At 70.3% G+C, this 57671-nt stretch carries 51 protein-coding genes (1 of these 51 only partly in view); 36 read left to right on the top strand and 15 right to left on the bottom strand.

Annotated features, from left to right (window positions below; all coding sequences use genetic code 11):
- The 4 genes from ACLVWQ_RS34375 to mshC form a co-directional block, all read left to right on the top strand.
- Positions 1 to 123 carry the 3' portion of a histidine phosphatase family protein gene (locus ACLVWQ_RS34375; RefSeq protein WP_414113151.1) on the top strand. It extends 576 nt beyond the left edge of the window, so the window shows 123 of its 699 coding nt (coding positions 577-699); its start codon lies beyond the left edge, outside the window; it ends in the stop codon at positions 121 to 123.
- Between the two features lie 103 nt (positions 124 to 226).
- The gene (locus tag ACLVWQ_RS34370; protein WP_414113150.1) at positions 227 to 817 is read left to right on the top strand and encodes a DUF3090 domain-containing protein; all 591 of its coding nucleotides are present in this window, start codon (positions 227 to 229) and stop codon (positions 815 to 817) included.
- Positions 781 to 1647 (top strand): SCO1664 family protein, encoded by an 867-nt coding sequence (locus tag ACLVWQ_RS34365; RefSeq protein ID WP_414113149.1) that lies wholly within the window; start codon positions 781 to 783, stop codon positions 1645 to 1647. The genes ACLVWQ_RS34370 and ACLVWQ_RS34365 overlap by 37 nt, the downstream gene beginning before the upstream one ends.
- Positions 1648 to 1769: 122 nt before the next feature.
- Positions 1770 to 2999: a cysteine--1-D-myo-inosityl 2-amino-2-deoxy-alpha-D-glucopyranoside ligase gene (gene mshC, locus ACLVWQ_RS34360; RefSeq protein ID WP_414113148.1), complete on the top strand. Its 1230-nt coding sequence runs from the start codon at positions 1770 to 1772 to the stop codon at positions 2997 to 2999.
- Between the two features lie 139 nt (positions 3000 to 3138).
- Here mshC and ACLVWQ_RS34355 read toward each other — a convergent pair whose 3' ends face one another.
- The 9 genes from ACLVWQ_RS34355 to ACLVWQ_RS34315 all read right to left on the bottom strand — a co-directional run bounded on the left by ACLVWQ_RS34355 (position 3139) and on the right by ACLVWQ_RS34315 (position 14575).
- Positions 3139 to 3759, bottom strand: coding sequence for a hypothetical protein (locus ACLVWQ_RS34355; protein WP_414113147.1), 621 nt, complete (start codon positions 3757 to 3759; stop codon positions 3139 to 3141).
- Between the two features lie 117 nt (positions 3760 to 3876).
- The gene (locus ACLVWQ_RS34350; protein WP_414113146.1) at positions 3877 to 5628 is read right to left on the bottom strand and encodes a S8 family peptidase; all 1752 of its coding nucleotides are present in this window, start codon (positions 5626 to 5628) and stop codon (positions 3877 to 3879) included.
- A gap of 316 nt (positions 5629 to 5944) precedes the next feature.
- A complete protein-coding gene (locus ACLVWQ_RS34345; protein WP_414113145.1) occupies positions 5945 to 7021 on the bottom strand; it encodes a PAC2 family protein in 1077 nt (358 codons plus the stop codon).
- A gap of 309 nt (positions 7022 to 7330) precedes the next feature.
- Positions 7331 to 8002: a FadR/GntR family transcriptional regulator gene (locus ACLVWQ_RS34340; RefSeq protein ID WP_414113144.1), complete on the bottom strand. Its 672-nt coding sequence runs from the start codon at positions 8000 to 8002 to the stop codon at positions 7331 to 7333.
- Positions 8003 to 8140: 138 nt separating this feature from the next.
- Positions 8141 to 8911 (bottom strand): nucleoside phosphorylase, encoded by a 771-nt coding sequence (locus ACLVWQ_RS34335; protein WP_414113143.1) that lies wholly within the window; start codon positions 8909 to 8911, stop codon positions 8141 to 8143.
- 402 nt (positions 8912 to 9313) lie between these two features.
- Positions 9314 to 10939 (bottom strand): FAD-dependent oxidoreductase, encoded by a 1626-nt coding sequence (locus tag ACLVWQ_RS34330; protein WP_414113142.1) that lies wholly within the window; start codon positions 10937 to 10939, stop codon positions 9314 to 9316.
- 6 nt (positions 10940 to 10945) lie between these two features.
- Positions 10946 to 12514, bottom strand: coding sequence for a glycerol kinase GlpK (gene glpK / locus ACLVWQ_RS34325; RefSeq protein ID WP_414113141.1), 1569 nt, complete (start codon positions 12512 to 12514; stop codon positions 10946 to 10948).
- Between the two features lie 111 nt (positions 12515 to 12625).
- Positions 12626 to 13414, bottom strand: a complete 789-nt coding sequence (locus tag ACLVWQ_RS34320; RefSeq protein WP_414113140.1) for an MIP/aquaporin family protein — start codon at positions 13412 to 13414, stop codon at positions 12626 to 12628.
- Between the two features lie 396 nt (positions 13415 to 13810).
- Positions 13811 to 14575 carry an IclR family transcriptional regulator gene (locus ACLVWQ_RS34315; RefSeq protein WP_414113342.1) on the bottom strand — a complete coding sequence of 255 codons (765 nt, stop codon included), beginning with the start codon at positions 14573 to 14575 and terminating at the stop codon, positions 13811 to 13813.
- A 309-nt stretch (positions 14576 to 14884) separates the two neighbouring features.
- On the opposite strand from ACLVWQ_RS34315, the gene metH reads away from it, so the two are divergent.
- The 3 genes from metH (at position 14885) to ACLVWQ_RS34300 (ending at position 21516) form a co-directional block, all read left to right on the top strand.
- Complete coding sequence (gene metH / locus ACLVWQ_RS34310) at positions 14885 to 18412, top strand: methionine synthase (protein WP_414113139.1); 3528 nt, start codon at positions 14885 to 14887, stop codon at positions 18410 to 18412.
- Between the two features lie 365 nt (positions 18413 to 18777).
- Positions 18778 to 19479, top strand: coding sequence for an HAD family hydrolase (locus ACLVWQ_RS34305; protein WP_414113138.1), 702 nt, complete (start codon positions 18778 to 18780; stop codon positions 19477 to 19479).
- 432 nt (positions 19480 to 19911) lie between these two features.
- Positions 19912 to 21516, top strand: coding sequence for an ABC transporter substrate-binding protein (locus ACLVWQ_RS34300; protein ID WP_414113137.1), 1605 nt, complete (start codon positions 19912 to 19914; stop codon positions 21514 to 21516).
- A 137-nt stretch (positions 21517 to 21653) separates the two neighbouring features.
- On the opposite strand, the gene ACLVWQ_RS34295 is transcribed toward ACLVWQ_RS34300, so the two are convergent.
- Both ACLVWQ_RS34295 and ACLVWQ_RS34290 read right to left on the bottom strand, forming a co-directional pair.
- Positions 21654 to 22325, bottom strand: a complete 672-nt coding sequence (locus ACLVWQ_RS34295) for a response regulator (RefSeq protein ID WP_414113136.1) — start codon at positions 22323 to 22325, stop codon at positions 21654 to 21656.
- A 129-nt stretch (positions 22326 to 22454) separates the two neighbouring features.
- Positions 22455 to 23408, bottom strand: a complete 954-nt coding sequence (locus ACLVWQ_RS34290) for a RecB family exonuclease (RefSeq protein ID WP_414113135.1) — start codon at positions 23406 to 23408, stop codon at positions 22455 to 22457.
- Between the two features lie 143 nt (positions 23409 to 23551).
- On the opposite strand from ACLVWQ_RS34290, the gene ACLVWQ_RS34285 reads away from it, so the two are divergent.
- From ACLVWQ_RS34285 to ACLVWQ_RS34275, 3 genes are all read left to right on the top strand, one after another.
- Positions 23552 to 25057 (top strand): site-2 protease family protein, encoded by a 1506-nt coding sequence (locus ACLVWQ_RS34285; protein WP_414113134.1) that lies wholly within the window; start codon positions 23552 to 23554, stop codon positions 25055 to 25057.
- A 51-nt stretch (positions 25058 to 25108) separates the two neighbouring features.
- A complete protein-coding gene (locus ACLVWQ_RS34280; RefSeq protein WP_414113133.1) occupies positions 25109 to 26014 on the top strand; it encodes a tRNA (adenine-N1)-methyltransferase in 906 nt (301 codons plus the stop codon).
- Positions 26015 to 26214: 200 nt separating this feature from the next.
- Positions 26215 to 26790, top strand: a complete 576-nt coding sequence (locus ACLVWQ_RS34275) for a hypothetical protein (RefSeq protein WP_414113132.1) — start codon at positions 26215 to 26217, stop codon at positions 26788 to 26790.
- Between the two features lie 329 nt (positions 26791 to 27119).
- On the opposite strand, the gene ACLVWQ_RS34270 is transcribed toward ACLVWQ_RS34275, so the two are convergent.
- Positions 27120 to 27425 carry a ferredoxin gene (locus tag ACLVWQ_RS34270; protein ID WP_414113131.1) on the bottom strand — a complete coding sequence of 102 codons (306 nt, stop codon included), beginning with the start codon at positions 27423 to 27425 and terminating at the stop codon, positions 27120 to 27122.
- A 263-nt stretch (positions 27426 to 27688) separates the two neighbouring features.
- Here ACLVWQ_RS34270 and arc point away from each other — a divergent pair, with 263 nt between their 5' ends.
- The 6 genes from arc (at position 27689) to prcA (ending at position 33707) form a co-directional block, all read left to right on the top strand.
- Positions 27689 to 29455 carry a proteasome ATPase gene (arc, locus tag ACLVWQ_RS34265; protein WP_414113130.1) on the top strand — a complete coding sequence of 589 codons (1767 nt, stop codon included), beginning with the start codon at positions 27689 to 27691 and terminating at the stop codon, positions 29453 to 29455.
- A 234-nt stretch (positions 29456 to 29689) separates the two neighbouring features.
- Positions 29690 to 31201, top strand: coding sequence for a depupylase/deamidase Dop (gene dop, locus ACLVWQ_RS34260; protein WP_414113129.1), 1512 nt, complete (start codon positions 29690 to 29692; stop codon positions 31199 to 31201).
- A 165-nt stretch (positions 31202 to 31366) separates the two neighbouring features.
- Positions 31367 to 31582 (top strand): ubiquitin-like protein Pup, encoded by a 216-nt coding sequence (locus tag ACLVWQ_RS34255; RefSeq protein ID WP_414113128.1) that lies wholly within the window; start codon positions 31367 to 31369, stop codon positions 31580 to 31582.
- Between the two features lie 187 nt (positions 31583 to 31769).
- A complete protein-coding gene (locus tag ACLVWQ_RS34250) occupies positions 31770 to 32096 on the top strand; it encodes an endonuclease VII domain-containing protein (RefSeq protein ID WP_414113341.1) in 327 nt (108 codons plus the stop codon).
- Positions 32048 to 32893 carry a proteasome subunit beta gene (prcB, locus tag ACLVWQ_RS34245; protein WP_414113127.1) on the top strand — a complete coding sequence of 282 codons (846 nt, stop codon included), beginning with the start codon at positions 32048 to 32050 and terminating at the stop codon, positions 32891 to 32893. The genes ACLVWQ_RS34250 and prcB overlap by 49 nt, the downstream gene beginning before the upstream one ends.
- Before the next feature lie 58 nt (positions 32894 to 32951).
- Entirely contained in the window at positions 32952 to 33707 is a 756-nt protein-coding gene (prcA, locus tag ACLVWQ_RS34240; protein ID WP_414113126.1) for a proteasome subunit alpha, read from the top strand.
- Between the two features lie 134 nt (positions 33708 to 33841).
- Here the strand turns inward: prcA and ACLVWQ_RS34235 are convergent, their stop codons facing one another.
- Positions 33842 to 34858, bottom strand: coding sequence for a LacI family DNA-binding transcriptional regulator (locus ACLVWQ_RS34235; RefSeq protein WP_414113340.1), 1017 nt, complete (start codon positions 34856 to 34858; stop codon positions 33842 to 33844).
- Positions 34859 to 34964: 106 nt separating this feature from the next.
- Between ACLVWQ_RS34235 and ACLVWQ_RS34230 the strand changes: the two genes are divergently transcribed.
- The 17 genes from ACLVWQ_RS34230 (at position 34965) to ACLVWQ_RS34150 (ending at position 52825) form a co-directional block, all read left to right on the top strand.
- On the top strand, positions 34965 to 36224 hold the full coding sequence (locus tag ACLVWQ_RS34230) for an MFS transporter (protein ID WP_414113125.1): 1260 nt from the start codon (positions 34965 to 34967) through the stop codon (positions 36222 to 36224).
- A 9-nt stretch (positions 36225 to 36233) separates the two neighbouring features.
- Positions 36234 to 37595 carry a Pup--protein ligase gene (gene pafA, locus ACLVWQ_RS34225; RefSeq protein ID WP_414113124.1) on the top strand — a complete coding sequence of 454 codons (1362 nt, stop codon included), beginning with the start codon at positions 36234 to 36236 and terminating at the stop codon, positions 37593 to 37595.
- A 284-nt stretch (positions 37596 to 37879) separates the two neighbouring features.
- Positions 37880 to 38893: an FKBP-type peptidyl-prolyl cis-trans isomerase gene (locus tag ACLVWQ_RS34220; RefSeq protein ID WP_414113123.1), complete on the top strand. Its 1014-nt coding sequence runs from the start codon at positions 37880 to 37882 to the stop codon at positions 38891 to 38893.
- Positions 38894 to 38944: 51 nt separating this feature from the next.
- Positions 38945 to 39316 (top strand): FKBP-type peptidyl-prolyl cis-trans isomerase, encoded by a 372-nt coding sequence (locus ACLVWQ_RS34215; protein WP_414113122.1) that lies wholly within the window; start codon positions 38945 to 38947, stop codon positions 39314 to 39316.
- A 181-nt stretch (positions 39317 to 39497) separates the two neighbouring features.
- Positions 39498 to 40451 (top strand): helix-turn-helix transcriptional regulator, encoded by a 954-nt coding sequence (locus tag ACLVWQ_RS34210; RefSeq protein ID WP_414113121.1) that lies wholly within the window; start codon positions 39498 to 39500, stop codon positions 40449 to 40451.
- Between the two features lie 15 nt (positions 40452 to 40466).
- A complete protein-coding gene (locus ACLVWQ_RS34205) occupies positions 40467 to 41561 on the top strand; it encodes a helix-turn-helix transcriptional regulator (RefSeq protein ID WP_414113120.1) in 1095 nt (364 codons plus the stop codon).
- Between the two features lie 11 nt (positions 41562 to 41572).
- A complete protein-coding gene (locus ACLVWQ_RS34200) occupies positions 41573 to 41860 on the top strand; it encodes a hypothetical protein (protein WP_414113339.1) in 288 nt (95 codons plus the stop codon).
- A gap of 9 nt (positions 41861 to 41869) precedes the next feature.
- A complete protein-coding gene (locus ACLVWQ_RS34195) occupies positions 41870 to 42064 on the top strand; it encodes a hypothetical protein (protein ID WP_414113119.1) in 195 nt (64 codons plus the stop codon).
- 270 nt (positions 42065 to 42334) lie between these two features.
- Positions 42335 to 42619, top strand: a complete 285-nt coding sequence (tatA, locus tag ACLVWQ_RS34190) for a Sec-independent protein translocase subunit TatA (RefSeq protein WP_414113118.1) — start codon at positions 42335 to 42337, stop codon at positions 42617 to 42619.
- Positions 42620 to 42666: 47 nt separating this feature from the next.
- A complete protein-coding gene (gene tatC, locus ACLVWQ_RS34185) occupies positions 42667 to 43623 on the top strand; it encodes a twin-arginine translocase subunit TatC (protein ID WP_414113117.1) in 957 nt (318 codons plus the stop codon).
- A 39-nt stretch (positions 43624 to 43662) separates the two neighbouring features.
- Complete coding sequence (locus ACLVWQ_RS34180; protein ID WP_414113116.1) at positions 43663 to 44553, top strand: diacylglycerol kinase; 891 nt, start codon at positions 43663 to 43665, stop codon at positions 44551 to 44553.
- A 37-nt stretch (positions 44554 to 44590) separates the two neighbouring features.
- Positions 44591 to 47452 (top strand): DEAD/DEAH box helicase, encoded by a 2862-nt coding sequence (locus ACLVWQ_RS34175; protein ID WP_414113115.1) that lies wholly within the window; start codon positions 44591 to 44593, stop codon positions 47450 to 47452.
- A gap of 774 nt (positions 47453 to 48226) precedes the next feature.
- Positions 48227 to 49837: an ATP-binding protein gene (locus ACLVWQ_RS34170; protein WP_414113114.1), complete on the top strand. Its 1611-nt coding sequence runs from the start codon at positions 48227 to 48229 to the stop codon at positions 49835 to 49837.
- On the top strand, positions 49834 to 50241 hold the full coding sequence (locus ACLVWQ_RS34165) for a roadblock/LC7 domain-containing protein (protein ID WP_107019841.1): 408 nt from the start codon (positions 49834 to 49836) through the stop codon (positions 50239 to 50241). The genes ACLVWQ_RS34170 and ACLVWQ_RS34165 overlap by 4 nt, the downstream gene beginning before the upstream one ends.
- The gene (locus ACLVWQ_RS34160; protein ID WP_414113113.1) at positions 50238 to 50678 is read left to right on the top strand and encodes a DUF742 domain-containing protein; all 441 of its coding nucleotides are present in this window, start codon (positions 50238 to 50240) and stop codon (positions 50676 to 50678) included. The genes ACLVWQ_RS34165 and ACLVWQ_RS34160 overlap by 4 nt, the downstream gene beginning before the upstream one ends.
- Positions 50659 to 51273 (top strand): GTP-binding protein, encoded by a 615-nt coding sequence (locus tag ACLVWQ_RS34155; RefSeq protein ID WP_414113112.1) that lies wholly within the window; start codon positions 50659 to 50661, stop codon positions 51271 to 51273. The genes ACLVWQ_RS34160 and ACLVWQ_RS34155 overlap by 20 nt, the downstream gene beginning before the upstream one ends.
- Before the next feature lie 73 nt (positions 51274 to 51346).
- Positions 51347 to 52825, top strand: a complete 1479-nt coding sequence (locus tag ACLVWQ_RS34150) for a cytochrome P450 (RefSeq protein ID WP_414113111.1) — start codon at positions 51347 to 51349, stop codon at positions 52823 to 52825.
- Here the strand turns inward: ACLVWQ_RS34150 and ACLVWQ_RS34145 are convergent.
- Positions 52819 to 53811, bottom strand: coding sequence for an RluA family pseudouridine synthase (locus ACLVWQ_RS34145; RefSeq protein ID WP_414113110.1), 993 nt, complete (start codon positions 53809 to 53811; stop codon positions 52819 to 52821). The two genes, ACLVWQ_RS34150 and ACLVWQ_RS34145, sit on opposite strands and share 7 nt — an antisense overlap.
- Positions 53812 to 54035: 224 nt before the next feature.
- On the opposite strand from ACLVWQ_RS34145, the gene ACLVWQ_RS34140 reads away from it, so the two are divergent.
- The 3 genes from ACLVWQ_RS34140 to ACLVWQ_RS34130 all read left to right on the top strand — a co-directional run bounded on the left by ACLVWQ_RS34140 (position 54036) and on the right by ACLVWQ_RS34130 (position 56686).
- Complete coding sequence (locus ACLVWQ_RS34140; RefSeq protein WP_414113338.1) at positions 54036 to 54719, top strand: PadR family transcriptional regulator; 684 nt, start codon at positions 54036 to 54038, stop codon at positions 54717 to 54719.
- A gap of 165 nt (positions 54720 to 54884) precedes the next feature.
- Positions 54885 to 55910, top strand: a complete 1026-nt coding sequence (locus ACLVWQ_RS34135; protein WP_414113109.1) for an ATP-binding cassette domain-containing protein — start codon at positions 54885 to 54887, stop codon at positions 55908 to 55910.
- Positions 55907 to 56686, top strand: coding sequence for an ABC transporter permease (locus tag ACLVWQ_RS34130; RefSeq protein WP_414113108.1), 780 nt, complete (start codon positions 55907 to 55909; stop codon positions 56684 to 56686). Before ACLVWQ_RS34135 ends, ACLVWQ_RS34130 begins: the two co-directional genes overlap by 4 nt.
- A gap of 54 nt (positions 56687 to 56740) precedes the next feature.
- Here the strand turns inward: ACLVWQ_RS34130 and ACLVWQ_RS34125 are convergent, their stop codons facing one another.
- On the bottom strand, positions 56741 to 57586 hold the full coding sequence (locus tag ACLVWQ_RS34125) for a siderophore-interacting protein (RefSeq protein WP_414113107.1): 846 nt from the start codon (positions 57584 to 57586) through the stop codon (positions 56741 to 56743).
- Between the last annotated feature and the right edge of the window lie 85 nt (positions 57587 to 57671).

Raw genomic sequence — 57671 nt, 5'->3', positions numbered from 1 at the left:
CGGCCCTTTCTCGTACGCCTCGGGGACACCGGCGATTTCACGTCGCTCGCGCCGCACGAGGGACAGCCCGGCGAACAGTCCGGTACCGACGCCGCGGTCGGGGGCGGTGCGGGCGCACCGTGATCGTCGGCCGCAGTAGGGTGAAGCGGTCGAAGCAGCGCAGCAGTTGTCAGCAGCAGTCGCAGTCGACGGCAGAAGCAGTCGATCGATCCAATGGAGACAGGACGTGTCCCGTCAGGTGTTCCTCTTTGACCCGCCGGACCGTTTCGTAGCCGGCACGGTCGGGCTGCCAGGGCGCCGTACCTTCTTCCTGCAGGCCTCATCGGGCCCCCGGGTCACCAGCGTGGCCCTGGAGAAGACGCAGGTCGCGGCGCTCGCCGAACGGATGGAAGAGCTTCTCGACGAGGTCGTACGGCGTACCGGGGGCAGCGCTCCCGTCCCGGCGATGGCCCCGTCGGAGGTCTCCGACACCGCCCCGCTCGACACGCCGGTGGAGGAGGAGTTCCGGGTCGGCACCATGGCCCTTGCCTGGGACGGCGACGAACAGCGCATGATCGTCGAGGCCCAGGCGCTCGTGGAGCTGGACGCCGACTCCGAGGAGGACCTGGCCGCCGCCGAGGAGGAACTCCTCCAGGACGAGGAGAACGGCCCGCCCATGCTGCGGGTCCGCCTCACCGGAGCACAGGCCCGTGCCTTCACCAAGCGCGCCCTCGAAGTCGTCAACGCCGGCCGGCCGCCCTGCCCGCTGTGCAGTCTCCCGCTCGACCCGGAAGGACACGTATGTCCGCGCCAGAACGGATACCGTCGCGAGGCGTGACCACCGCCGAGCTGCTCACCGAGGGCGAGCTGACGGTGCGCGGCCGCATCCGTGAGGCCTCGAACGCGGTCCTGCTGTGCGACGTGTCGTACGAGGGAGCCGAGGCGTCCTGCGTCTACAAACCCGTCGCGGGCGAGCGGCCGCTGTGGGACTTCCCCGACGGCACCCTCGCCCAGCGGGAGGTCGCGGCGTACGAGGTGTCCGAGGCGACCGGCTGGGGGCTCGTGCCGCTCACCGTGCTGCGCGACGGCCCGTACGGCGAGGGCATGTGCCAGCTGTGGATCGAGCCGCCGGGCGACGACGCAGGGGACGGCGACGACAGCCACGGTCACGACAGCGACGGAGGCGGAGGCGGTGAACTCCTCGCGCTCGTCGACGCCGAGGAGGCAGGCGAGGGCTGGAAGGCCGTCGGCCGCGCCGAGGTGGGCGAGGGGCGCACCGCCCTGCTCGTGCACGCCGACGACGAACGGCTGCGCAGGATCGCCGTCCTCGACGCCGTGATCAACAACGCGGACCGCAAGGGCGGACACCTGCTCCCCGCACCCGACGGGCGGCTGTACGGCATCGACCACGGTGTCGCCTTCAACGCCGAGAACAAGCTGCGTACGCTGCTGTGGGGCTGGGCGGGGGAGACGCTGACCCCGGAGGCGGTCGAGGTCCTGGAGCGGCTCAGGGACGCCCTGGGAGGGGCGCTGGGCGCACGGCTGAGGGAACTGATCACCGAGGCGGAACTGGACGCCACACGCGCGCGTGTGGCCGCTCTGCTCGCCTCCGGACGGCACCCGGAGCCCTCGGGGGAGTGGCCCGCCATCCCGTGGCCCCCCGTGTAGCCGCGCCGCACGGTCCGGCACGGCCGGAACGCACACTCCCGGCTCGTGCGCAAGAGTGCCTGTCAGGCCATCCGGCCTGGTCCGGTTCGTATACGGAACATCCGTCCGGTTAGGCTCAAGGTATGCATGCCTGGCCCGCTTCCGAGGTCCCCGCCCTGCCCGGCACGGGCCGCGACCTCAGGATCCACGACACCGCGACCGGTGGTCCCGTGACCCTCGACCCCGGTCCCGTCGCCCGTATCTATGTCTGCGGCATCACTCCGTACGACGCGACCCACATCGGTCACGCGGCGACCTACAACGCGTTCGACCTCGTGCAGCGCGTGTGGCTCGACACCAAGCGGCAGGTTCACTACGTCCAGAACGTGACGGACGTCGACGACCCGCTGCTGGAGCGCGCCGCGCGGGACAACGTCGACTGGGTGGGTCTCGCGGAACAGGAGACCGCCCTCTTCCGCGAGGACATGACCGCCCTGCGGATGCTGCCCCCGCGGCACTACATCGGCGCCGTCGAGGCCATACCCGGGATCGTCCCGCTCGTCGAGCGGCTGCGGGACTGCGGAGCCGCGTACGAACTGGAGGGCGACGTCTACTTCTCCGTCGAGGCGGATCCGCACTTCGGCTCGGTGGCCGGCCTCGACGCGGCGGCCATGCGGCTGCTGTCCGCCGAGCGCGGCGGCGACCCGGACCGTCCCGGCAAGAAGAACCCGCTCGACCCGATGCTGTGGATGGCCGCCCGCGAGGGCGAGCCGAGCTGGGACGGCGGCTCACTGGGCCAGGGCAGGCCCGGCTGGCACATCGAGTGCGTCGCGATCGCGCTCGACCACCTGGGCATGGGCTTCGACGTCCAGGGCGGCGGCTCCGACCTCGCCTTCCCGCACCACGAGATGGGCGCCTCCCACGCGCAGGCGCTGACCGGCGAGTTCCCCATGGCCAAGGCCTATGTGCACGCCGGTATGGTCGCGCTCGACGGCGAGAAGATGTCCAAGTCCAAGGGCAACCTGGTCTTCGTGTCGACGCTGCGCCGCGCGGGCGTCGACCCGGCGGCCATCCGGCTCGCCCTGCTCTCGCACCACTACCGGAGCGACTGGGAGTGGACCGACCAGGTGCTCCAGGACGCCGTCGCCCGGCTGGAGCGCTGGCGGGCCGCGGTGTCGCGGCCCGACGGCCCGCCGGCCGAGGCGCTCGTCGAGGAGATCCGCGAGGCCCTCGCGAACGACCTGGACGCGCCGGCGGCCCTCGTGGCCGTCGACCGCTGGGCCGCGCTCCAGCAGGAGCGCGGCGGTACGGACGAGGGTGCCCCCGGCGTCGTCTCGCGTGCCGTGGACGCCCTGATGGGCGTGGCCCTGTAGCGCCTTCGCAGCGGTTGTCCGGAGCAGCGCACGACGTCGGGCGCCGGACGGGTCGTCACCCGTCCGGCGCCCTTTGCTCTCGCGTTCTTTCCGGTGGGGCGTGCGCGGTGAACCGCGCGGTGGAGCGTGCGTCGCGCCGCTACTTGTTCACGATCACGGCCTGGACACCGTTCGTCGAGGTGTCGTAGATCCCGAGGACCTGCTGACCGTAGGCGAAGGCCTCCTGGACCGTGTCGTGCGTCACCTGGTTCGGGTTGACCAGCGGACGCCAGGCCTGGTCGATGTACAGGTAGAGGATCGACGGCTGGCCCGGCAGCGGGGTGACGACGTCCCAGAAGTGCTCGACGACGCCCCTCGTCAGTGCCGCGGCCTCGACGGCGCTGCGCATGACCAGCGGCTGGCCCTGCTGTTGCTGTCCGCCGAGCTGCTGGAGCAGCTGCTGGAACGGCTGCTGCTGCCCGAGCTGCTGGAGCTGCTGCTGCAGATGCTGCGGAACATGCTGGCCGAAGCCCTGGTGCTGACCCATGCCCTGGGGGCCGAACGGCTGCTGTTGCTGCGGTCCGAAGCCCTGGGGCCCATAGCCCTGCGGCCCGAATCCCTGCGGAGCGAACGGCTGCTGCGGTCCGAACTGCTGCTGGCCGAAGCCCTGCTGCTGCCCCTGCTGCGGGGGAGCCGTGGTCGGCCCCTGCTGCTGCGCCTGCTGGGGCATCCCTTGCTGACCTTGCTGGCCTTGCTGGCTCATCTGCGGGGTGGTGCTCATGCGGTGCCACCTTCCCTCAATGGTTGGGCGATGGTTGGTCGTTGAGCGGTGGATGGTTTTGGACCGGACCGGACCGGACCGGACCGGTGACCGGGGGGTGGACCGGTGCCGGTGGTGTCAGCCCGTGACGACCAGGCCGACGATCTCGTCGTCCGAGAACCAGACCCGTACGTCGGGCCGTCCGCTCGCGAAGGCGGACCGCACCGACTGGCGGATCTCGGCGGACGGGTTGTTCAGGCTCCGCCAGCCACCGGCCACGTAGAGCCGGAGCCTGGGCGGGAGTTCACGCGGGTACGGCACCAGCTCGTCCCAGTACCGTTCGGCCTGGCCCGAGCCGACCGCCCCCGGCAGCAGCTGGGTCACGGCCGCCTTGATGTCCGGCCGGCTGCCGATGCGCTGCGAGGCGGGCCTGCCCGGGGCGTCCTGCTGCGGGGAGCCCGTGGCCCGCAGCACCTTGCGTGCCTGCTCCGGAGTCATCGATGCCTGGCCGGCCGCCTTGAGCATGCCCTGCAGCGCGGCCAGGGCACCGACCACCACCGGGGAGGCGGAGGAGGTCCCGGAGAACGTGTCCGTGAACCAGGCGATCTCCTCGGCGCCACCCTGCAGATCGCCCGGCCCGTCCCAGAAGCCGCCGGTCGTGGTGACCTCGCGGCCCCAGCCCTGCGCGTCCACCCGGGCCCCGTAGTTGGAGAACGCCAGGCGTGAGCGGTCCGGGCCGTGGTCGCGGCCGTGGGTGCCGGGCGGCGGGGCGCCCGCGCCGACCAGGATCGCGCCGGAGGACTGGTTGGACGGGTTGAAGGGGTTGCGCCACCACTCCGGGAACTCGTCGGGGCGGCGCTCGTAGACCGCGTCGTCCAAGGACTCCCCGCCGTTGCCCGCGGCCTCCACCACGAGGATGCCCCTGGCGGTCGCGTACCGGACGGCCGCGAAGTCGTCGGGCCACCACTCGATCGGGATGTAGCCCCGCTGATCGTCACGCTCCTGGTAGTCGAACCGCGGTCCGGGCCGGTGCAGTTCGATCAGGATGATGTCGCCGGCGCCGAGCCGCTCGGCCGCCGCGTGGATCGCCGCCGCCGTGCCGAGGTCGTGGAAGGACGCGGCCGCGGTCACGCTGTCCGGCACGATGCCGGTGATCCCGTACTCGTTGCGGTCGCCGCCGATCACGCCGATCACGGCGGTGCCGTGGTTGCGCCAGGCCAGATCCTGGATCGGGGTGCCGACGACCACACCCGCGAGTTTCGCGGCCAGGTCCTCGTGGCCCAGCTGCCAGGCCCCTTCCACGTCGATCACGGTGACGCCCTGGCCGGATCCGCCGGGGCGCTGCCAGGCCCAGTACGCGTCCACGCCCTCGGGCGCGGGGCGCAGGTAGCCCTGGCGGCTGGTGAAGTCGGGCGTGACGGGCGCGCCCTCCTTGCGCCGCGGGCTCTCGTCGGTGCTCTGCCCGACGGATCCCACGGAGGCCGGTACGGCGGCCGGTTTCACATAGGCCGTGGCGATCTCCGGCAGCGCGGCGATCCGTGAGCGCAGTTCCTGGGCCCGTTCCCCGCCGCCGCGTACCCGGTAGAACAGACCGAGGTCGGGCAGGGTCTCGGCGCCCGCGGTCGCCGCGGGCTGTGCCGCCGACCGCAGCCGCTCCTCGCTGCCGAACAGCGGCTCCAGAGCGAGCTGTTCGTCGCTGAGGAACATCGTGAGTGCCGACACGTCGGCGCCGGTCGCCGAACGGACCCCGGCCGCCCCGGCGCGCAGCTGGGCTTCGGGCCTGGCGACGACGATGAGTTCCTGCTCGGCTCCCCGGTAGTTGAATCCCGCTCCGTCGGGCCCCGGCCCGGACGCTCCCGGGCCCTGCTCAGGCTGTACCTGGTCGGTCATCGCGTGCCGCTCCCTTCGGTACGTGCAGGTGTGGAGTTGTCGGTACCGCTGTCCCCTTCCGGGGCACACCCTGCTCCTCCCCGGCCCACTCGTCCACCCCCGAGTTGGCCAACAGAGTTTGGAACAAGTTGAATTGGGTACCGTGTGCATTTCGTCCGGAAAACGATGGCACGACACAACCCGGCCAAACGCTACGGAGACGGGTGTCGTGCGATGCGCCGGCGGTGACCGGGGAGCGACGTGCGAGGGGCGGTGCGCACGCAGCGCACCGCCCCTTCGCCGGCCTGGAACCTCGCCGGCCCGCAAGCTCGTCGGCTCAGTCCTCCGACGAGTCCTCGGAGGCGCCGGAGGAACCCTCGGCGGAACCCGCGGAGTCCTCGTCCGCGGCGCCGGCCTCGTCGTCAGTGGCGTCGGCGTCGGCGGTGACGTCGTCGGTGGTCTCCGGGCGCGACGGCTTCGGCGGCCTCGCGCGCCCGCCCGCGGTGTCCCGCAGGAACGGCGCGGCGTCGCCGCTCTCCGTGGCGTGGCCGCCGGGCGGTGCCGCCGGACCACCCCCGTCCCGCCTGCGCAGATAGCGCTCGAACTCGCGGGCGATCGCCTCGCCCGACGCCTCCGGCAGCTCGGCGGTGTCCCGGGCCTCCTCCAGCGTCTGTACGTACTCGGCGACCTCGCTGTCCTCCGCGGCCAGCTGGTCCACGCCCACCTGCCAGGCACGGGCGTCCTCGGGCAGCTCGCCCAGCGGGATCCGCATGTCGATGAGGTCCTCCAGGCGGTTCAGGAGGGCCAGTGTCGCCTTCGGGTTCGGCGGCTGCGAGACGTAGTGCGGCACGGCGGCCCACAGCGACACCGCGGGTACGCCCGCGTGCGTGCACGCCTCCTGGAGGATGCCGACGATGCCCGTGGGGCCCTCGTACTTGGTCTCCTCCAGGTCCATCGTGCGCGCCAGGTCGGGGTCGGAGGTGACTCCGCTGACCGGCACCGGACGGGTGTGCGGGGTGTCACCGAGAAGTGCGCCCAGGATGACCACCAGCTCCACGCCCAGCTCATGGGCGAAGCCGAGCAGCTCGTTGCAGAAGGAGCGCCAGCGCATCGACGGCTCGATGCCCCGCACCAGCACCAGGTCCCGCGGCTTGTCGCCGCCGACCCGGACCACCGACAGCCTTGTCGTCGGCCAGGTGATCTTGCGGACGCCGCCGTCCAGCCACACGGTGGGGCGGTTCACCTGGAAGTCGTAGTAGTCCTCGGCGTCGAGCGCCGCGAACACCTCGCCCTTCCATTCGCCGTCCAGATGTGCGACCGCGGTGGAGGCGGCGTCGCCGGCGTCGTTCCAGCCCTCGAACGCGGCCACCATGACCGGGTCGACCAGCTCGGGAACCCCGTCCAGCTCGATCACCCAGCGCCTCCTTCACTTCCGACGTGCCCTCGCGTACGACCCAACCTTACGGCGTGTGCGCAGGGCGTCCGCAGCCCCTCGCGTGGGGGAGTGACCGGATCAATGCCCCGATCACCGCCTCCGAACACACGGCGGCCGTCCGAGCTGTCCCGGCGCCGACTTCGGCCGTCGGCCCGGTGAATGTCAGGCCATGGCTTCGGCACGGTCCACGTCGGACGACCGACAGAGGTCCGATGTCATGGCTCCGATGTCATGGCTTCGCGTCGGGGCCGAGGTCCGCGGAGCGGTCGGCCCGGCACCTTCGGCACCTCACAGCGTCGAGCGCAGCCACTGCTCCACGCTCGCGATGTGCACGGTCGCCCAGGAGCGGGCCGCCTCCGCGTCCCGGTCGCGCAGGGCGCCGAGGATCGCGCGGTGCTCGTGCAGGGTGCGGCTGACCGCGTCCTCCTGGGTCAGGCCCCGCCAGATGCGGGCGCGGGTGGTGGGACCCGAGAGGCCGTCGAGGAGGGAGCAGAGCACCGAGTTCCCCGAGCTCTGGACGATGCCCCGGTGGAACTCCAGGTCGCAGGCCACGAGTTCCTCCACCGAGGGCTCCTCGCCCAGGGCGTTCAACTGGGCCGTCAGCGCGTCCAGTCGCTCCTCGCCGATCAGCGGCGCCGCCAGCGCCGTGGCGGCCGGCTCCAGGATGCGGCGTACCGCGAGGAACTCCAGCACCGTGTCGTCGCGGTGGAAGTCCACGACGAAACTCATCGCCTCCAGGAGGAGCTGCGGGTCCAGGCTCGTGACGTACGTGCCGTCGCCCTGCCGCACGTCCAGGATGCGGATCAGCGAGAGCGCGCGCACCGCCTCTCGCAGGGAGTTCCGCGACAGGCCCAGGTCGGCGGCGAGCTCGCTCTCCTTCGGGAGCCGGTCGCCGGGGCGCAGCGCGCCGGAGACGATCATTCCCTTGATCTTCTCGATCGCCTCATCGGTGACCGCCATGGCAGGCCTCCCCGTCCCTAGGACCGTCATGCGCACGGTCACGCGCACCGCCACTGGGACCGTCGCCAGGGCTGTTGCTCAGACACCCGATGTCTTGTGCCCGATCTCTCATTATGCGGCTCGGAGACGTGGGGACACTCACAGCACGTGCTGCTCGGCCCCGGCCCCGGCCTCGGCCAGCAGACGCAGGGCCTCCAGCACGACCACCCCGCCGCGCTCCACGCCCGCCGCGACGACGTCACGGTGCGGGTCGTAACCGCCGGTGCGGGCCTCGTCGACGAGTTCGTCCGCGTTCACGCCGTCGATCACGAGCACGCCGCCCGCGGTCAGCCCGCGCAGCGACGCCGTCACGTACAGCGCGGACAGCTCCATCTCTATGGCCGCGAGCCCCGCTCCCTCGTACGCGGTCAGCGGTATCAGCCCCGGCTGGAAGGCGGCCCGCGTCCACACGAGACCCCGGTGGTGCGGGGCGCCCTGCCGACGCGCCGCCGACTGGAGCGCGAGCACCGCCTCGGGCGCCGCCACCGCCGGATACTCGGGCGGCACCAGCTGCTGGGTCACCCCGTCGTCCCGTACGGCGGCCTCCGCGACGACGAGGTCGCCGTCGCGAATCCCGGGCCGCATCGCACCCGCCGTGCCGAACCGCAGGAACGTGCGCACTCCCGCGTCCGCCAGCTCCTGGAAGAGCAGGATCGCACCCGGCGCGCCCACCCCGTGGGAGGCGACGAGGACCGGCACACCCTGCCAAGTCCCCGTGAACACACGGTACTCGCGGTGGTACGAGACCTCCTCGCGGCCGTCGAGCAGCGCGGCGACAGCCGCGGCGCGCGCCGGATCCCCGACCACGACGGCATGCGCCGGCAGCCCGGCGCGGGGGACGCGGGCGACGGGGGACAGGTCCTGCGTCATCAAGTGGCTCCAGTCGTACGGTCGTTGCGGCGACGGCACGGCGTCGGCCGACCGTATCGGGCCACCAGGTCCGCCGGTGCCGCGAGTTCACGTGACGGCCGAGGTACGCACGGCGGCCGTGCGCGCAGGGACACGCTACGGGGCGGCGAGGCCGGGCCAGGAGACCGGTACGGGGGCGGGACGCGTGGAGACCATGTGGCCGGCTGCGCCCAGGGCCGACCGCGGGCGGCTGCCCGCTCTGGGGGCGGTCGAGCGCCCCGGGCGGGGCGTGGTGATGGGCCTGCCGGGCGGTGGGGGCTGGGCGCGCAGTTCGCCGCGCCCCTCTGAGGGGCCGACGGGGCCCCGGCGTACGCCGGAGGGCGGCCGCCCCGTGGCAGCCGCCCTCCGAACCGTGCCGCGCGCCTACTTGTTGTCGAGCAGGTTCTGCACCTTGCCCCGTATCTCGTCGTTCGCGAGGCCGCGGATCGTCAGGGTGGTCCGGCGGCGCAGCACGTCGTCCGCCGTCTCGGCCCACTCGTTGTCCCGCGCGTACACGACCTGCGCCCAGATCTCCGGAGCGTCCTCGTGCACCCGCTGGGCCAGCTCCGGGTTGTCGTTCGCCAGGCGCGCGATGTCGAAGGCCAGCGAACCGTAGTGCGTCGCCAGGTGCCTGGCGGTGTCGGCGGCCATGCGCGGACCGGGCGCCGAGCCGTCGACCAGGAGCCGGTGCGCGACCGCGCGCGGGTTGGCGACCCCCGGCAGCGGCAGCTTCTTCGGCAGCGCGGAGACCGGCTCGAAGTCCTCGCCGAGCGGCCGGCCCGGCAGCGACTCCAGCTGCTTCATGACGGTCCGGCCGATGTGCCGGAAGGTCGTCCACTTGCCGCCCGCGACGGACAGCATGCCGCCCCGGCCCTCGGTGACGACCGTCTCCCGCTTGGCCTTCGACGTGTCACCGGGACCGCCCGGCAGCACCCGCAGCCCGGCGAAGGAGTACGTGATCAGATCACGGGTCAGCTGCTTGTCACGTACGGAGAACGCGGCCTCGTCCAGGATCTGGGCGATGTCCTTCTCGGTGACCGAGACGTCCGCCGGGTCGCCCTCGAACTCCTCGTCGGTCGTACCGAGCAGCAGCATGTCCTCCCAGGGGAGGGCGAACGTGATGCGGTACTTGTCGATCGGGGTGGCCAGCGCGGCCTTCCAGGGCGAGGTGCGCTTGAGGACCAGGTGCGCGCCCTTCGACAGGCGGATCGAGGGTGCCGCGTGCTCGTCCTCCAGCTTCCGCAGGTGGTCCACCCACGGCCCGGTCGCGTTGAGCACCAGGCGCGCCGACACGCCGAACTCGTCACCGGAGAGCCGGTCCTTGAGCTCCGCGCCGGTCACCCGGCCGCGCGTGAAGCGCAGTCCCGTGACCTCGGCGTGGTTGAGCACGGTGGCCCCCGACTCGACGGCCGCGCGGACCGTCATCAGCGCCATCCGGGAGTCGTTCATCTGGTCGTCGCCGTACACGGCCACGGCCTTCAGGTTGTCCGTACGCAGCTCGGGAACGTCCTGCGCGGCCTTGGCGGGCGACAGCAGATGGCCGACGCCGTCACCGAAGGCGGACAGGGCCGAGTACGCGAAGACGCCCGCGCCCAGCTTGGCCGCGCCGTGCGGCCCGCCCTTGTACACGGGCAGGTAGAACGTGAGCGGGTTCGCCAGGTGGGGGGCCACCTGGCGGGAGACCGCGCGACGTTCGAAGTGGTTCTCCGCCACCAGCTTCACCGCGCCGGTCTGCAGATAGCGCAGACCGCCGTGCAGCAGCTTGGAGGAGGCGGAGGAGGTCGCGCCGGCGAAGTCACCGGCGTCGACCAGGGCCACCCGCAGACCCGACTGGGCGGCATGCCAGGCCGTGGAGATGCCCAGGATCCCGCCGCCGATCACCAGGAGGTCGTATGTCGCCTTGGACAGCTGCTCCCGGGTCTCGGCGCGGCCCACTGCCTTCACGTTGAACGCGGCGGAGCCGCCCGCCGGCTGCGTCCCAAGAGCCGGGACACTCTGCAGGGTGGTCATTGCGAATTACTCCTCGTCAGCATCGTCTTCGAGCCAGCCCATGGTCCGCTCGACGGCCTTGAGCCAGCTCTTGTACTCACGGTCACGGGTCTCCGCGGCCATGTTCGGGGTCCATTCCGCGGCCCGGCGCCAGTTGGCGCGCAGGTCCTCGGTGTTGGTCCAGAAGCCGACGGCGAGACCGGCGGCGTAGGCGGCGCCGAGGCAGGTGGTCTCGGCGACCATCGGGCGCACCACGGGTGCGTCCAGGACGTCGGCCAGGGTCTGCATCAGCAGGTTGTTGGAGGTCATGCCGCCGTCGACCTTGAGGGCCGCGAGCTCGACGCCGGAGTCCTTCGTCATGGCGTCGCTGATCTCACGGGTCTGCCAGGCCGTGGCCTCCAGGACGGCGCGCGCGATGTGCGCCTTGGTGACGTACCGGGTCAGGCCGGCGATCACACCGCGGGCGTCGGGACGCCAGTACGGGGCGAACAGACCGGAGAAGGCCGGCACGAAGTACGCGCCGCCGTTGTCCTCGACCGACAGCGCGAGCGTCTCGATCTCGGCGGCGGACTTGATGAGGCCCATCTGGTCGCGCATCCACTGGACGAGCGAACCGGTGACGGCGATGGAACCCTCTAGGGCGTAGACCGGCTTCTGGTCGCCGATCTGGTAGCCGACGGTGGTCAGCAGGCCGCTGTAGGAGTTGATGAGCTTGTCACCGGTGTTCATCAGCATGAACGTGCCGGTGCCGTACGTGGACTTGGCCTCGCCCTCGGCGAAACAGGTCTGGCCGAACAGGGCCGCCTGCTGGTCACCGAGCGCGGAGGCGACCGGGATGCCGCCGAGCAGGTCGCCCAGCTTGCCGCCGGTGATCTCGCCGTACACCTCGGCGGAGGAGCGGATCTCGGGCAGCATCGCCATCGGGACCCCGATGGACTCGGCGATCTTCGGGTCCCACTGCATGGTGTGCAGGTTCATCAGCATGGTGCGGGAGGCGTTGGTGACATCGGTGACGTGCCGGCCGCCGTTCACACCGCCCGTCAGGTTCCAGATGACCCAGCTGTCCATGGTGCCGAAGAGGATGTCGCCGGCCTCGGCGCGCTCGCGCAGGCCCTCGACGTTGTCGAGCAGCCAGCGGGCCTTGGGCCCCGCGAAGTACGACGCGAGCGGCAGGCCGGTCTCGCGGCGGAAGCGGTCCTGGCCGACGTTGCGGCCCAGTTCCTTGCAGAGCGCGTCGGTGCGGGTGTCCTGCCAGACGAGGGCGTTGTGGACGGGCTCACCGGTGTTCTTGTCCCACAGCAGCGTCGTCTCGCGCTGGTTGGTGATGCCGATGGCCTTGATGTCGTCGCGGGTGATGCCGGCCTTCGCGATGGCCGAGGCGACGACCTCCTCGACGTTGGTCCAGATCTCGGTGGCGTTGTGCTCGACCCAGCCCGGCTTCGGGAAGATCTGCTCGTGCTCCTTCTGGTCGACGGAGACGATCCGGCCGTCCCGGTCGAAGACGATGCAGCGGCTGGACGTGGTGCCCTGGTCGATGGCGGCGATGAACGGGCCCGCGCCGTGGGAGTGGGTGGCGGCGGTGTGCGCGTCGGTCACGGTGTGCTCCTGGAAGTGCGTGGAAAAGGGGCTGGCTTACGGCGTATTGCTTCCGGCGCCGAGCCGGCGTGCGCACCTGGCGGACGCACGGCTCGCGGCGGACGTACGGCTCTAAGCAAAAGCGACGTTGTAGATGCCTGCGGCGAGGGCTCCGCCGATCAGCGGACCCACCACCGGTATCCAGGCGTAGCCCCAGTCCGACCCGCCCTTGTTGGGGAGCGGCAGCAGGGCGTGCACGATGCGCGGGCCGAGGTCACGGACCGGGTTGATCGCGTACCCCGTGGGGCCACCGAGCGAGAGGCCGATGCTGACGACCACGAAGGCGGTGATCAGGGCGCCCAGGGTGCCGAGACCCTTGCCGCTGTCGTTGAGCCCCTGCGTGAGGACCGCGAGCACCAGCACGACGGTGGCGATGATCTCCGTGGCGACGTTCTGCCAGACGACCCGGATCTCGGGGCCGGTGGAGAAGACGCCGAGCACGGGGCCGGCCTTGGCCTCCCGCGCCTCCACGGACTTGACGCTCTGCGCACCGGGGCCGCCCACGACCTCCCGGTCGGTGAGATGCGCGAGGAACTGTCCGTAGTACGCGACCCACACGAGCGCCGCACCGATCATGGCGCCGAGGAGCTGGCCCGACCAATAGGTCAGGACGTTGCTCCAGTCGTCGTCCTTGATCGCGATCCCGAGGGTCACGGCCGGGTTCAGGTGGGCACCGGAGAGCGGCGCCGAGATGTACACGGCGGTCATCACGGCGAAGCCCCACCCGAAGGCGATGGCGAGCCAGCCGGCGTTGCGCGCCTTGGAGGCCTTCAGCGTGACGGCGGCGCACACGCCACCGCCGAGCAGGATGAGTATGGCGGTACCGATGGTCTCGCCGATGAAGATGTCGGAGCTGGACACCCGCGACTCCTTTGTCCTTCGTCCAGGTAAAGGCGAACCCCGGGTCCCTCCGGTGGTCGCCGACCTCAGGTGAGGTCGTTGCCGGCCCTGGCCTTGTCACACTCTAACGCGTATTGCCGGTAGGTGTTCGACAATGCCGACCGATGGACGGGAGTCTTGCTCTGCCAATACCACCTCGTCAAGGCCTCTGTTGTCGAAAACACGATCGTTACTGGCTGATGTGACCCATCGATCACAGGGACGGGGGCGGAGGCGCGGAAAAGGCCGGTACGTCGACGACGTACCGGCCTTCTTCCCACCCGCCACGGCGGGAACTCCAGAACCCCTCAGAACCTTCCAGAACCTTGGGCCGGAGCCTTCCGAGACCCTCCGGCGGGCACCGCCCGAGCGGCCGGCTCAGAACCGCCCGGCCCCCAGGTCCCTGGACACCGCGCGGGCGCAGTCGCGCACGGCGGCGATCAGCTCGGGGCGCAGCTCGCCGTCCTTGCAGACCCGCTCCACCGCCCCCGCGACCCCCACCGCGCCAACCGGCATCCGCCGCTGGTTGTGGATCGGCGCGGCCACCGAGGCCACTCCCGTCCACGTCTCCTCGACATCGGCCGCGTACCCGCGCGCGCGGGCGAGGTCGAGGATGTCCTCGAACGCGTCGGCGGCGCTCACCGTGCGCGCCGTGAACTCCTCGCGCTCGGCCTCCAGGGCCTCGCTGTGCGCCACCGGGTCGTACGCCGACAGGACCTTGCCCAGCGCCGTGGAGTGCAGCGGCTGCATGGCCCCCACCTCCAGCACCTGCCGGCTGTCGTCGGGCCTGAACACGTGGTGCACGATCAGCACGCCCTGCTGGTGCAGCACCCCCAGGTACACGCTCTCGCCGCTGGAACGGGCCAGGTCGTCGGTCCACACCAGGGCGCGCGCCCGCAGCTCGTGCACATCGAGGTAGGTCGTCCCCAGACGCAGCAGCTCGGCGCCCAGCTGGTACCGCCCCGAGGGCCCGTCCTGCTCGACGAAACCCTCCTGTTGCAGGGTGCGCAGGATCCCGTGGGCCGTGCCTTTGGCCAGGCCCAGCGACGAGGCGATGTCCGACAGGCCGAGCCGTCGCTCCCCGCCCGCGAGCAGCCGCAGCATCGCGGCCGCCCGTTCGAGCGACTGGATGTTCCGTGCCATCGCCGTCGTGCCCTCCGTCCCGTTGGACCGCCGGTCGCCGCTTTCGCCGCCACCGTTCGGCATTGCCGAACATTACCGCTCGTTGTCGACCTCCCGCCAATGGGCGGCCGACACAGGTCGCGAACCCGCCCGGACCCGGACCAGCCGGCGGCCCCGGACACCGGCGCCGGTACGCCCCCGGAGACCGGCCGCGCGTCCGTCCCGTGGACGCACCCACCCCATCCGCCGCGCCGCGGGCTACCCTGACGGCGTGCGCCTTCCAAAAGAAGCGCAAAGCCGACAGCCGTCGCACTCCAGGGAGCATCTTCCATGGCCTCGTTGCCGAACCCGTCCCTTCCGACCGAGTCGGCCTACAGCCGGACCCGAACCGACGCCCTGCGCGAGGCGCTCGCCACCCGGGTGGTGGTGGCCGACGGCGCGATGGGCACGATGCTTCAGGCACAGGACCCGACCCTCGAGGACTTCCAGAACCTCGAGGGCTGCAACGAGATCCTGAACATCACCCGCCCCGACATCGTGCGCTCCGTCCACCAGGAATACTTCGCCGTGGGCGTCGACTGCGTCGAGACCAACACCTTCGGCGCCAACCACGCGGCCCTCGCCGAGTACGACATCGCCGACCGCGTCTTCGAACTCTCCGAGGCCGGCGTCCGCATCGCCCGCGAGGTCGCCGACGAGTTCACCGCCTCCACCGGACAGCAGCGCTGGGTCCTCGGCTCCATGGGCCCCGGCACCAAGCTGCCGACACTCGGCCACGCCCCGTACGGCCTCCTGCGCGACGCGTACCAGCAGAACGCCGAAGGCATGATCGTCGGCGGCGCCGACGCGCTGCTCGTGGAGACCACCCAGGACCTGCTGCAGACCAAGGCGTCCGTGCTGGGCGCCCGCCGCGCCCTGGAGAACCTCGGCGCCGACCTGCCGCTCATCGTCTCCGTGACCGTCGAGACCACCGGCACCATGCTGCTGGGCTCCGAGATCGGCGCCGCGCTCACCGCGCTCGAACCGCTCGGCATCGACATGATCGGCCTGAACTGCGCCACCGGGCCCGCCGAGATGAGCGAGCACCTGCGCTACCTGGCCCGCCACTCCCGCATCCCGCTGTCCTGCATGCCCAACGCGGGACTGCCCGTCCTCGGCAAGAACGGTGCCCACTACCCGCTCACCGCGCCCGAACTCGCCGACGCCCAGGAAACCTTCGTCACCGAGTACGGCCTCTCCCTGATCGGCGGCTGCTGCGGCACGACCCCCGAGCACCTGCGGCAGGTCGTCGAGCGCGTACGGGGCCTCGCCCCCGCCCCGCGCGACCCGCGCCCCGAGCCCGGCGCCGCCTCGCTCTACCAGACCGTGCCGTTCCGCCAGGACACCGCCTACATGGCGATCGGCGAGCGCACCAACGCCAACGGCTCGAAGAAGTTCCGCGAGGCCATGCTGGAGGCCCGCTGGGACGACTGCGTGGAGATCGCCCGCGACCAGATCCGCGAGGGCGCGCACATGCTCGACCTGTGCGTCGACTACGTGGGCCGCGACGGCGCCGCCGACATGGCCGAACTCGCCGGCCGCTTCGCCACCGCCTCCACCCTGCCGATCGTGCTCGACTCCACCGAGGTCCCCGTCATCCGCGCGGGACTGGAGAAGCTCGGCGGCCGCGCGGTCATCAACTCCGTCAACTACGAGGACGGCGACGGCCCCGAGTCACGGTTCGCGAAGGTGACGAAGCTCGCGCGGGAGCACGGCGCCGCGCTGATCGCCCTCACCATCGACGAGCAGGGCCAGGCCCGCACACCCGAGCACAAGGTGGCCATCGCCGAACGGCTCATCGACGACCTCACCGGCAACTGGGGCATCCACGAGTCGGACATCCTCATCGACACCCTGACCTTCACCATCTGCACCGGTCAGGAGGAGTCCCGCGGCGACGGCCTCGCCACGATCGAGGCGATCCGGCAGCTCAAGCAGCGCCACCCGGACGTCCAGACCACCCTGGGCCTGTCGAACATCTCCTTCGGCCTCAACCCGGCCGCGCGCGTCCTGCTCAACTCGGTCTTCCTCGACGAGTGCGTCAAGGCCGGTCTCGACTCGGCGATCGTGCACGCCTCGAAGATCCTGCCGATCGCCCGCTTCACCGAGGAGGAGGTCACCACCGCCCTCGACCTCATCTACGACCGCCGCCGCGAGGGCTACGACCCGCTGCAGAAGCTGATGGCCCTCTTCGAGGGCGCCACCAGCAAGTCCCGCAAGGCCGGCCGCGCCGAGGAACTGGCGGCACTGCCGCTCGACGAGCGGCTCAAGCGCCGCATCATCGACGGCGAGAAGAACGGCCTCGAACAGGACCTCGACGACGCCCTCCGGACGCGCCCGGCCCTCGACATCGTCAACGAGACCCTTCTGGACGGCATGAAGGTCGTCGGCGAACTGTTCGGATCCGGCCAGATGCAGCTGCCGTTCGTGCTCCAGTCGGCCGAGGTCATGAAGACCGCCGTGGCCCACCTGGAACCGCACATGGAGAAGACCGACGACGAGGGCAAGGGCACCATCGTGCTGGCCACCGTGCGCGGCGACGTCCACGACATCGGCAAGAACCTCGTCGACATCATCCTGTCCAACAACGGCTACACCGTCGTCAACCTGGGCATCAAGCAGCCCGTCTCCGCGATCCTGGAGGCCGCCCAGGAACACCGGGCGGACGTCATCGGCATGTCGGGACTGCTGGTCAAATCCACGGTGATCATGAAGGAGAACCTGGAGGAGCTCAACCAGCGCAAGATGGCCTCCGACTACCCCGTGATCCTCGGCGGCGCCGCACTGACCCGCGCGTACGTGGAGCAGGACCTGCACGAGGTCTACGAGGGCGAGGTCCGCTACGCCCGGGACGCCTTCGAGGGCCTGCGCCTGATGGACGCGCTGATCGGGGTCAAGCGCGGGGTACCGGGCGCCGTGCTGCCCGAGCTGAAGCAGCGCCGGGTCAGGCCCGCCGCCCAGACCGTCGTGGAGGAGCGCCCCGAGGAGGGCGCGGCCCGCTCGGACGTGGCCGTCGACAACCCCGTCCCGACGCCGCCCTTCTGGGGCACCCGCGTCATCAAGGGCATCCAGCTCAAGGAGTACGCGTCCTGGCTCGACGAGGGTGCGCTCTTCAAGGGCCAGTGGGGCCTCAAGCAGGCCCGCACGGGCGACGGGCCGACGTACGAGGAACTGGTGGAGACCGAGGGCCGGCCGCGGCTGCGCGGGCTCCTGGACCAGCTCCAGACCGGGAACCTCCTGGAGGCGGCCGTCGTCTACGGCTACTTCCCGTGCGTGTCCAAGGACGACGACCTGATCCTCCTCGACGAGCAGGGCAACGAACGCACCCGCTTCACCTTCCCGCGCCAGCGCCGCGGCCGCCGGCTGTGCCTGGCCGACTTCTTCCGCCCGGAGGAGTCGGGCGAGACGGACGTCGTGGGCCTGCAGATCGTCACCGTCGGCAACCGGATCGGCGAGGAGACGGCGAAGCTCTTCGAGGCGAACTCCTACCGCGACTACCTCGAACTGCACGGCCTGTCCGTGCAGCTGGCCGAGGCCCTCGCCGAGTACTGGCACGCGCGCGTGCGCTCCGAACTGGGCTTCGCGGGCGAGGACCCGTCCGACGTCGAGGACATGTTCGCGCTCAAGTACCGCGGCGCGCGCTTCTCCCTCGGCTACGGCGCCTGCCCGGACCTGGAGGACCGCGCGAAGATCGCCCGCCTCCTGGACCCCGAACGCATCGGCGTCCACCTCTCGGAGGAGTTCCAGCTCCACCCGGAACAGTCCACGGACGCCATCGTCATCCACCACCCGGAAGCCAAGTACTTCAACGCCCGCTGAAACCCACCCGCCCCCGCCTGAGAGGCGCACGCTTCCAGGCGGGGGCTGCCTTTTCAGGGGCGCGGGGAACTGCGCGAGCAACCACGACGCGGCCGCACTCGATCGATGCCCCCGCCCCCCCCCGCCTCTGAGCGGCGCACGCTTCCAGGCGGGGGCTGCCTCTTCAGGGGCGCGGGGAACTGCGCGAGCAACCCCGACGCGGCCGCACCCGACCAAGCACGCCCACCCCCCAGCCCCGCCCGAACCGCCCCACCCGAACAGTCCCAACACGCACTTCCCCGGACGCCGACGTACACTGGTCGGTCCAGTCAGGCCGGTTCCCCAAAAGGGAACCGGCCTTCTCGTCCCTCAACGGAGGTGCGCCTATGACCAGTACGGTCCCCGCGCCAGGCACCCGAACGGCCGAAGGCTCCGCCCTCCAGGCCGTACTCCTCGACATGGACGGCACCCTGGTGGACACCGAGGGCTTCTGGTGGGACGCCGAGGTCGAGGTGTTCTCCCGGCTGGGCCACCGGCTGGACGACTCCTGGCGGCACGTCGTGGTCGGCGGCCCCATGACCCGCAGCGCCGGCTTCCTCATCGAGGCCACCGGCGCCAGGATCACCCTCTCCGAGCTGACGGTGCTGCTGAACGACGGGTTCGAGGACCGCATCGGCCAGGCCCTGCCCCTGATGCCTGGCGCCGCGAGACTCCTCGCGGACCTCGCCGCGCACCGCGTCCCCACCGCACTGGTCTCCGCCTCGCACCGCCGCATCATCGACCGCGTCCTGCTCTCGCTCGGCGCCCAGAACTTCGCCCTGACCGTCGCCGGCGACGAGGTGTCGCGCACCAAGCCCTTCCCCGACCCCTACCTGTTCGCCGCCGCCGGGCTGGGTGTGGATCCGGCCAGGTGCGCGGTCGTCGAGGACACCGCGACGGGCGTGGCGGCCGGCGAGGCCGCCGGCTGCCAGGTCGTGGCCGTGCCCTCGGTGTCCCCGATCGCCCCGGCCGCGGGCCGGACCGTCGTGACCTCCCTCGAACAGGTCGACCTTCCCTTTCTGCGAGGTCTGATGACGGATAAGCGTTAATCGTTCACTCACGGTGCACCAGCGAATACGAAAAACTACGTGGCCATAGCACCTAAATAATTCGATCACCGCTCCACGTCTCGCGGATGGCTGAATTCCGGTACTTCCTCGCACGGTTGAAGGTGTGACGTTCGCCACGTGGAGGGGGCTCGACAGGGCGCCCCTGATGTGACCAGCAGGTCTTTTCGCCGGTCAGGGACGCGCCCTTGTGTCCCGATTCGTAGGAGCGTGTACGAATCCTTCCGCTGTCGGTTTTTCGGTGCGTCCGCACCTGGTTTCGCAGCGTGATGGGAACTCAACTCCGGTGCCTGTGAACCGTCCTGCCGACGCGGACTAATCTCATCGCGAGAACATCGCCGTAACCCCGTGACCCGACCGCACCACCCCGGCTTGCCGGGCCCGCGGGATCGACAGCTCTGGAGAACTTCGAGCATGAACCGTAAGCCTTTGGTGCTGCCGGCCGCGATCGGTCTGCTCGCCTCTGTCCTCGCCGCATGCGGCGGCTCCGACAGTGGGGGCGACGGCGGCGACCCAATCGTCGTAGGCACGACCGACATGTTCACCGCCTCGAAGGCTGCGCCGGCCCCGTTCGACCCCGCCGCCGCGTACGACGTCGGTGCCTGGAACGTGCTTCGCCAGACGGTCCAGACCCTGATGGCCATGCCCAACGGCGGCGGTGACCCGGCCCCGGAGGCCGCCGAGGAGTGCGGCTTCACCGACTCGGGCAACGAGCGGTACGCCTGCACCCTGCGCAAGGACCTCAAGTTCTCCAACGGTGAACCGGTCACCGCCGAGGACGTGAAGTTCTCCATCGACCGCGCGCTGGAGATCAAGGCCGACACCGAGGTCGCCTCGCTGCTTTCGACCGTCGACGCCGTCGAGACCAAGGGCGACCGCGAGGTGATCTTCCACCTCAACAGCGCCGACGCGACCTTCCCGTTCAAGCTGTCCACGCCGGTCGCGGGCATCGTCAACCCCGACGACTACGCCAAGAACAAGCTGCGGGACGGCTTCGACGTGAGCGGCTCAGGCCCGTACACGCTCAAGGCCGAGACCAAGAAGGACGCGGTCGTCAAGATCTCCTTCACCAAGAACCCCTACTACCAGGGGCTCTCCGAGGTGAAGAACGAGAAGGTCGACCTCAAGTCCTTCGAGACCCCGGAAGCGATGGGCGCGGCGCTCGACAAGGGCGACATCGACATGATGACCCGCACCATGTCGCCCGAGCAGATCAAGAAGCTGCAGAACGCCAAGGACAGCAACATCGACGTGATCGAGCAGCCGGGTCTGGAGATCCGCTACATCGGCTTCGACACCGAGAACCCGGCGCTCAAGGACAAGGCGGTCCGCCAGGCGATCGCCCACATCGTCAACCGCGGCACCCTGACCTCGAAGGTGTACGGCTCCGGCGCCGACCCGCTGTACTCGATGGTCCCGGCCACGGTCACCGGCCACGCCAACTCGTTCTTCAACGAGTACGGCGAGCCGAACGTCGCCAAGGCCAAGCAGCTGCTCACCGAGGCGAACATCACGACGCCGGTGAAGTTCACGATGAACTACACGACGGACCACTACGGCTCCGCCACGAAGACCGAGTTCGAGACACTGCAGAAGCAGCTCAACGACACCGGGCTCTTCGACGTCGACATCGTCGGAGAGAAGTGGGAGACCTACCGCCCCAAGCAGCGCGAGGGCAAGTTCGCGGTGTACGGCATGGGCTGGTTCCCCGACTTCCCCGACGCCGAGACCTTCCTGACGCCGTTCCTCGACAAGGACAACACCATCTCGTCGCCCTACGCGAACCCGCAGATCCGCGACAAGCTGATCCCCGAGTCCCGCCGCGAGGCCGACCGTCTCACCGCGTCGAAGAGCATCGAGGCGATCCAGAGCATCGTCGCCAAGGACGTACCGCTGCTGCCGCTGTGGCAGGGCAAGCAGTACGTCGCCGTACGGGACGACATCACCGGCGCCGAGTACGCGGTCAACTCCTCGGCGACGCTCCAGCTGTGGGAGCTGGGCCGCGGAGTGGGCAGCTGACCCACACCACGACAGTGACATGAGAATGGGGCGCCCCCTCCGACCGGAGGGGGCGCCCCATTCTCATGTCCGACTGTCCGACCGTCCGGTGCCGGCCGCGCGTCGTTCGACCGCGGGTCAGGCCACCGCGCGCCGGATCACTGCGCGCCGGGCCGCACCAGACCGCTCTCGTACGCGTACACCGCCGCCTGCACACGGTCCCGCAGCCCCAGCTTGGTGAGGACGTGGCCCACATGCGTCTTGACCGTGGTCTCGCTGACGAACAGGTCCGCGGCGATCTCCGCGTTCGACAACCCGCGGGCCACCAGCTTCAACACCTCCACCTCGCGCTCGGTCAGCGTGTGCAGCGTGTCCGGCACGGGCTCGTCGCCCGACGGCAGATGGCTCGCGTACTTGTCGAGCAGCCGGCGGGTGATGCTGGGTGCCAGCATCGCCTCACCCGCGGCCACCACACGGATCGCCTGCACCAGCTCGTTGGCCGGGGCGTCCTTGAGGAGGAAACCGCTCGCGCCGGCCCGCAACGCCTCCACCACGTACTCGTCGAGGTCGAACGTCGTCAGGACCAGCACCTTCGCCGGACCGTCCCGGCCGGGACCGGTGATCTGCCGGGTCGCCTCGACCCCGTCCATCCGCGGCATCCGGATGTCCATCAGGACCACATCGGGCTGCAGGGCGCGGACCTGGTCGAGGGCCTGAAGACCGTCACCGGCCTCGCCGACGACCGCGATGTCCTGCTCGGCCTCCAGGATCATCCGGAAGCCGGTGCGCAACAACGGCTGGTCGTCGACCAGTAGGACGCGGATGGCCACGTAAGTCTCCTTCGCTCGTCCGGCCCCATTCTGCCCTGCGGCCGCCACCCGGTCCGTCCTCGGGGCACCACCGGCCACCCGGGCGACCGCACCACGACCCGGCACCGGCCGGACCCCGGCCCCATCGGCTCACCCGCCGTCGGACTCCGGCGCCCGCACCGGCAGCGGATACGGCGGGGGAGTGCCGCCGAATTCCGGACACACCGACCGGTGATCGCACCAGCCGCACAGCTTGGTCGGCCGCGGCCGCCAGTCACCGGTCTCCGTGGCGAGCCGGATCGCCTCCCACAGCGAGTGCAGCTTGCGCTCCACCCGCTCCAGATCCGCGGGCACCGGGTCGTACGTGAGGACGTCACCACTGCCCAGGTAGACCAGCTGCAGACGGCGCGGCACCACCTGCTTCAGCCGCCACACCACCAGCGCGTAGAACTTCATCTGGAACAACGCGCCTTCCGCGTACTCCGGACGCGGGGCCTTGCCCGTCTTGTAGTCGACGATCCGCACCTCACCGGACGGCGCCACGTCGACCCGGTCGATGATGCCGCGCAGCTTCAGACCGGAATCGAGCTCGGCCTCCACGAACAGCTCGCGCTCCGCCGGTTCGAGACGCGTCGGATCCTCCAGCGTGAACCAGCGCTCGACCAGCCGCTCCGCCTCGCCCAGCCAGCGCGCCAGCCGCTCGCCCGCCGCCGCCTCGTCGGCGTCCGCGAACAACTCGGCCAGCTCCGGCCTCGCCTCACGCAACCGGTCCCACTGCCCGGGGATCAACGACTTCGCACGCGGCGCGGTCCGCTCGGTGGCCGGAGCGTCGAAGAGCCGCTCCAGGACCGCGTGCACCAACGTCCCACGAGTCGCCGCCTCACTCGGCTTCTCCGGCAGCTTGTCGATCACCCGGAACCGGTACAGCAGCGGACACTGCATGAAGTCCCCCGCCCGCGAGGGCGACAGCGACGCCGGAGGCCGGGCCCCCACCCGCTGGACGACCACGGGCGTCGCAGCCGGGGCTTCGGACGGCTGGGCCACGTCGCCCGCCGGTACGGCTTCGGCGCCGGCCGGGGCGACGCCGTCGGTGCTGGTTTCCATGACGACAGACCCTACGGCTCGCCACTGACACCCCGGCACACGGCGAGGCGCACACCGCACGCCCCCACCGGAAACAGAGGGGGTGCCGGGGCCGAACACACGGCAGCGGCCGCATACCATCGACCAGAAGACCTCTCGCGTGCATGATCGCGAGCGGGACACGCGTCGAACGAGGGGACATCGTGGACGAGAGCGGCGGGAGCGGCAGGAGCGGACAGCCGCGTTCCGGCACGGACGAGGCGGGCGAGCCCGGCACGGATCAGCCACGACCCGGCGACCCGGCGATCACGACGGCCCGACCCTCCGCCGACCAGGAACCCCACCACACCGACGCCCCGACCGAAACCCCTGACACCCCCGCGGCCGACCGCGACGCGGACAGCCGGAAGAACACCGAAGGAGGGAACGCGAACGGCCAGGACGACGCCGAGCGCACCTCCACCCCGGAAACCGGCCGCGAAAAAGGCAAGAAGGGCCCCGCCCCCCGACGGGCCAAAGAACCCGGCGGCGGCATCCTCATGGGACGCCCCTTCGGCGTACCCGTCTACGTGGCCCCCAGCTGGTTCCTCGTCGCCGCACTCATCACCTGGGTCTTCGGCGGCCAGCTCGACCGCGTCCTGCCCGAACTCGGCATGGCCCGCTACCTCGTCTCCCTCTTCTTCGCCGTCGCCTTCTACGCCTCCGTACTCGTCCACGAACTCGCACACACCGTCGCCGCCCTGCGCTTCGGACTCCCCGTCCGCCGCATCCAGCTCCAGTTCTTCGGCGGCGTCTCCGAGATCGAGAAGGAATCCGAGACACCCGGACGCGAATTCGTCCTCGCCTTCGTCGGCCCCCTGCTCTCCCTGATCCTCAGCGGCCTCTTCTACGTCGGCCTCCAGGCCGTCGAACCAGGCACCGTCCCCGGCGTCCTCCTGGCCGGCCTGATGATCTCCAACCTCATCGTGGCCGCCTTCAACCTCCTCCCCGGCCTCCCCCTCGACGGCGGACGCATGCTCCGCGCCGTCGTCTGGAAGATCACCGGCAAACCCATGAGCGGCACCATCGCCGCCGCCTGGGTCGGCCGCGCCCTCGCGATCTCCGTACTCATCGGACTGCCCCTCCTCACCCACTCCGGCGCACTCGGCTCCGACGCCGAGGACATCGGCGGCATGGACACCGTCATGGACGCCCTGCTCGCCGCGATCCTCGCCGCGATCATCTGGACCGGAGCGGGCAACAGCCTGCGCATGGCCCGCCTGCGGGAACACCTGCCCGAACTGCGCGCCCGCGCCCTCACCCGCCGCGCCGTCCCCGTCGAGACCGCCACGCCCCTCTCCGAAGCACTGCGCCGCGCCAACGAAGCAGGCGCCCGCGCCCTCGTCGTGGTCGACACGGACGGCGAACCACTCTCACTCGTGCGCGAGGCCGCCATCGTCGGCGTACCCGAACACCGCCGCCCCTGGGTCGCGGTCAGCGGACTCGCCCAGGACCTCACCGACGGCATGCGCGTCTCCGCCGAACTGGCCGGCGAGGAACTCCTCGAAGTCCTGCGCGCCACCCCGGCCACCGAATACCTCGTCGTGGAGGAATCCGGCGAGATCTACGGAGTCCTCTCGGCGGCAGACGTGGAGAAAGCCTTCGTCAAGGCCATGGCCAGACCCGCATAGGTCCCCCTGCCATGGTCGGAGCCCTCCCGAAACGCCGGTAGGCTGGTTCACATGTCCGAACCGACCGGTGCCGCCCGCCGACGCGGGCCCTTCAAGGTCGGGGACCAGGTACAGCTGACCGACCCCAAGGGCCGCCACTACACGTTCACGCTCGAAGCGGGGAAGAACTTCCACACCCACAAGGGTTCCTTCCCGCACGACGAACTGATCGGCGCACCCGAGGGCAGCGTTGTCCGCACCACGGGAAACGTCGCCTACCTGGCGCTGCGCCCCCTGCTCCCCGACTACGTCCTGTCCATGCCCCGCGGCGCAGCCGTGGTCTACCCCAAGGACGCCGGGCAGATCCTCGCCTTCGCCGACATCTTCCCCGGCGCACGCGTCGTCGAAGCCGGCGTCGGCTCCGGCTCACTCAGCAGCTTCCTGCTCCGCGCCATCGGCGACCAGGGCATGCTGCACTCCTACGAGCGCCGCGAGGACTTCGCCGAGATCGCCCAGCAGAACGTGGAGCGCTACTTCGGCGCCCCCCACCCCGCCTGGCAGCTCACCGTCGGCGACCTCCAGGACAACCTGTCCGACACCGATGTCGACCGCGTCGTCCTCGACATGCTCGCCCCCTGGGAATGCCTCGAAGCCGTCTCCAAGGCACTCGTCCCCGGCGGCATCGTCTGCTGCTACGTGGCCACCACCACCCAGCTCGCCCGCACCGTCGAGTCCATCCGCGAGATCGGCTGCTTCAACGAGCCGACCGCCTGGGAATCGATGATCCGCAACTGGCACGTCGAAGGCCTGGCCGTCCGCCCCGACCACCGGATGATCGGCCACACCGGCTTCCTCCTCACCGCCCGCCGCCTCGCGGACGGCGTCGAACCGCCCATGCGCCGCCGCCGCCCCGCCAAGGGCTCCTACGGCGACGACTACACCGGCCCCAACGCCGACGGAGGCGCACCCGGCCGCTGAGCCCGCCCCGACGCGGCCCCGTGCCGCACCCAACGCGCGAACACCGTGGCCGAGTTCCCGAGGATCCCTCCGGAACTCGGCCACACCGCTTTTCGCCGACCCTCCGCGAGAACCCCCGACCCCGCCGTTCCCTCGCGATGTGACGTGTGGCACCATGCTGGCCACCCCACCGGCACAGCCCTCACAGGAGACACTTCCTAGTGCAGCAATCCGCCGTCCCGGAACTGGCCCACACGCACACCCGTCCGATCCACTGGGTCGCCACGGCAACAGCGCTCGCCGCGGTCGTCGCGGCCTCATCCGTCCTGCAGCCCGACGAGGCCACCGCCGCCCAGCACGGCACCCGGGCCAGGACCGCCCCGGCGGCCGCGGCGGCCCCCGACCCGGCCCGCGCGGACTTCCCCCTCGACTGCGGACCCACCAAGACCCTGATCCAGCAGAAGGCCTCCGGCGACCTCGACGGCGACCACCGCCCCGAAACGGTCGCCGTGGTCCGCTGCGACGCGGGCTCCGGCACCCCACCGAGCGGGGTCTACGTCCTCACCACGGCCGAGGGCACCTCGAAACCCCGGGTCGTCGCCACCCTCGTCGACCCCAAGGACCGACTCTCCGTCAAGGACTTCGCCCTCCGCGACGCCACGATCACCGCGACACTCCTCGGCTACTCCTCACCCGGCATACCCAGTTGCTGCCCCGACGTGAACGAGGGCGCCAAGTGGCAGTGGAAGAACGGCGCCTTCATCCGCTCGACACCCCCGGCGGCCCGGAGCATGTGACGCCGGCGCTCTGCGAGGCCGACTCCGCCGACCTCGGACGCGGCAGCAGTGACAAGCGGTGATCCAGCGGTGATCCACGGGTGTTGAACACTCCGGCCCTGCCCGCGTCGGCTTCCGCAGCGGAACGGCCGGGTGTTCCACCGCCGTGGGGGAGAGCGCAGGGGGGGAAGATCGTATCGGTCGGTGTCCTGTCCGGCCTCGTCGTCGCGGGCACGCTCCCGGCCGAGGCGGTCCGCCGGTCCCGTGCCGCCGGGGAAGACCGGCACGAGGACCGGCAGGACAGCGACCGGCAGGACAGCGACCGGGATCAACGCGATGCCCCGGGCCGGCTACTCCGCGTCGGGACCGTAGACCTCGACACTGTCCGACACGCGACGTACGTGGATGCAGTCACCCGGGCACTCCTTCGCGGAGTCGGCGACATCACGCAGAAGGGTCAGCGGTACGGGCGTTGTCGCACCCGGGGCCTGCAGAAGCTCGTCACCCGGGCTCTTCACATAGGCCAGACCGTCGATGTCCAGCTCGAACACCTCGGGCGCGTACTGGGCACAGATCCCGTCGCCGGTGCACAGATCCTGGTCGATCCAGACCTCAAGCGCCTCGCCGTCGACTCCGGCCTCCTGCTGCACGGTCATTTCTCCTGCCGTTTCCTGCGTCGAGCGACCCGAAATCACCCGAAGACGGGGGAATCAGGCCAGCTCTGACGGGTGTTGAACAGTTCGACCCTACCTCCGGCGGCTTCCCAATCATGTTGGGTGGGTATTCCACTGGCGTGAGGGAGAGCGCAAGGGTGAAGATCGGACACACCCCGACCGTCTTTGTGATCTAGGGGTTTCAATCGACACCCACCCAGGTAGGGTCTGGAAGCGTCCAGCTCCCCTTGGAGGAGGTGAGGACCGTGGCAGCCCACGACGACGACATGAACCGCGGCATCCGCCCGGGACGAGGGTCCGACGACCCGTCCGGGCAGATTGCCTACCTTGAGCAGGAGATCGCCGTCCTGCGACGTAAGCTCGCCGACTCTCCGCGACACACGAGGATTCTCGAAGAGCGGATCGTCGAGCTGCAGACCAACCTGGCCGGCGTGTCCGCACAGAACGAGCGGCTCGCCAACACCCTCCGAGAGGCCCGCGACCAGATCGTGGCACTCAAGGAGGAAGTCGACCGGCTCGCACAGCCACCGGCCGGCTTCGGCGTCTTCCTCACGGCCAACGAGGACGGCACCGCCGACATCTTCACCGGAGGCCGCAAACTCCGCGTGAACGTCAGCCCCAGCGTCGAGCTCGAAGAGCTCCGGCGCGGCCAGGAACTGATGCTCAACGAAGCTCTCAACGTGGTCGAGGCCATGGAGTACGAGAGCGTCGGCGACATCGTCACCCTCAAGGAGATCCTCGAGGACGGCGAGCGCGCCCTCGTGGTGGGGCACACCGACGAAGAACGAGTGGTCCGCCTCGCCGAACCGCTCCTCGACATCAACATCCGCCCCGGCGACGCCCTGCTCCTCGAACCCCGCTCCGGCTACGTCTACGAGGTCGTGCCCAAGAGCGAGGTCGAGGAACTCGTCCTCGAAGAGGTCCCGGACATCGGCTACGAGCAGATCGGCGGTCTGGGCGGCCAGATCGAGATGATCCGCGACGCCGTCGAGCTCCCGTACCTCCACCCCGACCTGTTCAAGGAGCACGAACTGCGGCCGCCCAAGGGCGTCCTGCTCTACGGCCCTCCCGGCTGCGGCAAGACACTCATCGCCAAGGCCGTGGCCAACTCGCTCGCCAAGAAGGTCGCCGAAGTCACCGGACAGGCCCAGGGCAAGAGCTTCTTCCTCAACATCAAGGGCCCCGAGCTCCTCAACAAGTACGTCGGCGAGACCGAGCGGCAGATCCGCCTGGTCTTCCAGCGAGCCCGCGAGAAGGCCAGCGAGGGCACCCCCGTCATCGTCTTCTTCGACGAGATGGAATCCCTCTTCCGCACCCGCGGATCAGGCGTCAGCTCGGACGTGGAGAACACCATCGTCCCCCAGCTGCTCGCCGAGATCGACGGCGTGGAAGGCCTGCAGAACGTCGTGGTCATCGGCGCCTCCAACCGCGAGGACATGATCGACCCCGCCATCCTGCGCCCCGGCCGGCTCGACGTGAAGATCAAGATCGAGCGTCCCGACGCCGAAGCGGCCAAGGACATCTTCGCGAAGTACCTCACCGAGCGCCTCCCGCTGCACCCCGACGACGTCGGCGAGCACGGCGGCAACAAGTCCACCACCGTCCAGAGCATGATCCAGGCCGCCGTCGAGCACATGTACACCGAGTCCGAGGAGAACCGCTTCCTCGAGGTCACGTACGCCAACGGCGACAAGGAAGTCCTCTACTTCAAGGACTTCAACTCCGGCGCCATGATCGAGAACATCGTCGGCCGCGCCAAGAAGATGGCGATCAAGGACTTCCTCGAACACAGCCAGAAGGGCCTGAGGGTCTCCCACCTGCTCCAGGCCTGCGTGGACGAGTTCAAGGAGAACGAGGACCTGCCCAACACCACCAACCCCGACGACTGGGCCCGAATCTCCGGAAAGAAGGGCGAACGGATCGTTTACATCCGGACGCTCATCACCGGAAAGCAGGGCGCGGACACCGGACGCTCCATCGACACGGTGGCCAACACCGGTCAGTACCTGTAAAAGACAGGGTGGCTGCGGGTGCCCTCACCGGGCACCCGCAGCCAACTGTTTTCCGGGGCACAGCTGGAGCTGAGCAATGACGCAAATGATCTCCCCACCAGCGCAAAGGCGCTCTAGGCTCTTCGGTACCGCCGAGTCGCGCAGTGCGGGGACGGGCACCGCACACGCACCGGAGCGCCAGCGGTACTTGAGCGGCGTCCCCGACCGAGGACGCCGCCGGGCAAGGAGGGCCGCATGACCGTACGGCGAGTAATGGGCATCGAGACGGAGTACGGGATCTCCGTCCCCGGCCACCCCAACGCCAATGCCATGCTCACCTCGTCCCAGATCGTCAACGCCTACGCGGCGGCGATGCACCGGGCCCGGCGGGCCCGCTGGGACTTCGAGGAGGAGAACCCGCTGCGGGACGCGCGGGGCTTCGACCTCGCCCGCGAGGCCGCCGACTCCAGTCAGCTCACCGACGAGGACATCGGCCTCGCCAACGTCATCCTCACCAACGGGGCCCGGCTGTACGTCGACCACGCACACCCCGAGTACAGCGCCCCCGAAGTGACCAACCCGCTCGACGCCGTCCTGTGGGACAAGGCCGGCGAACGCATCATGGCGGAGGCCGCCGAACGCGCGGCCCAGCTCCCCGGCGCCCAGCCGATCCACCTCTACAAGAACAACACCGACAACAAGGGCGCCTCCTACGGCACGCACGAGAACTACCTGATGAGGCGGGAGACCCCCTTCTCGGACATCGTGCGCCACCTCACGCCGTTCTTCGTCTCACGCCAGGTGGTCACCGGAGCGGGCCGCGTCGGCATCGGCCAGGACGGCCACGAGCACGGCTTCCAGCTCAGCCAGCGCGCCGACTACTTCGAGGTCGAGGTCGGCCTCGAAACCACGCTGAAGCGCCCCATCATCAACACCCGCGACGAACCCCACGCGGACGCCGAGAAGTACCGCCGCCTGCACGTGATCATCGGCGACGCGAACCTCTCCGAGATCTCGACCTACCTCAAGCTCGGCACCACCGCCCTCGTCCTGTCCATGATCGAGGACGGCTTCATCGCCGTCGACCTCGCCGTGGACCAGCCGGTGCGCACCCTGCACCAGGTCTCGCACGACCCCACCCTCAAGCGCCTGGTCACCCTCCGCAGCGGCCGGACCCTCACCGCGGTCCAGCTCCAGATGGAGTACTTCGAACTCGCGCGCAAATACGTCGACGAGCGCTACGGGGCCGACGCGGACGACCAGACCAAGGACGTACTGGCCCGCTGGGAGGACGTCCTGGGCCGCCTGGAGACCGACCCGATGAGCCTGGCGGGTGAACTGGACTGGGTCGCCAAACGGCAGCTCATGGAGGGCTACCGACGCCGGGACGACCTCGACTGGGACGCCGCCCGGCTGCACCTGGTCGACCTCCAGTACGCGGACGTACGGCCCGACAAGGGCCTCTACAACCGCCTGGTGGCCCGCGGCAGGATCAAGCGGCTGCTGGCCGAGACGGACGTGGAGCGGGCCGAGACCAAGCCGCCGGAGGACACCCGCGCGTACTTCCGCGGACGGTGCCTGGAGCAGTACGCGGACGACGTCGCGGCGGCCTCCTGGGACTCGGTGATCTTCGATCTGCCGGGCCGGGACTCGCTCCAGCGCGTCCCAACCCTCGAGCCGCTTCGCGGAACGCGTAATCACGTGAAAGAGCTCCTGGACCGCTGCCGCACGGCGGAAGACCTGGTCAAGGTCCTGTCGGGCAACTGAAACGACCCAGGGACCGATCCCGCCCGACAGGGTGGAAAAGCCGCCGTCCGGGAATCATCGAGGTGGTTCCCGGACGTTGTAGGAACAGTAGGGAACTGCGGGGCCGATGTCGGACCCTGCTTGTAGGGTCTGATCAAGAACGTCGAACCGAGCGGGGTGAGGGTTATGGCGACCAAGGACACCGGCGGCGGACAGCAGAAGGCGACGCGCGAGACCGAGGAGGTCGAGGAGGCGCCCGAGGTACAGGCATCCGAAGACCTTGCGGAACGCCAGGAGAAGCTGAGCGACGACGTGGACTCGGTGCTGGACGAAATCGATGATGTCCTCGAGGAAAATGCCGAGGACTTTGTGCGCTCATTCGTTCAGAAGGGTGGACAGTAGAGGCTCGCCGGGTCGATTTCCCTTGAAATCGAAGGCGCGGGGTGCGGGGCCTTAGGGGTCGGAGGAGCGAAAGGCGAAGCGCTGTTCGCGGTGCAAGGAGTCCAGGCCGCGATCAGCCTTCGCCAGCAGTAAAGGGGCCCTGGACGGACCGCAGGCCTACTGACGAGAATGCTGGGCCTCCGACGGCCTGTCGACGCGCTGCCAGGCATGCCGAGCGGCCAAGGGTCGTGCGGATCACCTCAAGAGCCACCACGGCATGACCGAAGCCGAGCGTGACGAGATGGCCGCCTCTCGGACGGGGCTCTGCGTGTTCCGTCTGAAAGCTCCGGCCATTCATGTGGATCACTGCCATCAGACGGGTAGGGTCCGTGGCGTACTGTGCTTCAACTGCAATTCGGCCAACGGCAAGTTGGGAGATGATCCCGACGCAGTTCGTCGGGCTGCCGCCTACTTGGAAGGATCCTCGTGGAAGCCAACACTCGTAGCACCGGGCGTCTGCCAGCTGCCTTCCTGACACCTGGGTCGTCGTCGTTCATGGACTTCCTGTCCGACCACCAGCCGGACATGCTCCCGGGCAGGCGCCAGCTGCCGCCCGTCCAGGGAGTCATCGAGGCCCCGCACGGCACGACCATCGTCGCCGTCACCTTCGCCGGCGGCGTCGTGCTCGCCGGTGACCGCCGGGCCACGATGGGGAACGTGATCGCGCAGCGGGACATCGAAAAGGTGTTCCCGGCGGACGAGTACTCGGCCGTCGGTATCGCCGGTACGGCCGGCCTGGCTGTCGAGATGGTGAAGCTGTTCCAGCTGGAGCTGGAGCACTTCGAGAAGGTGGAGGGCACCACGCTCTCCCTGGAGGGCAAGGCGAACCGCCTCTCCACGATGATCCGTTCCAACCTCGGCATGGCCATGCAGGGCCTCGCCGTGGTGCCCCTCTTCGCCGGTTTCGACGTCGACCGCGACAGGGGCCGCATCTTCTCCTACGACGTGACGGGCGGCCGCTCCGAGGAGCACGGGTTCGCGGCCACGGGCTCCGGCTCGCTGTTCGCCCGCGGTTCCATGAAGAAGCTTTACGCCAAGGACCTGACCGAAGAGCAGGCCACCACGCTCGTCGTGCAGGCGCTGTACGACGCGGCAGACGACGACTCGGCGACCGGTGGTCCCGATGTCGCCCGCCGGATCTACCCGATCGTCACAGTGATCACCGAGGACGGCTTCCGCCGGCTCACGGACCCGGAGTCCTCCGAGATCGCCCGCGCGATCCTGGAGCGGCGTCTCGAGCAGCCCGACGGTCCGCGCGCCGCGCTGCTCTGACAGCGGCCCCGTTTTTCCAGGTGATCCAGTGACTTCCACAGAAAGGGACGGATAGCCGGTGTCGACGCCGTTCTATGTATCACCCCAGCAGGCCATGGCCGACCGGGCGGAATACGCCCGCAAGGGCATCGCCCGTGGCCGCAGCCTCGTCGTGCTGCAGTTCGCCGACGGCATTGTGTTCGTCGGCGAGAACCCGTCCCGTGCGCTGCACAAGTTCAGTGAGATCTATGACCGGATCGGCTTCGCGGCCGCCGGCAAGTACAACGAGTACGAGAACCTCCGGATCGGCGGTGTGCGCTACGCCGATCTGCGGGGTTACACCTACGACCGTGACGACGTGACCGCCCGTGGTCTCGCCAACGTCTACGCCCAGACGCTGGGCACGATCTTCTCGTCCGCGGCGGAGAAGCCGTACGAGGTGGAGTTGGTCGTCGCTGAGGTGGGGGACACCCCGGAGGGCGACCAGATCTACCGCCTTCCGCACGACGGGTCGATCGTGGACGAGCACGGGTCGGTCGCGGTCGGTGGCAACGCCGAGACGATCAGCACGTATCTCGATCAGCGGCACGAGGACGGGATGTCGCTGGCCGAGGCGCTCAAACTGGCCGTTCAGTCCCTGTCCCGGGACACGAACGGCAGTGAGCGGGAGATTCCCGCGGAGCGGCTGGAGGTCGCGGTCCTGGACCGGACGCGTCCGCAGCAGCGCAAGTTCAAGCGGATCGTCGGGCGGCAGCTCGATCGGCTGCTGGAGGAGGGCGGGGCGTCCACGGCGGCGGAGGCCGAGGGCCCTGAGGACGACGAAGACGAGGAGTGACCTCGTCGGTCCTGTTGCGTTCTGTGTGCCCTCGGCCTCCGGCAGGCCGAGGGCACACGGCGTTCTGAGGTGCGGGCCGGTGGGGGCTGGTCGCGCAGTTCCCCGCGCCCCTGAAAAGACCCTCCCGCGCCCCCCTACGGAGTGGCCGGTGGGGCTGTGGAGGCTCGGACGATCAGGGTTACCGGGATGTCCTCGCGGGCCGGGGTCTGGGCGTTCAGGACGGCCAGGAGGGCTTCCATGCCGCGTTCGCCGAAGAGGTCGGCGTCCAGGCGGACCGTGGTCAGTTCCGGGTCCAGGGCGGTGGCGAGGGCCAGGTCGTCCAGGCCGGTGACGGAGAGGTCGTCGGGGATGCGCAGGCCGAGCCGGCGGGCGGCCTTGTAGGCGCCGGCCGCCAGTTTGTCGTCGTCACAGACGACGGCCGTGGGCCGGGGGCCGGGGGCGGAGAGGGCGGCCTCCGCGGCGGCCCGCGCGGCATCGATGGAGATCGGGGCCGCCGCCGTGCGCAGTTCGGTGCCGGGGACGGCGGCCAGGCGTTCGGCGAGTTCGCGGGCGCGAATGTCGAAGGTCCAGGACGGGATGTCGGCCGCGAGGTGCAGGAAGCGGCGGTGTCCCAGGGCCAGCAGGTGTTCCGTGACCTGGCGGACGCCGTCGCGGATGTCGAGGTTGACGGTGGTCGCACCGGTGCTGCCGGCCGGGTCGCTGTCGAGCATGACCAGGGGCAGCTGGTCGCCGCGGATGGCGGTGAGGGCGTCGGCAGCCATGGACGAGGCGATGACGCCGTCGAGGGCGGCCTGTGCGGAGGCGAAGGGGTCGCGGGCGGGCCCGATGCCGTCAGGGGAGGGGTAGAGCACCACGCCGAATCCGTGTCGGGCGGCGACTCGGGCGGCGCCGGTGTAGACGCCCGCGAAGAACTCGGTGGTGAGGGCGGGGACCACCAGGAGGATGGTGCGGGTGCTGCCCAGGCGGAGGTTGCGGGCCGCGAGGTTGGGCCGGTAGCCGAGGTCGCGGGCGGCTTCCCGTACGCGCTGCGCGGTGCGTTCGGAGACCCGGCCGCGCCATTTCTCGCCGAGCACCAGGGAGACGGCCGCCTGCGAGACCCCCGCGGCCTGGGCGACGTCACGGCTCGTGGGGCGGGGGCTGCCTGCTGCCACCGTCGACCTGTCTTTCTGCTGGACGCGCGGACCTGGACTCATGGACAGCGCACATGGTACGTATGGCTCGCGACGTTATACGTACAACTTCCGGGAGAGGCAGGACATGGCCGTGGGGTATCTGGAGATCCTCCGGACGAGGCATGCCGCGCGGCTGCTCGTGGGAACCCTGGTGGGCCGGCTGCCGAACGCCGCGGGTGCCATCGCCGTGGTGCTGTTCGTCCGCGCGGAGGGCGGCAGCTACAGCCTGGCCGGGGCGTTCACCGCGGTCTACGGGGTGTCCAACGCGGTGGGGCAGCCGCTGCTGGGCCGGCTGGTGGACCTCTACGGGCAGCCGCGGGTCCAGTTGCCCGCCGCGCTGGTCTCGGCCCTGGGCATGACGGTGTTCGCCCTCGCGGGCACGGAGCCGCTGCCGTTCGCCTTCTTCCTCATGGCGGTGGCCGGCTTCTTCACGCCGCCGCTGGAGGGCGGCCTGCGGGCGCTGTGGCCCTCGGTGCTCCACAAGGAGGGCCAGGTGCACACGGCGTACGCGATGGACGCCGTGGCGCAGGAGGTCATGTTCACCGTCGGGCCGCTGCTGGTGACGTTGTGCGTGTCCCTGTGGTCCGCGCAGGCCGCGCTGGTGGTGCTCAACGTCGTCGGGGTGCTGGGGGCGCTCTCGGTGGTCCTCTCGGGGCCTTCGCGGGGGTGGCGTTCGGCGCCCCGTGAGGCGCACTGGCTCGGTGCGTTGCGTTCGGCGGGGCTGCTCGCGCTGCTCGGCGCGTTTCTTTTTGTCGGTATCGCGCTGGGTTCCATCACGGTGGCGGCGGTGTCGTACGCGGACGACCACGGCGGTGACGCGACGTACGGCTGGCTGATGGCGGCGCTGGGGCTCGGTGCGCTGGTGGGCGGCACGGTCTACGGGGCGCGGCAGTGGGCCGGTGCGCCGGAACGGCGGCTGCGGGTCCTGGTGGCGCTGCTGGCGGTGTGTTATCTGCCGTTGACGCTGGTGCCGGGCGCGGTCGCGATGACGGCGCTGGTGGCTCTCGCGGGGGTGTTCCTGGCGCCGTGCCTCGCCTGTGCGTTCATCATCGTGGACCGGCACGCGCCGAGGGGGACGGTCACCGAGGCGTTCTCCTGGCTCGTGACGACGTTCACGGTCGGGGCGTCGGTGGGGATGGGTCTCGCGGGGCCGGTCGTGGAGTGGGGCGGAGTGGTGCGGGGCTTCGCCGTGCCGGGTGTCGCGGGGGGCGCCGCGTTGCTCGTCCTGTTGGCGACGGGGCGGGTCCTCGCAGCTACGGGCGGCGGCGCGGTGGTTGAGGGAAGTTCGGAAAATGATCGAAACGGTGGAGCCGAACCTCGTTTCAGGTCAGGCCATCGGGCGTAATGTTCAGTCATGGACCGCCGCATTTTCGGGCTGGAGAACGAGTACGGCGTCACGTGTACGTTCAGGGGACAGCGACGCCTGTCTCCCGACGAGGTGGCGCGGTACCTCTTCCGCCGTGTCGTGTCATGGGGCCGCAGCAGCAATGTCTTTCTGCGAAACGGTGCCCGCCTCTATCTCGACGTGGGATCACACCCGGAATACGCCACTCCCGAGTGTGACAACGTGACGGAACTCGTCACCCACGACAAGGCCGGCGAACGCATTCTGGAAGGACTCCTGGTAGACGCGGAACGACGCCTGCACGAGGAAGGAATCGCGGGCGACGTCTACCTCTTCAAGAACAACACCGACTCGGCGGGCAACTCCTACGGCTGCCACGAGAACTATCTGGTGGCCCGTCACGGGGAGTTCTCCCGGCTCGCGGACATCCTCATTCCCTTCCTCGTCACGAGGCAGCTCCTGTGTGGGGCCGGCAAGGTGCTGCAGACTCCGCGCGGTGCGGTGTACTGCGTCAGCCAGCGGGCGGAGCACATCTGGGAGGGCGTCTCCTCGGCGACGACCCGTTCCCGGCCGATCATCAACACCCGGGACGAGCCGCACGCGGACGCGGAGCGCTATCGCAGGCTGCACGTCATCGTGGGCGACTCGAACATGTCCGAGACGACCATGCTGCTGAAGGTCGGTGCCACCGATCTGGTGCTGCGCATGATCGAGGCGGGCACGGTGATGCGTGATCTGACGCTGGAGAACCCGATCCGGGCGATCCGCGAGGTCAGCCATGACATCACGGGCCGTCGCAAGGTGCGGCTGGCCAGTGGCCGGGAGGCGTCGGCCCTCGAGGTGCAGCGCGAGTACTACGAGAAGGCCGTGGACTTCGTGGAGCGCCGCGGTATTCGTACCGGGGTCGTGGACCAGGTCCTGGAGCTGTGGGGTCGCACCCTCGACTCGATCGAGTCGGAGGACCTCGACCGGATCGGTACCGAGATCGACTGGGTGATGAAGTACAAGCTCATCGAGCGGTATCGCGCCAAGCACAACATGACGATGTCGAATCCGCGTGTCGCGCAGATAGACCTCGCCTACCACGACATCCACCGGCGTCGGGGTCTCTACTATCTGCTGGAGAAGCGGGGGCAGGCCGCGCGGATCTGCAACGACTTGAAGATCTTCGAGGGCAAGTCGGTGCCGCCGCAGACCACTCGGGCCCGGTTGCGGGGCGATTTCATCCGGCGTGCGCAGGAACAGCGTCGTGATTTCACCGTGGACTGGGTCCATCTGAAGCTCAATGACCAGGCGCAGCGCACGGTGTTGTGCAAGGACCCGTTCCGTTCCGTCGACGACCGGGTGGAGAAGCTGATCGCCGGCATGTAGGTGGTCGTGCGTATGGCGAAGGTCCCGTACACCGTGGGTGTACGGGACCTTCGTACGTGTCCTCGTACGTGTCCTCGTACGTGTCCTCGTACGTGTCCTTGTACGTGTCCTTGTACGTGTCCTCGTACGTGTCCTCGTACGTGTCCTTGTGTGTGTCCTTGTGTGTGTCCTTGTACGTGTCTTCGCGCGTGCTCCCGATCGGTACGGTCGGTTCCGCCTGCCCCGGCTCGGTGGTGCGAGGGCCTAGAGTGGCCGGACCGTATTCCAGCGACCTGAGGATCGATGTGCGACGCCGACTTGCTGCTCTCCTGATCGTGCCCGCTCTGGCGCTGACCGCGTCCGCCTGCGGGGGCGACGACGACAAGGGCGACAAGGACAAGGCCGACCCGTCGGCGTCGTCCTCCCCGTCGACCGCGGCGGCGCCGAAGCCGGTGGACTCGGCGTCGCCGATGCCCGAGGTCCAGGGCGCCTTCGGCAAGAAGGCGACGATCGACGTGCCCAAGGGCGACCCGAGCGGCAAGTTCGTCGTGCACACGCTGTCCCAGGGTGACGGCGCGGTGGTGAAGAAGGACGACCTGGTGTCGATGAACTTCACCGGCAAGGTCTGGAAGGGCGGCAAGGACCTCGGCTCCTCCTACCAGAAGGGCGGGGCGCCGCAGTTGATCGCGGCGGGTTCCGACGCGGTCATCCCGGCGTTCTCCCAGTCGCTGGTGGGGCAGAAGGAGGGCAGCCGGGTGCTGGTCGTCGCGCCGCCCGCGGCCGGTTTCGGCAGTCAGGGCAACCAGCAGATCGGGGTCTCGGGTTCCGACACCCTGGTCTTCGCGGTCGACGTGGGTGACGTGGTCCCGAAGAAGGCCGAGGGCAAGCAGGCGTCCATCGCGCCGGAGCTGCCGCAGATCAAGGCCGACGACGAGGCGCCCGCCACGATCTCCGTGCCGAAGAACGACCCGCCGGCCAAGCTCGTCGACAAGGTCCTCATCGAGGGCAAGGGCGCCGAGGTCAAGAGCGGCAAGTCGGTCACCATGCAGTACAGCGGTGCCGCCTGGAAGATCAACGAGGGCAAGGAGAAGGCCACGCTCTTCGACTCGTCCTGGAAGGCCGGCCAGCCCTTCACGACGGTCATCGGCCAGGGTCAGGTCATCTCCGGCTGGGACAAGGGGATCGTCGGCAAGCACGTCGGGGACCGGGTCCTGCTGGTGATCCCGCCCGCCCAGGCGTACGCGGACCAGGACAAGGGCAAGGAACTGCCCGCCAACTCCACCCTGGTGTTCGTGGTCGACATCCTGGCCACGAGCTGAGGATGACAGACTGTCCGGGTTGTCCCACTGAGAACGAGCAGGAGCACTGACGTGAGTATCGACAAGCCCGAGATCGACTTCCCGGGTGGCGAGCCCCCCAAGGACCTTCAGATCAAGGACATCTGGGAGGGCGACGGCCCGGTGGCCAAGGCGGGCGACACCGTCTCGGTCCACTACGTGGGTGTGGCCTTCTCCAGCGGCGAGGAGTTCGACGCGTCCTGGAACCGTGGTCAGCCGCTCCAGTTCCGGCTGGGCGTCGGCCAGGTCATCGCGGGCTGGGACCAGGGTGTGCAGGGCATGAAGGTCGGCGGCCGGCGTGAGCTGATCATCCCGTCGCATCTCGCGTACGGGGACCGTGGCGCGGGCGGCCGTATCGGACCGGGCGAGACGCTGATCTTCGTCTGTGACCTGCTCGGGGTCTGAGTTCTCGCCGAGGGCCGGCCGCGCGTACCGCGCGGTCCGATCTTCGTACATTGCGTGGTCATGATCCGACCGGACTTGATCACTTGGGGTCCATGCCTGTTCGGGCATGGGCCCTCGGCTTTTGTCACGACACCCCGGGGCGGTACGGTCATCGGTCGGAAGCACCATAGGAAGGGCGTCGATGGCCATTGCCAAGGCAGAGCGGCTGATGAACCTGGCGCTGTGTCTGCTCGGGACGCGGCGACCGCTCAGCAAGCGGGAACTCCGCGAGTCCATCGAGGCCTATCTGGAAGCCGGCTCGGACGACTCCTTCAACCGGATGTTCGAGCGGGACAAGGACGATCTGCGCGAACTCGGCCTGGTCATCGAGACGGTGGAGAACCTCGACGGCGAGGTCGGCTATCTGGCCCGCCGCGACAGCAACCGGCTGCCGCCCATCACGCTCGACGCCGAGGAGGCCGCGGCCCTCGGCCTGGCCGCCAAGGTCTGGCAGCAGGCCCGGCTCGCGGGCGCGGCGAGCGGCGCCCTGCAGAAGCTGCGCGCCGCGGGCCTGCCCGAGGGCGTCGACCCGTACGAGCCCCACGGCGCGCTGGAGCCGCGGATCCCCGTGCACGAGGCGGCCTTCGAGCCGCTGATGCTCGCCTGCCGTGACCGGCGCCCCGTCACCTTCGACTACCGCAAGGCGACCGCGGCCCGCCCCGGGCCGCGCCACGTCGAGCCCTGGGCGCTGGAGTGCTGGCGCGGCCACTGGTACCTGGCCGGCTGGGACCGCGACCGGGAGGCCGAGCGGGTCTTCCGGCTGTCCCGGATCACCGGCAAGGTCCGTACCCGCAGCGGCGGGTACACGGCCGAGGTGCCCGACGTGGTGACCGTGCGGGAGACCGTCGCGGGCTGGGCCGGGGACATCACCGACCGGTCCGCGCTGATCCGGCTGCGGACGGGCTCGGGTTACCCGCTGCGAGCCAAGGCTGCGTCCGTGCGGGAACTCGGAGACGGGTGGGACGAGTTGGAGGTTCCGTACGGGCACGGTCTGGACGCCTGGCTGGTGGAGTTCGGGCCCGACGTGGTGGTCCTGGAGCCGGCCGAGCTGCGGGCCGACGTGGTGGACCGGCTGCGCGCTGTGGCCAAGGGCTGAGGGGGACACGGGAAAGTGGCGGGAAAACCGGCCAGGCCCACGAACGCGATCGACCAGACGCGGCGGATGCTGTCCCTGGTGACGTATCTGCGGGAGCGTCCCGGCGCGCGCATCGAGGACGTGGCCCGTGCCTTCGGGATCACCGAGGACGAGCTGATCTCCGACCTCGACGTGCTGCCGCTGTGCGGGACCAGTTTCCGCGGCGGCGACCTGCTCGACATCGACACCGACGGCGACCGGATCTGGTGGCACAACCCGGACGACGTGGCGGAGCCCCTGCGGATCGCCGCCGACGAGGCGACCGCGCTGCTCGTGGCCGCGCGCGCCGTGTCGACCCTGCCGGGGCTGCGTGAGGGCGACCGACAGGCGCTGCTGCGGGCCACCGCGAAGGTGGAGGCGGCGTCCGGCGAGGCGGCGGCCGCCAGCTCCCGTCTCTCGGTGACCTTCGAGGCGGAGGGCGGGGTCTTCGCGGACGTCGACCGGGCGATCTCCGAGCGGCGCAGGCTGTGGATCCGCTACTACTCGCCCTCGCGGGACGAGATCACCGAGCGCGAGATCGACCCGATCCGCCTGGTCAGCGTCGGGCACACCTACGTGGAGGCGTGGTGCCGGCGCTCGGAGGCCCGGCGTACGTTCCGCCTGGACCGGGTCGCCGAGATCAAGATCCTCGACGAGCCGTCCGCGCCGCCGGAGATCGAGCTGCGGGACCTCTCGGAGGGGCTGGTCCAGCCCGGCGCGGAGGACCCCGAGGTGGTGGTGGAGGTCGGCCCCGGCGGGCGCTGGGTCGCCGAGTACTACCCGCACGACAGCGCCGAGGAACTGCCGGACGGCGGGCTGCGCATCACGTTGCGTACGCCCGAGCCGGCGTCGCTGCGCCGGCTCGCGCTGCGGCTCGGAGGCGACGGCCGGATCGTCTCGCCGCCCGAGGTCGCCGACAGCGCCCGCCGGGCGGCCCGCGAGGCACTCACGGCCTACGACGGACCCCAGGGCGGGTACGAGGACCGGGACCGGCCGCCGGACGAGGGCCTGGACCCGGAGGGGAGCGGTCCGCAGAGCGGGCCGCGGGATGTTCATGACGGGCTGTACGGCAGGCAGGAGCAGGGGCTGTGAGCGGGTCGGCGATGTCGGGTACGGGCGAGGTCTCCGTGGCGTCCGCGTTCTCGGGGATGACGAGGGTGGACCCCGTGGTGTTCAAGGCCGCGTGCCCCGACTGCCGCGCCGGTTTCGAGCTCGCGGCGAGCGCCCTGCGGCTGGTGGTCGGCGCCACACATCGGACCACTTTCTACTCCTTCACCTGCCCGCAGTGCCGCTCGGCGGTGCGCAAACCGGCCGGGGAGCGCATCGTCGAGCTGCTCACCGGGGGCGGGGTGCGGGCCCTGCGGCTGCACGCGACGGTGCGAGGGGCTTAGGGTCGAGCCATGTTCTGGCCGATGTGCGCGATCGCTGTGGGTTTCCTGGGAATCGCCGTGCTCGGCGTGCTCGCCGTCCGTGTCTTCCTCGAGGCGGAGCGCCTGGGCAAGCAGGTCGGCGAGTCCGCCCGCCGGATCAGCCGCGCGGCCGAGGACCTGGAGCACGCCTCCGCGGGAGTGGCCCGCTCTGCGGACGCCCTCTGAGCCCCCTCCGGGGTCCTCTGCGGGGCACCGCGTCCTCACCCGTCCTTACGCTTTGAGTCACTCTGACCTGTCAACTTCGCAGGGTCGACAGGTACGCTGCTGATCGCGGCCCGGAGAGCGAGGCGCGGACCGCGAACCGGGAGTACGCACAGGGATTGCCCCGCGTTCACCCCTGAGCGTTACGATCGCTGCCAGCACGACTCTCGGACAGACGTCCGACCGGTCGGGCCGCGACCCCAACCACGCCGCCTCGGTGAGAAGGTAAAGCTTATGTTCGGAAGGCTCGGCGCTCCCGAGATCATTCTCATCCTCGTCGTCATCATCCTGCTGTTCGGCGCGAAGAAGCTTCCCGACATGGCCCGCTCCCTGGGCAAGTCCGCCCGCATCCTCAAGAGCGAGGCCAAGGCGATGAAGACCGAGGGCAAGGACGACGCCGCCGCCCCGGCCGCGCCCCCGCAGGACGACCAGCAGCCCCAGCGCACCATCCAGGCCGCGCCCGGTGACGTGACCAGCTCCCGCCCGGTCACCGAGCCGACGGACACGACCAAGCGCTGACGCAGGGCCGGTGACCACCGGCCCGCCGCACGAGATGGGAACGTGGGTTGCTCAAGTCCGTCAGCAAGAAGGCCGAGAAGGATCCGGAGGGGCGGATGCCCCTCGCGGAACACCTTCGTGAGCTCCGCAACCGGCTTGCGAAGGCGATGCTGGCCATCGTGCTCGTCACGATCGTGGCGGCCTTCTTCTACAACGACATCATCAACTTCTTCACCGATCCGATCCTCGACTCGGTCGGCTGCGGGAAGAGCTTCGAGCAGCTGACGCAGTCGGCCGACGACACCACCTGCGCCCAGATCACGATCAACGGTCTGCTCACGCCCTTCACGCTGGCGCTGAAGGTGTCGCTCATGGCGGGCGTCGTACTGGCCTCGCCGATCTGGCTCTACCAGCTCTGGGCGTTCGTCGCGCCCGGTCTGCACCGCAGCGAGAAGAGCTACGCGTACGCGTTCGTCGCGTCCGGTGTCCCGCTCTTCCTCGGCGGCGCGTTCTTCGCCTACAAGGTGCTCCCCACCACCGCGAAGGTCCTGATCGAGTTCACCCCGTTCGGCGTCGACAACCTGCTGCCGCTGGACGACCTGCTCGACCTCGTGACCCGCATGGTGATCGTCTTCGGCCTCTCCTTCGAGCTGCCGCTGCTCCTGGTCATGCTCAACATGAGCGGAGTGATCTCCGGCAGGCGCATGGCCGGCTGGTGGCGCGGCATGATCATGGGCATCACCGTGTTCGCGGCGGTCGCCACGCCCAGCACGGACCCGCTGACCATGCTGGCACTGGCCGGGCCGATCTGGATCCTGTACTTCATCGCCACGGCCTTCTCCCTGCTGAACGACCGCCGCAGGGCCCGCCGCGACGCCGAGGGTCCCGACGACGACGAGGCCTCCGAGCTGGACCTGACGCCCGAGGACATCGGCGAGATCGAGTCCGTGTCGGCGAACCGCGGGGTGCCGGCGCAGGCGGACGCCGAGCGCGACCGGATCAACGGATACGACGACGCGACCTGACGCGGCCCGTGCCGCGGGCGGCCTTGTAGGGTCCGGGCCGTGAACAGCGAGATCATCCTCTTCGTCAATCCCACCGCGGGACGCGGCCGGGGCGCCCGCGCGGCGCAGCCGGCCGCCTCGGCTCTGCGGGCGGCGGGTTTCTCCGTCCGCACGGTCCTCGGCGAGAACGCCGAGGACGCCCTCACGCGCGCGCGTGCCGCCGTACGGGCCGGCACCGGCGCCCTGGTGGCCGTGGGCGGCGACGGCATGGCGAACCTCGCGCTGCAGGCCGTCGCGGGGACACGTACGCCCCTGGGGATCGTCGCGGTGGGCACCGGGAACGACTTCGCGCGGGCCCTGGGGCTGCCCGTGCACGACCCGGCGGCCGCCGGACGCGTGGTCGCCGGGGCGCTTGCGGAGGACCGGCTGCGGGACGTCGACCTCGGACGGGTCGGCGGCACCTGGTTCGGCACGGTCCTCGCCTCCGGCTTCGACTCGCGGGTCAACGACCGCGGCAACCGCATGCGATGGCCCGGCGGCCGGTTCAAGTACGACCTCGCGATCCTCGCCGAACTCGCCGCGTTCAAGCCGTTCCCGTACCGGATCACGCTGGACGGCGGCGAGGTCCGGGAGGTCGAGGCGACCCTGGTCGCCGTCGGCAACGGCTCCTCGTACGGGGGCGGTATGCGGATCTGCGCGGACGCGGACCTCACCGACGGGCTGTTCGACGTCACCGTGGTCGGCGCGTGCAGCCGCACCGAGCTGCTGCGCGTCTTCCCGCGGGTCTACAAGGGCACCCACCTGAGCCATCCCATGGTCACCGTGCACCGGGCCGGGAAGGTCGAACTGGCCGCGCGGGGGATATCGGGCTACGCGGACGGTGAGCCGCTCGGGCCGCTCCCGCTGACGGCGGAGTGCGTACCCGGGGCGGTGCGGGTCGCGGGGCCCTGAGCCGGTCCCTCCCGGATCCAGATGCTCCGATCGGATAATGATCGTCCTGTTGTCAGTGGTGGCCGGTAGTCTCGAAAGCACGATGACAGACGACCTCTCACCGGCCGAGCGGTACGCGGCAGCACGGAAGCGCGCTGTCGAGCAGGCCACCGCACTCGCCGGCTTCCGCGAGATGTACGACTTCGGCCTCGACCCCTTCCAGATCGAGTCCTGCAAAGCTCTTGAAGGGGGCAAGGGAGTCCTGGTGGCCGCGCCCACCGGCTCGGGCAAGACGATCGTCGGCGAGTTCGCCGTCCACCTGGCCCTCCAGCAGGGCAAGAAGTGCTTCTACACGACTCCCATCAAGGCACTGTCGAACCAGAAGTACGCGGATCTGTGCCGGCGCTACGGCGCGGACAAGGTGGGCCTCCTCACCGGCGACAACAGCGTCAACAGCGACGCCCCGGTGGTCGTGATGACCACCGAGGTCCTGCGCAACATGCTGTACGCGGGCTCCCAGACCCTCCTCGGCCTGGGGTACGTCGTCATGGACGAGGTGCACTACCTCTCGGACCGCTTCCGCGGCGCCGTGTGGGAAGAAGTGATCATCCACCTCCCCGAGTCGGTCACACTGGTGTCGCTGTCGGCGACCGTGTCCAACGCGGAGGAGTTCGGGGACTGGCTCGACACCGTGCGCGGCGACACCGAGGTGATCGTCTCCGAGCACCGGCCCGTACCGCTGTTCCAGCACGTGCTCGCCGGACGTCGGATGCACGACCTCTTCGAGGAGGGCGAGGGCCACAAGAAGGCCGTCAACCCCGATCTGACACGCCTGGCGCGCATGGAGGCGAGCCGCCCCTCGTACCAGGACCGCAAGCGCGGCCGTGCGATGCGCGACGCCGACCGCGAGCGCGAGCGGCGCCAGCGGTCCCGGGTGTGGACACCGGGTCGCCCCGAGGTCATCGAGCGGCTCGACTCCGAGGGCCTGCTGCCCGCCATCACGTTCATCTTCAGCCGCGCCGCCTGCGAGGCCGCCGTCCAGCAGTGCATGTACGCGGGCCTGCGGCTGAACGACGACGACGCGCGGGAACGGGTCCGTGCCCTCGTCGAGGAGCGCACCGCGTCCATCCCCGACGAGGACCTCCACGTCCTGGGCTACTACGAGTGGCTCGAAGGCCTGGAGCGCGGCATCGCGGCCCACCACGCGGGCATGCTGCCGACGTTCAAGGAGGTCGTCGAGGAACTGTTCGTACGCGGCCTGGTGAAGGCGGTGTTCGCCACCGAGACCCTCGCGCTCGGCATCAACATGCCCGCCCGCTCGGTGGTCCTCGAAAAGCTCGTCAAGTGGAACGGCGAACAGCACGCGGACATCACCCCCGGCGAGTACACCCAGCTCACCGGGCGGGCCGGCCGGCGCGGCATCGATGTCGAGGGCCACGCCGTGGTGCTGTGGCAGCGCGGTATCGACCCGGACCACCTCGCGGGACTCGCCGGCACGCGCACCTATCCGCTGCGCTCCAGCTTCAAGCCCTCGTACAACATGGCGGTGAACCTCGTCGAGCAGTTCGGGCGGCACCGTTCGCGCGAGCTCCTGGAGACGTCCTTCGCGCAGTTCCAGGCCGACAAGTCGGTCGTCGGGATCTCCCGCCAGGTGCAGCGCAACGAGGAAGGGCTCGAAGGCTACAAGGAGTCGATGACCTGCCACCTCGGGGACTTCGACGAGTACGCGCGGCTGCGCCGCGAACTGAAGGACCGGGAGACGGAGCTGGCCAAGCAGGGCGCCTCCCAGCGGCGGGCCGAGGCGGCCGTCGCGCTGGAGAAGCTCAAGCCCGGCGACATCATCCATGTGCCGACCGGCAAGTTCGCCGGGCTCGCGCTGGTCCTCGACCCGGGCCTGCCCGCCGGACGGTCCAACGGACACCGGGGCTTCGAGCACCACGACGGCCCCCGGCCGCTGGTGCTCACCGCCGAGCGGCAGGTCAAGCGGCTCGCGTCGATGGACTTCCCGGTGCCCGTCGAGGCCCTGGAGCGGATGCGCATCCCGAAGTCGTTCAACGCGCGCTCGCCGCAGTCGCGCCGCGACCTGGCCTCCGCGCTGCGCACCAAGGCCGGGCACATCGTGCCCGACCGGCACCGCAAGCGGCGCGCCGAGGCGGCCGACGACCGCGAGATCGCCCGCCTGCGCACCGACATCCGCGCCCACCCCTGCCACGGGTGCAGCGACCGTGAGGACCACGCCCGCTGGGCCGAGCGCTACCACCGGCTGCGGCGGGACACCGCGCAGCTGGAGCAGCGCATCGAGGGCCGGACGAACACCATCGCCCGCACCTTCGACCGGATCGTCGCGCTGCTGACCGAGATGGACTATCTGCGCGGCACCGAGGTCACCGAGCACGGCAAGCGGCTCGCCCGGCTGTACGGCGAGATGGACCTGCTCTCCAGCGAATGCCTGCGCGAAGGGGTCTGGGAGGGCCTGGGCCCCGCCGAACTGGCCGCGTGCGTCTCGGCGTTGGTGTACGAGTCCAGAGTCAGCGACGACGCGATGGCGCCCAAGCTGCCGTCCGGCAGGGCGAAGGCCGCGCTGGGCGAGATGGTCCGCATCTGGGGCCGGCTCGACGCCCTGGAGGAGGACTTCGGCATCACCCAGACCGAGGGGGTGGGCCAGCGCGAGCCCGACCTGGGCTTCGCCTGGGCGGCGCACGAGTGGGCGTCGGGCAAGGGCCTCGACGAGGTGCTGCGCGAGGCGGAGATGCCCGCCGGTGACTTCGTGCGCTGGTGCAAGCAGGTCATCGACGTGCTCGGGCAGATCTCGGCGGCGGCGCCGAACTCGTCCGCGGCGAGCTCGACGGTCGCGAAGAACGCCCGCAAGGCCGTCGACCAGCTGCTGCGCGGAGTGGTGGCCTACTCGTCGGTGGGCTGAGACGAGCCGGGGCCCCGGCCCCGAGACGGACCCGGCGCACGCCTGAGAGACCGGGCGCACACGCCGGGCGCGTGCACCGGGCCCGCGGTCCCGCAAGCCGGACTGCGGGCATCCTGGGCCGCCCTGCGAGGCGACACCGCCCGTGCTGCCGCCCGGCCGTCAGCGCGCTCCCGCCGGGACGTGCACCGGGCTCGGGGTTCCGCAGGCTGGGCCGCGGGCATCCAGGGCTGTCCTGCGGCCGCCGCTGAGCGGCTCGCCGCCGGGTTCGGGCAGGCCCGCAGCCGCCCTGCGGGGCGACGCTGTCCGCGCCGCCGCCCCCTGCCGCCCGTGCCGTCGGCGCGCTCGGGCCGCGCACCGGGACCTGTGTCGTCGCCGCCTCCGGCGTGGCGGTCGGCGGCCGTCGTCGTCTCCTGCTCGGGTCCGCTCGGAGTGAACTACCGGAATCCGGGCCGTGGGCCCGTCCGGACCGGCCCACGGCCGTCGTGAGTGACGCGGAAGCAGGGCTTCACCCCTTCTGATGAGGGGGTTTCGCACACCCGTACGTCATCACGCAACGTGTTCGTACGGATGCTCGCCGTGTAAATGAAGCAGACAGTACTCCTGCTTCAGGGGTGATTTCAGGTGCTTGCTGAATATGACACAGCGATGATCCGGTCGGACTAAGCTCGCCCGCAGCGCACCGAGTTGAGATGTATTCGTGCGCTTGTTCCCCAAAGTTCCGAAGATCCAGTTACTTCCCCCCGACCTCCAGTCGACTTGTCTCAGAGGGCATACATGGTGAGTGTTCAATTGCCTCCCGGTGGCCGTGAAGTTCCCTACGCGCGCGCGTTGTTGCTGCCCGCCATAGTGATGGCCGCGGTGACCGGTGCCGCTGTCGCCGTCGTGACGCAGCCGGCCCGGGTGGCCGTCGGCTGGTGCGGTGTCATCGCGACCCTGCTCGTCATCGCGACGGCGGCGGAAGCGGTCCGCCGTGGCCGTGTCATCCGCGCGGTGCGGGCCGAACTCGCCCGCCGCACAGAAGTCATGGAACGACGCGTCTCCCTGCACGACGCCGAGATCGACCACCTGCGCGAGCATCTGCTGCCGATCCTCATCAAGGGGATGCGCGGCGGCCGCGGGCCGCAGGAAGCGGTCCGGCTGATCGTCGACAACGACCCCGCCCAGCGGAACATCCCCCGCGCCCAGCGGGCACTCCTGCTCGAAGTGCTGCGGATCATCGACAACGAGGAGCTGCAGCGCGAGGCCGCGCAGCGCTCCTTCGTCAACATCGCCCGCCGGGTCCAGGCGATCGTCCACCAGCAGAACACGGAACTGCGCGAGATGGAGGAGGACCACGGGCGCAACCCCGAGGTCTTCGACGACCTGCTGCGCATCGACCACGGCACCGCGCTCATCGGCCGCCTCGCCGACTCCATCGCCGTGCTCGGCGGCGGCCGCCCCGGCCGCCAGTGGCCCGCTCCGGTCCCGCTGTACAGCGCGCTGCGCGGTGCCATGTCCCGGATCCTGGAGTACCGGCGCATCGAGCTGCACTCCATCGCCAAGGTCGCCGTCAGCGGTATCCACGTCGAGCCCGTCATCCACGCGGCCGCCGAACTCCTCGACAACGCCACGCGCTACTCGCCGCCGCACACCAAGGTCCACGTCACCGCCGTCGAGGTGCAGACCGGCGTCGCGATCGAGATCGAGGACGCCGGCGTCAGCCTCAGCGAGGAGGCCCGTACCCGCGCCGAGCGGATGCTCGCGCAGGCGGCGGCGGGCCCCGACCTCAACCAGCTCGGTGAGGACCCGCGGCTCGGCCTCGCCGTCGTGGGCCGCCTCATGGACACGTACGACATGCAGGTCTCGCTGCGGCAGTCCGCCTACGGCGGTGTGCGCGCCGTGCTCGTCGTCCCGCGCGCTCTGCTCACCGAGGAGCCCGCCGTCGGTCTCGCCCACGGCATCGGCGCCGCCGCCGTGCCCAAGGTCGACTTCGGCGGGGTCGAGGGCCCCAAGCGCGTCGAGAAGAAGCGCCGCCCCACCACCGGGCCCCGGCCCACCGTGCCGGACGACATGGCGGACGAGGTCCCCGAGGTCACCGAGTGGACCGCCAACGGCCTGCCGCAGCGCCGCAGCCGGGTCAAGATCCCCTACAGCCAGCGGGTGCTCGAAGCACGGGCCGCCGAGGCGGAGGCCGAGGCCGCGCGCAAGGAGGGCCGCCCCGTCATCGACTGGACCCGGTCGTCCACGCAGGTGCCCACGAAGAAGAAGGAAGAGAAAGAACCAGGGCTGTGGGTCGAGGCGTTCATGGCCGGTCTCAAGGGCGGAGACGACGACCAGCAGCAGACGCCAGGAGCGACGAACAGTCCGGCCCGCACCGAGGCCGACGACGAGGGGGACCTCAAGTGATCCAGCAGCGCGCCAACTTCGACTGGATGCTCAAGGAACTGTCCGACGGGGTGTACGGGACCCGGCAGGTCGTCGTGCTCTCCGCGGACGGTCTGCGGATCGCCCGGTACGGCGGCGACCCCGACGCCGCCGACCGCATCGCCGCCGCCTGCGCCGGACTCCAGAGCCTCGCCGGGGCCGTCGCCACCGAGATCCCCGACACCGACGGCAAGATGCGCATGGTGATCATCGAGATGGAGGGCGGCTACTTCTACATGATGGCCGCGGGCCCCAACGCCTATCTCGCGGTGCTGGCGGAGGCCCACGTCGACGCCGGGCTCATGAGCGCCCGGATGCGTGACCTCGTCGTCCGGATCGGCGCGCACCTCACGAGTCCGCCCCGGCGCAACGGGCAGACCGTATGAGTCCTCCCCAACGACGCCGGCGCTTTCCCAAGGCGCCGCCACAGGAGAAACCCGGGCCGTCCGCGCCGCCCCCGCCCGGGGAAGGGCAGGGCGGGGCGGACCGGAGCCGCGATCTGGAACGGCTGTACGTCGTCACCGGCCAGGCGGCCGACGGCGGCGACCGTGCCGAACTCGACCTGGTGACCCTGATCGTGGCGTGCGACGACGCCCCGCCCACCGCCCAGCCGGAGCAGTCGGCACTGCTGCGGCTCTGCCGGGCACCCATGTCCGTGGCCGAGGTATCGGCCTATCTCAATCTGCCGTTCAGCGTCGTGACCGTACTGCTGACCGAGCTGCTGACGGCTGAACTGGTACAGGCGCGCGCTCCGATCGTCCGCTCGGAGCTGCCCGACCGTTCCCTCCTCGAAGCGGTGATGCATGGACTTCAAAAGCTCTGACACCGTCCCTGGACCTCGCGCCGAGGACCATCTCCCGCAGACGGCGACCGCCGCGGTGAAGATCGTGATCGTGGGCGGGTTCGGGGTCGGCAAGACGACGATGGTGGGTTCCGTCAGCGAGATCAGGCCGCTGACCACCGAAGAGACCATGACGCAGGCCGGCATCGGAGTCGACGACGACTACGGCTCCGAGACGAAGACGGCGACCACCGTCGCGATGGACTTCGGCCGTATCAGCATCACCGAGCAGCTGGTGCTGTACCTCTTCGGCACCCCCGGCCAGGAGCGCTTCTGGTTCCTGTGGAACGGCCTGTTCGAGGGCGCCCTGGGCGCGGTCGTCCTGGTCGACACCCGGCGCCTGGAGGTCAGCTTCGACGTCATCGGCCGCCTGGAGGAACGCGGCGTGCCGTTCGTCGTCGCCGTCAACGACTTCCCGGACGCGCCCCGCTACCCCATGGAGGACCTGCGGGCGGCGCTCGACCTGTCCGAGGAGATCCCCATGGTGAAGTGCGACGCGCGCCGGCGAGCCTCCAGCCGGGACGTCCTGATGACCCTGATGCGCTTCCTCCACTCGATCGCCATGGCCTCGGTGTAGGCGCTTCGCGTGGGCGGTCCGACACGACCGACCTTCCAGACCTCAGTACGACTTCAGCTTCGGAGCGATCATCGTGACGCCTGAACCACACTCCCTGACCGGCACGGACGAGCCCCTGTCCGGGCCCCCGCCGAGCTGCCCCGCCCATGGCACGGGCCCCGGCGGACTGCGCCGCCTGTACGGACCCGAGGCGCAGGACCTGGCGGCCCTGTACGAGAAGCTCCGCGCCGAGCACGGCACCGTCGCGCCGGTGCTGCTCCACAACGACGTGCCGTTCTGGATGGTGCTGGGGCACGGCGAGAACCTCCACATGGTCAGCAACCCCTCGGTGTACACCCGCGACAGCCGCATCTGGACGGCCCTCCTGGACGGCACGGCCGGCACCGACCACCCGCTGATGCCGCACATCGCCTGGCAGCCCATCTGCTCCCACGCGGAGGGCGACGAGCACCAGCGGCTGCGCGGCTCGGTCATGGGCGCCATGTCCACGATCAACGCCCGTGACCTGCGCCGCCACATCAACCACTGGACCCAGGAACTGGTCAACCAGTTCTGCCGACGGGGCAGCGCCGACCTCGTCTCCCAGTTCGCCGAACATCTGCCGATGGCTGTGCTGTGCGAGATCCTCGGGATGCCCGAGGAGTACGACGACCGCATGGTGCAGACCACCCGCGACCTGCTCAAGGGTACCGAGACGGCGATCGCGAGCAACGAGTACGTGATGAGCGTGCTGATGCGGCTCACCGCGCGCCGCCGGGCCGAACCCGCCGAGGACTTCGCCAGCCACCTCATCAACCACCCGGCCGGGCTCACCGACGAGGAGGTGGGCCAGCACCTGCGGCTCGTCCTGCTCGCCGCGTACGAGGCCACGGCGAACCTCCTCGCCAACGTGCTGCGGGTGGTCTTCACCGACCCCGGCTTCCGCGCCCAGCTCAACGGCGGCCAGATGACGGTGCCCCAGGCGGTGGAGCAGTCCCTGTGGGACGAGCCGCCGTTCAGCTCCGTCCTCGGCTACTTCGCCAAGCAGGACACGGAGCTGGGCGGTCAGCGCATCCGCAAGGGGGACGGACTGCTCCTGGGGATCGCGCCGGGCAACGTCGATCCGCACGTCCGCCCGGACCTCAAGGCGAACATGAAGGGCAACCGCTCGCACCTCGCCTTCGGCGGCGGCCCGCACGAGTGCCCCGGGCAGGACATCGGGCGTGCCATCGCCGACGTCGGTGTCGACGCGCTCCTCAAGCGGCTGCCGGACGTCCAGCTCGCCGTCCCCGAGACCGAGCTGAAGTGGAGCGCCTCGATCTCCTCACGGCATCTGGTGGAGCTGCCGGTCGTGTTCGCGCCGGCGTCGCCGCGGGACGTCATGGACCGGCCGGGCGTCAGCGAGGTGCCGCGCCCGCGTCCGGGCTGGGACACCTCCGGCCACGTACCGGACGCCCCTCCGGTGCCGCGTCCCACGATCGACCTGCTGGACGCGCCGCCGGTGCCGGCCGCCGAGCCGGGACACCGGCTCGGCGCCTGGCAGCGCTTCGTGCGCTGGTGGCGCGGCTACTGAGCCACGGTCACCGAGCCTGGGCCGCCGGGGGACCTGTGTGGCCCCTCGTCGGCCCAGTCGTCATGGGCGGACCAGGCCGACAGGGTGCGTCCGCTGCGGAACGCGTGCCTGGTCCCCGTGACCGGATCGGTGAACTCCAGCACCCGCGCCAGCAGTTGCAGCGGGCGCCGGAAGTCACCGGCCGGCACGGGGTCGGTGACCTTCGGGTACAGCGGGTCGCCGAGGATCGGCACGCCTGACGCGCTCATGTGCACCCTCAGCTGATGGGTCTGGCCGGTGCGGGGGAGCAGCCGGTAGCGGGCCAGGCCGCCCTGGTGCTCCAGCAGCTCGATGCGGGTCTCGGCGTTCGGCTCGCCCGGCACCTCCTGCGCGGCGAGCACACCCCGCTCCTTGTGGATCCGGCTGCGCACGGTCCGGGGCAGGTCCAGCCCTCGTAGGTACGGCGCCACCGCCTCGTACTCCTTGTGCACGAGGCGGTCGCGGAACAGGGACTGGTACGCGCCCCGCTCCTCGGGCCGCACCGTGAACAGCACGAGCCCGGCGGTGAGCCGGTCGAGCCGGTGCGCGGCCCCGAGCGTGGGCACCCCCAACTCCCGCCGCAGCCGCGCCAGAACCGTCTCGGTGACATGACTGCCCCGGGGTGTCGTGGCGATGAAGTGCGGCTTGTCGGCGACCACGACGTGCTCGTCGCGGTACACGACCTCCACGGGGAACGGCACCCGCTCCTCGTCGGGCAGCTCCCGGTGGAACCACACGTACATGCCCGGCGCGTACGCCGTGTCCGGAGTCAGCGGCCGCCCGTCGGCGTCCACGATCTGCCCGGCGGCGAGCATCGCGTCGATCACCGCGGCCCGGGGCGCGAGCCGCTCCACCAGATGCTCCCGAACGGTCCTCCAGGTCCCGCCGGCCGGCAGTCGTACCCGCACCGGATCCACCCCCGCACGCTGGGGCAGGGGGGAGGGCGGAATCGGGGTTCGACGTCTCACCTGGTCAAGCGTACGCAGCGGGGCGGCGGTGAGGTCCGTGCGGGGCCGCATGTCCATCCACCCTTGCGGGACTTCTCAAAACGCGATACATCGTGTGTGTTGACGCTGCTCGGCGACACGCGATATGTTCGGTCACGGATATTCGTGGACGAGGATATGGCGAGGTGGTGATCCGGGTGGCGACGAAGCGCCGCAAGCTCGGCAACCCGCTGGCGCTGGCCGTCATGGTGCTGCTCACCGAGCGCCCGATGCATCCGTACGAGATCGCCCAGACCCTGCGCAGCCGCGGCAAGGACGCGAGCCTGAAGATCAACTACGGCTCGCTCTACACGGTCGTGCAGAGCCTGGAGAAGCATGGATTCGTCGAGGTCGCCGAGGTACAGCGGCAGGGAAACCGCCCCGAGCGCACGCTGTACGGCATCACGGACGCGGGGCGCGAGGAGGCGACCGAGTGGCTGTCGGACCTGCTCGCCGTCCCCGCACACGAGTTCCCGATCTTCGAGGCCGCGCTCTCGCTGATGGGCGTCATCCACCCCGACGAGGTGGCGCGCCTGCTGGCACACCGGCTCAAGACGCTGGAGGTGCAGGCGGCGAGCGCGCGCGGCGGCCTCACGAAGCTGTCCGAGACGCTGCCGCGGATCTTCCTCGTCGAGAGCGAGTACCAACTGCACATGGTCGAGGCGCAGGCCGAGTGGGTCCGTGGATTTCTGCGGGAACTGGCGGCCGGCACCCTCGACGGGGCCGAGCAGTGGCGGAGCTTCCACGAGAGCGGGGAGATCCCGCCCGAGTTCCAGGAGCTCCAGAGGCCCGAGAAGCCCCAGGAGTCCGAGAAGCCCCAGGAGTCCGAGGAGCGTGAGAAACCGGGGTCCGTCACCCCGAGACCCGACCGACAGGACCACCAGAAGTGAGACAGACCCCGGCAGAGCTGTTGGAGCAGCTCCGCCAGGGTCTCGAACCCCGAGCCGACTCCGCTGTGAGGCAGGCCAGGCGATCGAGGTGCGGCACACTCAGGATAGCCCGGTGCTCCTCACGCGGATCAGCTGTCGATCCGCTCACCCAGGAGAGCAGTCGTCATGAGCACCCGTGCGCCCGCAGTGCAGGCGCGTCAACTGATCAAGACCTACCCCGGCGAGGTCACCGCCCTCAGCGGCATGGACCTCACCGTCGAGGCGGGCACCGTCTTCGGACTCCTCGGCCCCAACGGCGCGGGCAAGTCCACCACCGTCAAGATCCTCACCACCCTAGCCCGCCCCGACTCGGGCACCGCCACGGTCGCGGGCCACGACGTGCTGCGCGACCCGGACCGGGTGCGCCGCGTGATCGGCGTGGTCGCCCAGCGGTCCGGCGCGGACCCGGTCGCCACCGGCCGCGAGAACCTCCGCCTCCAGGGCAGGCTCCACGGGCTGCGGGGCGCCGCGCTCCGCCCGAGGGTGGACGGCCTGCTGGACCGTTTCCAGCTCGGGGACGCGGCCGACCGTCAGGTCAGGGGCTACTCCGGAGGCATGCGGCGCCGACTCGACGTGGCGCTCGGCCTGGTCCACCGGCCCGAGGTCCTCTTCCTCGACGAGCCGACCACCGGTCTCGACCCCGAGGCGCGCACCGCGATGTGGGAGGAGATCGCCCGCCTCGCCGGGGACGAGGGCCTGACCATCCTCCTCACCACGCACTACCTGGACGAGGCCGACCGCCTCGCGGACCGCATCGCCATCGTCGACCGCGGCCGTGTCGTCGTGCAGGGAACCGCCGGCGCCCTCAAGGGTGAACTCCGCGGCGACGCCGTCCACCTGGAACTGCGCGCACCGGTCGGTGAAGCCGGCCGTACGCTGCTCGGCGGCGCCCTCACCGCCCTGCCCGGCGTGTACGAGGCGCACTTCGACGGACGCCGCGTCAGCGTCCGTGCCGAGGACGGAGCCGCCGCCGTACCCGTCCTGCTCGGCACCCTGGAGCGGGCCGGGGTCGGGGTCGCCGCCGCCACCGTCGCCCGCCCGTCGCTCGACGACGTCTACCTGCGGTACGCGGGCCGCCGATACGCCGAGGCGGAGGCCGCGGCCTCCGCAGGGCCCGCCGACGCTCTCGCCGCCGCCGGGGGTGCCCGATGAGTACCGAAGCTTTCACCCAGACCTGGTACATGACACAGCGCCAACTGACGGCGGTGCTCCGGCAGCCCGCGTACGTCGTGATGGCGCTCATCCAGCCGGCGGTCTGGCTGTTCCTGTTCGGCAACCTCTTCAAGGACGTCGTCGAACTCGGCGGCTTCGGCACGGGCAGCTATCTGGACTACCTGGTGCCTGGCATCGTCGTGATGAGCGCGCTCAGCTCCAACATGTGGGCCGGCATGGGCACCCTGGAGGAGATCGAGCGCGGCACGCTCGACCGGTTCCTGACCACGCCGGTCGGCCGCGGCGCCCTGATGAACGCGGGCGTCGTGCAGCAGGGGCTCACCACGGCGGTGCAGTCCCTGCTGATCGTCCTGCTCGGCCGGCTCGGCGGCGCGGACTATCCCGGCGGCGCCGGGGGCCTGGCGGTGCTCGTGGTCGCGGCCTCGCTGCTCGGCACGGTCTTCGGGGCCCTGTCGAACGCGCTGGGCATGCTGGTGCGCCAACGGGAGTCGATCATCGGCATCAACACCTTGCTGCTGCTGCCGCTGACCTTTCTCTCCTCGGCCTTCATGGCGCCGTCCCGCATGCCCGACTGGATGCGCCACATCGCCGACTGCAACCCACTGAACTGGGCGATGGTGGCGGGCCGTTCAGCGGTGTCGCAGCACCCGGACTGGCCCGGGATCTGGACCCGCGGGGGCGCGCTCCTGGCGCTGGCGGTGACAGCGGTCTGGCTGTCCGTCCGCACCTTCAAGTCGTACCAACGCTCGGTGTAGCACCCACGCGTGAGCGGGTGGGCAGGGGCGCGGAGGAGGAGGGCCGCGCCCCGGTCAGGCGGAGGGCGGTGCGGCTTCCTGCTCCGCCTCGACCTGCGCGTTCCAGTCGCGCTTCGCCGCCTGCCAGCCGTCCTCGTTGTGTCCGAGCCGCCAGTATCCGGAGATGGAGATGTCCTCGCGCGGCACCTCGTGGTCGACGCGCAGCAGCCGGCGCAGCTCCTTCACGAACCCGGCCTCGCCGTGCACGAACGCGTGCACCCGGCCCGCCGGGAACTCCAGCGCGCGGACGGCCTCCACCAGCGCCTCGCCGACCGGCCGGTCACCGCGGTGCAGCCAGGCGACCTCCACGCCGGAGTCGAACTTCTGCTCCTCCTCCGGCCCCGAGACCTCCACGAAGGCGTGCACGCGCGCACCGTCGGGGATCGACTCCAGCGAGGCGGCGATGGCGGGCAGCGCGCTCTCGTCACCGGCCAGCAGATGCCAGTCGGCCTCGGTGTCGGGGGCGTACGCCCCGCCGGGGCCGAGGAAGCGCACGAGCTCGCCCGCCCGGACGCGAGTGGCCCACGGTCCGGCGAGTCCCTGGTCGCCGTGGATCACGAAGTCGAGGGTCAGCTCGCGCTGCTCGGGGTCCCAGGCGCGCACGGTGTACGTACGCGTCACGGGCCACTGCTCGCGGGGGAACTCCTCGCGGATCCGCGCCATGTCGAAGGGCTCCGGATAGGTCACGCCCGCCGCCCCGAACAGCAGCTTCACGTAATGGTCGGTGCTCGTACCCACCGTGAAGTCGGCCAGGCCCTCGCCGCCGAGGACCACGCGCTGCATGTGAGGGGTCAGCCGCTCGGTGCGGACGACTCGCGCGGAGTGCGGCTTGGGGGTCCTGCGTGCCGGGCGCTCAGCCATCACGGCCTCCTGGATAAGTTCGCTAAGGCTTACCTAAGTTAGCACCTCTCCGTGGCGGACACCCGCCCCGACACGACCCCACCTC

Origin of the sequence: Streptomyces sp. CWNU-52B, from assembly GCF_047444975.1 — a bacterium.
Classification (GTDB): Bacteria; Actinomycetota; Actinomycetes; order Streptomycetales; family Streptomycetaceae; genus Streptomyces.
This window is presented reverse-complemented; position numbering and strand designations above follow the sequence as displayed.

Excerpts from the sequence above, each read along its gene's own strand:
- ACLVWQ_RS34285 (WP_414113134.1), top strand. The coding sequence starts at position 23,552 with ATGATCGCGAGCGGGACACGCGTCGAACGAGGGGACATCGTGGACGAG.
- ACLVWQ_RS34290 (WP_414113135.1), bottom strand. The coding sequence starts at position 23,408 with ATGGAAACCAGCACCGACGGCGTCGCCCCGGCCGGCGCCGAAGCCGTA.
- ACLVWQ_RS34160 (WP_414113113.1), top strand. The coding sequence starts at position 50,238 with ATGAGTCCTCCCCAACGACGCCGGCGCTTTCCCAAGGCGCCGCCACAG.
- ACLVWQ_RS34365 (WP_414113149.1), top strand. The coding sequence starts at position 781 with ATGTCCGCGCCAGAACGGATACCGTCGCGAGGCGTGACCACCGCCGAG.
- ACLVWQ_RS34230 (WP_414113125.1), top strand. The coding sequence starts at position 34,965 with ATGGCCGTGGGGTATCTGGAGATCCTCCGGACGAGGCATGCCGCGCGG.
- ACLVWQ_RS34280 (WP_414113133.1), top strand. The coding sequence starts at position 25,109 with ATGTCCGAACCGACCGGTGCCGCCCGCCGACGCGGGCCCTTCAAGGTC.
- pafA (WP_414113124.1), top strand. The coding sequence starts at position 36,234 with ATGGACCGCCGCATTTTCGGGCTGGAGAACGAGTACGGCGTCACGTGT.
- ACLVWQ_RS34305 (WP_414113138.1), top strand. The coding sequence starts at position 18,778 with ATGACCAGTACGGTCCCCGCGCCAGGCACCCGAACGGCCGAAGGCTCC.
- ACLVWQ_RS34350 (WP_414113146.1), bottom strand. The coding sequence starts at position 5,628 with ATGACCGACCAGGTACAGCCTGAGCAGGGCCCGGGAGCGTCCGGGCCG.
- ACLVWQ_RS34210 (WP_414113121.1), top strand. The coding sequence starts at position 39,498 with ATGGCCATTGCCAAGGCAGAGCGGCTGATGAACCTGGCGCTGTGTCTG.
- ACLVWQ_RS34140 (WP_414113338.1), top strand. The coding sequence starts at position 54,036 with ATGGTGCTGCTCACCGAGCGCCCGATGCATCCGTACGAGATCGCCCAG.
- dop (WP_414113129.1), top strand. The coding sequence starts at position 29,690 with ATGACCGTACGGCGAGTAATGGGCATCGAGACGGAGTACGGGATCTCC.
- ACLVWQ_RS34270 (WP_414113131.1), bottom strand. The coding sequence starts at position 27,425 with ATGACCGTGCAGCAGGAGGCCGGAGTCGACGGCGAGGCGCTTGAGGTC.
- metH (WP_414113139.1), top strand. The coding sequence starts at position 14,885 with ATGGCCTCGTTGCCGAACCCGTCCCTTCCGACCGAGTCGGCCTACAGC.
- ACLVWQ_RS34175 (WP_414113115.1), top strand. The coding sequence starts at position 44,591 with ATGATCGTCCTGTTGTCAGTGGTGGCCGGTAGTCTCGAAAGCACGATG.
- tatA (WP_414113118.1), top strand. The coding sequence starts at position 42,335 with ATGTTCGGAAGGCTCGGCGCTCCCGAGATCATTCTCATCCTCGTCGTC.
- ACLVWQ_RS34200 (WP_414113339.1), top strand. The coding sequence starts at position 41,573 with ATGTCGGGTACGGGCGAGGTCTCCGTGGCGTCCGCGTTCTCGGGGATG.
- ACLVWQ_RS34255 (WP_414113128.1), top strand. The coding sequence starts at position 31,367 with ATGGCGACCAAGGACACCGGCGGCGGACAGCAGAAGGCGACGCGCGAG.
- ACLVWQ_RS34125 (WP_414113107.1), bottom strand. The coding sequence starts at position 57,586 with ATGGCTGAGCGCCCGGCACGCAGGACCCCCAAGCCGCACTCCGCGCGA.
- mshC (WP_414113148.1), top strand. The coding sequence starts at position 1,770 with ATGCATGCCTGGCCCGCTTCCGAGGTCCCCGCCCTGCCCGGCACGGGC.
- ACLVWQ_RS34170 (WP_414113114.1), top strand. The coding sequence starts at position 48,227 with ATGGTGAGTGTTCAATTGCCTCCCGGTGGCCGTGAAGTTCCCTACGCG.
- ACLVWQ_RS34195 (WP_414113119.1), top strand. The coding sequence starts at position 41,870 with ATGTTCTGGCCGATGTGCGCGATCGCTGTGGGTTTCCTGGGAATCGCC.
- ACLVWQ_RS34355 (WP_414113147.1), bottom strand. The coding sequence starts at position 3,759 with ATGAGCACCACCCCGCAGATGAGCCAGCAAGGCCAGCAAGGTCAGCAA.
- ACLVWQ_RS34130 (WP_414113108.1), top strand. The coding sequence starts at position 55,907 with ATGAGTACCGAAGCTTTCACCCAGACCTGGTACATGACACAGCGCCAA.
- ACLVWQ_RS34315 (WP_414113342.1), bottom strand. The coding sequence starts at position 14,575 with ATGGCACGGAACATCCAGTCGCTCGAACGGGCGGCCGCGATGCTGCGG.
- ACLVWQ_RS34335 (WP_414113143.1), bottom strand. The coding sequence starts at position 8,911 with ATGACGCAGGACCTGTCCCCCGTCGCCCGCGTCCCCCGCGCCGGGCTG.
- ACLVWQ_RS34155 (WP_414113112.1), top strand. The coding sequence starts at position 50,659 with ATGGACTTCAAAAGCTCTGACACCGTCCCTGGACCTCGCGCCGAGGAC.
- ACLVWQ_RS34340 (WP_414113144.1), bottom strand. The coding sequence starts at position 8,002 with ATGGCGGTCACCGATGAGGCGATCGAGAAGATCAAGGGAATGATCGTC.
- ACLVWQ_RS34330 (WP_414113142.1), bottom strand. The coding sequence starts at position 10,939 with ATGACCACCCTGCAGAGTGTCCCGGCTCTTGGGACGCAGCCGGCGGGC.
- ACLVWQ_RS34300 (WP_414113137.1), top strand. The coding sequence starts at position 19,912 with ATGAACCGTAAGCCTTTGGTGCTGCCGGCCGCGATCGGTCTGCTCGCC.
- ACLVWQ_RS34135 (WP_414113109.1), top strand. The coding sequence starts at position 54,885 with ATGAGCACCCGTGCGCCCGCAGTGCAGGCGCGTCAACTGATCAAGACC.